General features: G+C 62.1%; 56 protein-coding genes and 1 pseudogene. 41 read left to right on the top strand and 16 right to left on the bottom strand.

The genetic code is table 11. From position 1 onward, the window contains the following. The 19 genes and pseudogenes from EOA32_RS04560 to EOA32_RS38390 all read left to right on the top strand — a co-directional run. The coding region (locus EOA32_RS04560; RefSeq protein WP_128370991.1) for an NAD-dependent epimerase/dehydratase family protein at positions 1–463 on the top strand (463 nt) is incomplete at its 5' end. Next, entirely contained in the window at positions 460–1,752 is a 1,293-nt protein-coding gene (locus EOA32_RS04555) for a TIGR04295 family B12-binding domain-containing radical SAM protein (protein ID WP_095779481.1), read from the top strand. The genes EOA32_RS04560 and EOA32_RS04555, both read left to right, overlap by 4 nt. Next, complete coding sequence (locus EOA32_RS04550; protein ID WP_128370990.1) at positions 1,737–2,837, top strand: glycosyltransferase family 4 protein; 1,101 nt, start codon at positions 1,737–1,739, stop codon at positions 2,835–2,837. The genes EOA32_RS04555 and EOA32_RS04550 overlap by 16 nt, the downstream gene beginning before the upstream one ends. 2 nt (positions 2,838–2,839) lie before the next feature. Beyond that, positions 2,840–3,970 (top strand): glycosyltransferase, encoded by a 1,131-nt coding sequence (locus EOA32_RS04545; protein ID WP_128370989.1) that lies wholly within the window; start codon positions 2,840–2,842, stop codon positions 3,968–3,970. Continuing rightward, positions 3,967–5,061: a glycosyltransferase gene (locus tag EOA32_RS04540; protein WP_128370988.1), complete on the top strand. Its 1,095-nt coding sequence runs from the start codon at positions 3,967–3,969 to the stop codon at positions 5,059–5,061. Before EOA32_RS04545 ends, EOA32_RS04540 begins: the two co-directional genes overlap by 4 nt. Then, positions 5,058–6,167, top strand: a complete 1,110-nt coding sequence (locus tag EOA32_RS04535; RefSeq protein ID WP_128370987.1) for a glycosyltransferase — start codon at positions 5,058–5,060, stop codon at positions 6,165–6,167. The genes EOA32_RS04540 and EOA32_RS04535 overlap by 4 nt, the downstream gene beginning before the upstream one ends. A 23-nt stretch (positions 6,168–6,190) precedes the next feature. Continuing rightward, positions 6,191–7,147 (top strand): annotated as a pseudogene (locus EOA32_RS04530) (UDP-glucuronic acid decarboxylase family protein); the annotation flags it as partial. 452 nt (positions 7,148–7,599) lie between these two features. After that, a complete protein-coding gene (locus EOA32_RS04525; protein ID WP_066991972.1) occupies positions 7,600–7,758 on the top strand; it encodes a DUF3309 domain-containing protein in 159 nt (52 codons plus the stop codon). Positions 7,759–7,949: 191 nt separating this feature from the next. Then, complete coding sequence (locus EOA32_RS04520; protein ID WP_067320599.1) at positions 7,950–9,053, top strand: inositol-3-phosphate synthase; 1,104 nt, start codon at positions 7,950–7,952, stop codon at positions 9,051–9,053. Then, entirely contained in the window at positions 9,050–9,643 is a 594-nt protein-coding gene (locus tag EOA32_RS04515; RefSeq protein WP_128370986.1) for a histidine phosphatase family protein, read from the top strand. Before EOA32_RS04520 ends, EOA32_RS04515 begins: the two co-directional genes overlap by 4 nt. Before the next feature lie 13 nt (positions 9,644–9,656). Continuing rightward, complete coding sequence (locus tag EOA32_RS04510) at positions 9,657–10,757, top strand: glycosyltransferase (RefSeq protein ID WP_128370985.1); 1,101 nt, start codon at positions 9,657–9,659, stop codon at positions 10,755–10,757. Continuing rightward, positions 10,757–11,560, top strand: coding sequence for a sugar phosphate nucleotidyltransferase (locus EOA32_RS04505; RefSeq protein WP_067320592.1), 804 nt, complete (start codon positions 10,757–10,759; stop codon positions 11,558–11,560). Before EOA32_RS04510 ends, EOA32_RS04505 begins: the two co-directional genes overlap by 1 nt. Positions 11,561–11,562: 2 nt before the next feature. Further along, positions 11,563–12,324: a TIGR04290 family methyltransferase gene (locus EOA32_RS04500; protein WP_066991958.1), complete on the top strand. Its 762-nt coding sequence runs from the start codon at positions 11,563–11,565 to the stop codon at positions 12,322–12,324. After that, a complete protein-coding gene (locus EOA32_RS04495) occupies positions 12,317–13,249 on the top strand; it encodes a beta-xylosidase (protein ID WP_128370984.1) in 933 nt (310 codons plus the stop codon). The genes EOA32_RS04500 and EOA32_RS04495 overlap by 8 nt, the downstream gene beginning before the upstream one ends. Before the next feature lie 22 nt (positions 13,250–13,271). After that, complete coding sequence (locus tag EOA32_RS04490; RefSeq protein ID WP_128370983.1) at positions 13,272–14,336, top strand: glycosyltransferase; 1,065 nt, start codon at positions 13,272–13,274, stop codon at positions 14,334–14,336. Beyond that, a complete protein-coding gene (locus EOA32_RS04485) occupies positions 14,333–15,325 on the top strand; it encodes a GNAT family N-acetyltransferase (protein WP_128370982.1) in 993 nt (330 codons plus the stop codon). Before EOA32_RS04490 ends, EOA32_RS04485 begins: the two co-directional genes overlap by 4 nt. Continuing rightward, positions 15,322–16,230 carry a class I SAM-dependent methyltransferase gene (locus tag EOA32_RS04480; RefSeq protein WP_128370981.1) on the top strand — a complete coding sequence of 303 codons (909 nt, stop codon included), beginning with the start codon at positions 15,322–15,324 and terminating at the stop codon, positions 16,228–16,230. Before EOA32_RS04485 ends, EOA32_RS04480 begins: the two co-directional genes overlap by 4 nt. 64 nt (positions 16,231–16,294) lie before the next feature. Beyond that, positions 16,295–16,513, top strand: coding sequence for a hypothetical protein (locus EOA32_RS04475; RefSeq protein ID WP_066992288.1), 219 nt, complete (start codon positions 16,295–16,297; stop codon positions 16,511–16,513). A gap of 183 nt (positions 16,514–16,696) precedes the next feature. Further along, positions 16,697–16,873: a hypothetical protein gene (locus tag EOA32_RS38390; RefSeq protein WP_082980368.1), complete on the top strand. Its 177-nt coding sequence runs from the start codon at positions 16,697–16,699 to the stop codon at positions 16,871–16,873. A 9-nt stretch (positions 16,874–16,882) separates the two neighbouring features. Here the strand turns inward: EOA32_RS38390 and EOA32_RS04470 are convergent, their stop codons facing one another. From EOA32_RS04470 to EOA32_RS04445, 5 genes are all read right to left on the bottom strand, one after another. Continuing rightward, a complete protein-coding gene (locus tag EOA32_RS04470; RefSeq protein ID WP_348626979.1) occupies positions 16,883–17,467 on the bottom strand; it encodes a sigma-70 family RNA polymerase sigma factor in 585 nt (194 codons plus the stop codon). 353 nt (positions 17,468–17,820) lie between these two features. Continuing rightward, positions 17,821–18,225, bottom strand: a complete 405-nt coding sequence (locus tag EOA32_RS04460) for a response regulator (protein WP_066991949.1) — start codon at positions 18,223–18,225, stop codon at positions 17,821–17,823. Continuing rightward, positions 18,222–21,146: a CheR family methyltransferase gene (locus tag EOA32_RS04455; protein ID WP_128370980.1), complete on the bottom strand. Its 2,925-nt coding sequence runs from the start codon at positions 21,144–21,146 to the stop codon at positions 18,222–18,224. Before EOA32_RS04455 ends, EOA32_RS04460 begins: the two co-directional genes overlap by 4 nt. Then, on the bottom strand, positions 21,059–21,814 hold the full coding sequence (locus tag EOA32_RS04450; RefSeq protein WP_128370979.1) for a chemotaxis protein CheB: 756 nt from the start codon (positions 21,812–21,814) through the stop codon (positions 21,059–21,061). The genes EOA32_RS04455 and EOA32_RS04450 overlap by 88 nt, the downstream gene beginning before the upstream one ends. After that, complete coding sequence (locus EOA32_RS04445; RefSeq protein WP_082980458.1) at positions 21,768–22,868, bottom strand: chemotaxis protein CheB; 1,101 nt, start codon at positions 22,866–22,868, stop codon at positions 21,768–21,770. Before EOA32_RS04445 ends, EOA32_RS04450 begins: the two co-directional genes overlap by 47 nt. Before the next feature lie 314 nt (positions 22,869–23,182). Here EOA32_RS04445 and EOA32_RS04440 point away from each other — a divergent pair, with 314 nt between their 5' ends. Further along, the gene (locus EOA32_RS04440; RefSeq protein ID WP_095779493.1) at positions 23,183–23,620 is read left to right on the top strand and encodes a CBS domain-containing protein; all 438 of its coding nucleotides are present in this window, start codon (positions 23,183–23,185) and stop codon (positions 23,618–23,620) included. A 199-nt stretch (positions 23,621–23,819) separates the two neighbouring features. Here EOA32_RS04440 and EOA32_RS04435 read toward each other — a convergent pair whose 3' ends face one another. Together EOA32_RS04435 and EOA32_RS04430 are read right to left on the bottom strand one after the other, a co-directional pair. After that, positions 23,820–24,734 carry a YihY/virulence factor BrkB family protein gene (locus tag EOA32_RS04435; protein ID WP_066994863.1) on the bottom strand — a complete coding sequence of 305 codons (915 nt, stop codon included), beginning with the start codon at positions 24,732–24,734 and terminating at the stop codon, positions 23,820–23,822. Between the two features lie 663 nt (positions 24,735–25,397). Continuing rightward, positions 25,398–25,691 (bottom strand): hypothetical protein, encoded by a 294-nt coding sequence (locus EOA32_RS04430; protein WP_066994860.1) that lies wholly within the window; start codon positions 25,689–25,691, stop codon positions 25,398–25,400. Between the two features lie 177 nt (positions 25,692–25,868). On the opposite strand from EOA32_RS04430, the gene EOA32_RS04425 reads away from it, so the two are divergent. From EOA32_RS04425 to EOA32_RS04420, 3 genes are all read left to right on the top strand, one after another. Then, positions 25,869–26,309 carry a hypothetical protein gene (locus tag EOA32_RS04425; RefSeq protein WP_245418711.1) on the top strand — a complete coding sequence of 147 codons (441 nt, stop codon included), beginning with the start codon at positions 25,869–25,871 and terminating at the stop codon, positions 26,307–26,309. A gap of 14 nt (positions 26,310–26,323) precedes the next feature. Beyond that, on the top strand, positions 26,324–26,488 hold the full coding sequence (locus tag EOA32_RS38385; RefSeq protein ID WP_156752636.1) for a hypothetical protein: 165 nt from the start codon (positions 26,324–26,326) through the stop codon (positions 26,486–26,488). A gap of 225 nt (positions 26,489–26,713) precedes the next feature. Then, a complete protein-coding gene (locus EOA32_RS04420; RefSeq protein ID WP_095779495.1) occupies positions 26,714–26,926 on the top strand; it encodes a hypothetical protein in 213 nt (70 codons plus the stop codon). 1,160 nt (positions 26,927–28,086) lie between these two features. Here the strand turns inward: EOA32_RS04420 and EOA32_RS04415 are convergent. Further along, positions 28,087–28,296, bottom strand: coding sequence for a hypothetical protein (locus tag EOA32_RS04415; protein WP_066994857.1), 210 nt, complete (start codon positions 28,294–28,296; stop codon positions 28,087–28,089). A gap of 586 nt (positions 28,297–28,882) precedes the next feature. Between EOA32_RS04415 and EOA32_RS40510 the strand changes: the two genes are divergently transcribed. Together EOA32_RS40510 and EOA32_RS04410 are read left to right on the top strand one after the other, a co-directional pair. Then, the gene (locus EOA32_RS40510; RefSeq protein ID WP_281013058.1) at positions 28,883–29,011 is read left to right on the top strand and encodes a hypothetical protein; all 129 of its coding nucleotides are present in this window, start codon (positions 28,883–28,885) and stop codon (positions 29,009–29,011) included. Positions 29,012–29,703: 692 nt separating this feature from the next. Then, a complete protein-coding gene (locus tag EOA32_RS04410) occupies positions 29,704–30,027 on the top strand; it encodes a hypothetical protein (RefSeq protein ID WP_082953717.1) in 324 nt (107 codons plus the stop codon). Positions 30,028–30,359: 332 nt separating this feature from the next. Here the strand turns inward: EOA32_RS04410 and EOA32_RS04405 are convergent, their stop codons facing one another. Next, positions 30,360–30,587: a hypothetical protein gene (locus EOA32_RS04405; protein ID WP_067320564.1), complete on the bottom strand. Its 228-nt coding sequence runs from the start codon at positions 30,585–30,587 to the stop codon at positions 30,360–30,362. Positions 30,588–31,546: 959 nt separating this feature from the next. Between EOA32_RS04405 and EOA32_RS04400 the strand changes: the two genes are divergently transcribed. Next, positions 31,547–31,732, top strand: coding sequence for a DUF3606 domain-containing protein (locus tag EOA32_RS04400; protein WP_095779497.1), 186 nt, complete (start codon positions 31,547–31,549; stop codon positions 31,730–31,732). A 93-nt stretch (positions 31,733–31,825) separates the two neighbouring features. Here EOA32_RS04400 and EOA32_RS39635 read toward each other — a convergent pair whose 3' ends face one another. Continuing rightward, entirely contained in the window at positions 31,826–32,416 is a 591-nt protein-coding gene (locus EOA32_RS39635; RefSeq protein ID WP_245499155.1) for a KTSC domain-containing protein, read from the bottom strand. A 69-nt stretch (positions 32,417–32,485) separates the two neighbouring features. On the opposite strand from EOA32_RS39635, the gene EOA32_RS04390 reads away from it, so the two are divergent. Continuing rightward, positions 32,486–32,920: a hypothetical protein gene (locus EOA32_RS04390; RefSeq protein ID WP_128370978.1), complete on the top strand. Its 435-nt coding sequence runs from the start codon at positions 32,486–32,488 to the stop codon at positions 32,918–32,920. 40 nt (positions 32,921–32,960) lie between these two features. Here the strand turns inward: EOA32_RS04390 and EOA32_RS04385 are convergent, their stop codons facing one another. From EOA32_RS04385 to EOA32_RS04375, 3 genes are all read right to left on the bottom strand, one after another. Beyond that, on the bottom strand, positions 32,961–33,188 hold the full coding sequence (locus EOA32_RS04385; protein WP_095779498.1) for a DUF768 domain-containing protein: 228 nt from the start codon (positions 33,186–33,188) through the stop codon (positions 32,961–32,963). After that, complete coding sequence (locus EOA32_RS04380; protein WP_067320556.1) at positions 33,185–33,367, bottom strand: hypothetical protein; 183 nt, start codon at positions 33,365–33,367, stop codon at positions 33,185–33,187. The genes EOA32_RS04385 and EOA32_RS04380 overlap by 4 nt, the downstream gene beginning before the upstream one ends. A gap of 217 nt (positions 33,368–33,584) precedes the next feature. Beyond that, positions 33,585–34,574, bottom strand: a complete 990-nt coding sequence (locus tag EOA32_RS04375; RefSeq protein ID WP_095783962.1) for an SDR family oxidoreductase — start codon at positions 34,572–34,574, stop codon at positions 33,585–33,587. Positions 34,575–34,976: 402 nt separating this feature from the next. Between EOA32_RS04375 and EOA32_RS04370 the strand changes: the two genes are divergently transcribed. The 3 genes from EOA32_RS04370 to EOA32_RS04360 all read left to right on the top strand — a co-directional run bounded on the left by EOA32_RS04370 (position 34,977) and on the right by EOA32_RS04360 (position 36,579). Next, complete coding sequence (locus EOA32_RS04370) at positions 34,977–35,279, top strand: DUF982 domain-containing protein (RefSeq protein ID WP_066994825.1); 303 nt, start codon at positions 34,977–34,979, stop codon at positions 35,277–35,279. 109 nt (positions 35,280–35,388) lie between these two features. Continuing rightward, positions 35,389–35,910, top strand: a complete 522-nt coding sequence (locus EOA32_RS04365; protein ID WP_066994822.1) for a ferritin-like domain-containing protein — start codon at positions 35,389–35,391, stop codon at positions 35,908–35,910. Positions 35,911–36,186: 276 nt separating this feature from the next. Then, a complete protein-coding gene (locus tag EOA32_RS04360) occupies positions 36,187–36,579 on the top strand; it encodes a low affinity iron permease family protein (protein WP_128370977.1) in 393 nt (130 codons plus the stop codon). A gap of 56 nt (positions 36,580–36,635) precedes the next feature. Here the strand turns inward: EOA32_RS04360 and EOA32_RS04355 are convergent, their stop codons facing one another. Next, positions 36,636–36,878 carry a hypothetical protein gene (locus tag EOA32_RS04355; RefSeq protein WP_095831577.1) on the bottom strand — a complete coding sequence of 81 codons (243 nt, stop codon included), beginning with the start codon at positions 36,876–36,878 and terminating at the stop codon, positions 36,636–36,638. A gap of 176 nt (positions 36,879–37,054) precedes the next feature. On the opposite strand from EOA32_RS04355, the gene EOA32_RS04350 reads away from it, so the two are divergent. From EOA32_RS04350 to EOA32_RS04310, 9 genes are all read left to right on the top strand, one after another. Continuing rightward, the gene (locus EOA32_RS04350; protein ID WP_095831576.1) at positions 37,055–37,372 is read left to right on the top strand and encodes a hypothetical protein; all 318 of its coding nucleotides are present in this window, start codon (positions 37,055–37,057) and stop codon (positions 37,370–37,372) included. 457 nt (positions 37,373–37,829) lie between these two features. After that, on the top strand, positions 37,830–38,804 hold the full coding sequence (locus EOA32_RS04345; protein WP_128370976.1) for an alpha/beta hydrolase: 975 nt from the start codon (positions 37,830–37,832) through the stop codon (positions 38,802–38,804). Positions 38,805–38,897: 93 nt separating this feature from the next. After that, entirely contained in the window at positions 38,898–39,329 is a 432-nt protein-coding gene (locus EOA32_RS04340; protein ID WP_128370975.1) for a hypothetical protein, read from the top strand. Beyond that, complete coding sequence (locus EOA32_RS04335; protein WP_128370974.1) at positions 39,326–40,546, top strand: divalent metal cation transporter; 1,221 nt, start codon at positions 39,326–39,328, stop codon at positions 40,544–40,546. The genes EOA32_RS04340 and EOA32_RS04335 overlap by 4 nt, the downstream gene beginning before the upstream one ends. Further along, a complete protein-coding gene (locus EOA32_RS04330; RefSeq protein ID WP_128370973.1) occupies positions 40,546–40,905 on the top strand; it encodes a hypothetical protein in 360 nt (119 codons plus the stop codon). The genes EOA32_RS04335 and EOA32_RS04330 overlap by 1 nt, the downstream gene beginning before the upstream one ends. A 2-nt stretch (positions 40,906–40,907) precedes the next feature. Next, on the top strand, positions 40,908–41,237 hold the full coding sequence (locus tag EOA32_RS04325; protein ID WP_128370972.1) for a hypothetical protein: 330 nt from the start codon (positions 40,908–40,910) through the stop codon (positions 41,235–41,237). A gap of 163 nt (positions 41,238–41,400) precedes the next feature. Continuing rightward, positions 41,401–42,039 carry a hypothetical protein gene (locus EOA32_RS04320; protein WP_128370971.1) on the top strand — a complete coding sequence of 213 codons (639 nt, stop codon included), beginning with the start codon at positions 41,401–41,403 and terminating at the stop codon, positions 42,037–42,039. Next, complete coding sequence (locus EOA32_RS04315; RefSeq protein ID WP_066994794.1) at positions 42,036–42,428, top strand: phage holin family protein; 393 nt, start codon at positions 42,036–42,038, stop codon at positions 42,426–42,428. Before EOA32_RS04320 ends, EOA32_RS04315 begins: the two co-directional genes overlap by 4 nt. Next, the gene (locus EOA32_RS04310; RefSeq protein ID WP_128370970.1) at positions 42,425–43,324 is read left to right on the top strand and encodes a DUF3618 domain-containing protein; all 900 of its coding nucleotides are present in this window, start codon (positions 42,425–42,427) and stop codon (positions 43,322–43,324) included. Before EOA32_RS04315 ends, EOA32_RS04310 begins: the two co-directional genes overlap by 4 nt. Before the next feature lie 163 nt (positions 43,325–43,487). Here the strand turns inward: EOA32_RS04310 and EOA32_RS04305 are convergent, their stop codons facing one another. Continuing rightward, complete coding sequence (locus EOA32_RS04305; RefSeq protein ID WP_128370969.1) at positions 43,488–44,462, bottom strand: nucleoside hydrolase; 975 nt, start codon at positions 44,460–44,462, stop codon at positions 43,488–43,490. Between the two features lie 250 nt (positions 44,463–44,712). Next, on the bottom strand, positions 44,713–45,345 hold the full coding sequence (locus tag EOA32_RS04300) for a hypothetical protein (RefSeq protein ID WP_095831571.1): 633 nt from the start codon (positions 45,343–45,345) through the stop codon (positions 44,713–44,715). Positions 45,346–45,527: 182 nt separating this feature from the next. On the opposite strand from EOA32_RS04300, the gene EOA32_RS04295 reads away from it, so the two are divergent. Both EOA32_RS04295 and EOA32_RS04290 read left to right on the top strand, forming a co-directional pair. Then, positions 45,528–46,100 (top strand): DUF1003 domain-containing protein, encoded by a 573-nt coding sequence (locus tag EOA32_RS04295; protein WP_128370968.1) that lies wholly within the window; start codon positions 45,528–45,530, stop codon positions 46,098–46,100. Positions 46,101–46,736: 636 nt separating this feature from the next. Next, positions 46,737–47,167 (top strand): twin-arginine translocation signal domain-containing protein (locus EOA32_RS04290; protein WP_128370967.1); only part of this gene is annotated, 431 nt, incomplete at its 3' end.

Genomic DNA, 47,167 nt, shown 5'->3' with positions numbered 1-47,167 from the left:
CATCTATGGACCGCGCCAGTTCGGCACCGAGGACCAGGGCTGGGTCGCGCATTTCCTCCTCAGCGCGCTCAGCGGCCGGCCCATCACCATCTATGGCGACGGCAAGCAGGTGCGCGACATCCTGCATGTGTCCGACGCGGTTGCCGCCTATCGCGGAGTGCTGGCCAGGATCGAAAACCTCAAGGGACAGGCGTTCAACCTTGGCGGCGGACCGCGGAATGCCGTCAGCCTGCGCTCGCTCCTGTCGGAGATCGCCATCATGACCGGCCGCGACATCGTGCTCCGGCAGGATATCGAACGCACCGGCGACCAGCCCTTCTTCATCGCCGATACCCGCAAGATAGAGGCCGCGCTTGGCTGGCGCGCGCATGTCCCGTGGCGCGAAGGCATCAGCGACCTTGCCGGCTGGCTGTTGCGGCACCGTCTCCAGCCGCACGCTGAAGTGGCGAGGTACGTCGCATGAAAGTAGCACTGGTCAACCCGCGTTGGACATATGAACACAGCATCTATTTCGGCTGCCGCCAGCCGCATCTGCCCCTGGAGCTTGGCTACTGCAAAGCCCTGCTGGAGACCGACGGCCACAGCGTGCTGATGCTGGACGGACAGTTGCAGAATCTCGACAACGCGGAACTTGCCGAGCGCGTGGCGGCGTACGGGCCGGAAATGACCGTCGTGACCACCGCGCCGACCTATCTGTTCTGGCGCTGCGCGCCGCCGGAGCTGCGGGTGCCGGCAGAATTCCTGAAGCATCTCGCCGGGCGCGGCGGGCGCACCGCCGCCGTCGGGCCGCATGGCTCGGCGACGCCGGCCCCTACCCTGCGCAAGCTTGGCGTCGATGTCGTCGTGCGCGGCGAATGCGAGGAGGTGGTGGCGGAGCTTGCCGGGCGCGGCGAATGGAGCGCCGTCCCTCACACGGCGCGGCTCGAGAGCGGCGTGCTGGCCTGCAACGGTGGCGTGAGCGTCAGCCGCTTCGTCGACCACCCGGCACTTCATTGGCCGTCCGATTGGATTGCGGCCCATTCGCACCACCATCATCGGTTCGACGCGGACCAGAAGGGCGCCGGTGCCGAGGTGGAAGCTTCGCGGGGTTGCCCCTATAATTGCAGCTTCTGCGCCAAGATCGATTTTCGCGACGCCTACCGCCGCAGGAACCACGACGCGGTCGTCGCCGAGATCGACGGTCTGATGGCCCAGGGCGTCGGCTACATCTACTTCATCGACGAGATTTTCCTGCCCCAGAAGGCGCTGCTCGAGGCCCTTGTCGACCGCGATATCCAATTCGGCGTTCAGACGCGCATCGACCTCTGGAAACCGGAGTTGCTGGAATTGTTGGGCGAGGCCGGCTGCGTCTCGATCGAAGCTGGCCTGGAAAGCCTGACCGTCGAAGGCCGCGAAATGCTGGCCAAGCGCTGTCGGCTGGGCACTGAGGAACTGGCCGCGCTGCTGGTCGATGCCCGCCGCCATGTTCCTTTCGTCCAGGCCAATCTGATCGGCGTGGTCGAGGACGATCCGGCCCTGGTGGAGTATTGGCGCAAGCACCTCATTGACAACGGTGTCTGGGCCAACGAGCCGGTGCCGCTCTATCCCTATCCGAGCTCGCCAAGCTACCGCGAGCTGTGGGGCGAGCCCGACGATTTCGCCTGGGAGCGCGCGCATGAGCATTATCTGGCTTCGTTCAGGACGTTCAGCGACATCCAGGATCAGCGCCCGCGCGCGCTGGCCGAATTGGAGTCCTCATGCTGCAATCATTGATCCATCGCCCGCGGCGCATCCTGATGACCACCGACTCCGTCGGTGGCGTCTGGCGATATTCGCTCGACCTGGCGCGCGAGCTCACCGCCCGAGGGGACAACGTCGTGCTGGCCGGGCTAGGGCCTCGGCCTTCTCGGGAGCAGGCACAAGAAGCGCAGTCCTTCGCGACGCTCGCCTGGCTCGAGACCCCTCCGGACTGGATGACGCGCAACGAGAGCGATCTCGACGGCCTGCCCGGCGAGCTTCGCGAGCTTGCAACGACCTGTGCCGCGGACCTCGTTCATCTTAACGCTCCGGCCCAGGCGGCCGAGGTCGATCTGTCCTGCCCCATCCTCGTGGTCTCGCATTCCTGCGTCGTGACGTGGCTGCATGCCGTGCGCGGTCAGGTCCCGACCGACGGCTGGGCCTGGCAGAAAGACCGCAACAGGGCCGGTTTCAATCGCGCCGATATTGTGGTGGCACCCAGCCGAAGCCACGCCGACATGCTTGAGGCCTGCTACGGGCCGGTCGCGCGGCTAAGTGTCGTCCACAACAGTGCTCTTCCCGGCCCGGTCGCCTCGCGCCGCGAGCCTTTCGTCCTGGCCGCCGCCCGCTGGTGGGATGAAGGAAAGGACGCGGCTGTGTTGGATGCCGCGGCTGCCATGACGGAATGGCCGGTCCATGCCGCCGGCCCCCTCGGCGGGCCGGACGGGCAGATGGCGTGTCTCGATCATTGCGTCGCGCTCGGCTCGATCGGCCATGCCGAAGTGCGTCAGCGGATGGCGCGGGCCGGCATTTTCGTTTCGCCATCGATCTACGAGCCCTTCGGGCTTGCCGCTCTGGAAGCCGCGCTCTCGGGCGCGCCGCTGGTCCTCGCCGACATCGCGACCTATCGCGAACTCTGGGACGGCGCGGCTATGTTCTTCGACACGCGCGATCCGCATGCGCTTGCCGGATGCATCGCCCACCTCTCCCGCGACGAAAATTTGCGGCGTCAGCTTGGCCGGCGCGCCGTCCGTCGCGCGCGCAAATTTTCGCCGCAGGCGCAGGCGGTCGCGATGAGTGAAATCTACGATCGCGCGGCGATGGCCGTCGCAGGGCGCTGAGCATGCATTTTGTATTCTACACCCATTCCGTCGTTTCCGATTGGAACCATGGCAATGCGCATTTCCAGCGCGGCATCATGCGCGAGCTTGTTGCGAACGGACACCACGCCCTCGCGCTCGAACCCGCGGACGGTTGGAGTCGTTCGAACCTTCTGGCCGAGCAAGGCCCCTTCGCCGTCGAGCGCTTCCGGAAGGATTTTCCCGAGCTGATGCCGGTGACCTACGATGCGTCCTTCGATCACGAGGCCTGGATTGCGAAGGCGGATGTGGTGATCGTCCATGAATGGACCGATCCAGATCTTGTGGCGCGGATCGGGCGGGCCAAGCTCAACGGCGGCAAGTTCACGCTGCTGTTTCACGACACGCATCACCGCGCCGTGTCGGCGACGCAGTCGATCTCGGCACTGAACCTGGAGCACTATGACGGCGTCTTGGTCTTCGGCGAGGCGTTGCGGGAGAGCTACCTTCGCGCCGGCTGGGGCCGACGGGCTTTCACCTGGCATGAAGCAGCGGACGAACGGTTGTTCAAACCCTCTCCCGAAGTCGACGCCGTATCGGATCTGGTCTGGGTCGGCAACTGGGGCGACGACGAACGCAGCGCCGAAATCCACGAGTTCCTCGTCGCGCCGGCACGCGAGCTTGGCCTGTCGGGAACCGTTCACGGGGTGCGCTACCCAGCGCAGGCGCGGGCCGCGCTCGCCGACGCCGGCTTGCGCCACGAGGGCTGGATCGCCAATGCCGACGTCCCGAAAGCGTTCGCGCGGCATCGAGTGACGGTGCACATCCCGCGCCGACCCTATCGGGACCATCTGCCGGGCATTCCCACGATCCGCATCTTCGAGGCATTGGCCTGCGGCATTCCCCTCGTCTCTGCGCCATGGTCGGACGTGGAAGAGCTGTTCCGTCCCGGCAAGGACTTTCTGTTTGCCCGCGACGGCTCCGAGATGCGCCAGCACCTGCGCGACGTGCTGCACGACACCGGGCTTGCGAAGGCTCTGGCGGCAGCCGGGCTAGAAACCATCCTGGCACGGCACACATGCCGGCGCCGCGCCGACGAATTGTTCGACATACTCGCCGCATGCGGCAATCGCCATGCGGTTGACGGGGTGCCAACAAGGGAGGCCGCCGCATGAAGATCGCCTTTTACGGATCCAGCCTGCTGTCGTCCTATTGGAACGGCGCCGCCACCTATTATCGCGGCCTGCTGAAGGCACTTTCCCGGCGCGGTTACGACATCGTCTTCTACGAGCCGGACGCCTTTGACCGGCAGAAGCACCGCGACATCGAGGTTCCCGACTGGTGCGACGTCGTCGTCTACGAGGCGACGCCGGATGCGCTGATGCAAGTCACTTGCTGCGCCGCGCAGGCCGACATCGTCGTCAAGGCAAGCGGTGTGGGCTTCGAAGACGAAGCACTGTTGCGCGCCGTGCTCGACCACGCCCGCAATGACGCGCTGACGGTGTTCTGGGACGTCGACGCCCCGGCGACGCTCAGCGACTTGCGGAACGATGCCGGCCATCCTCTCCACGAGGAGCTCAAAAGGATCGCCCTCGTGCTGACCTATGGCGGCGGAGATCCGGTCGTGTGGGACTATAGGGCGCTTGGCGCCGCCGAATGTGTGCCGATCTACAACGCGCTCGATCCTGAGACGCATTTCCCTGTCGCCCGAGATCCCCGCTTCGCCTGCGATCTCGCCTTTCTCGGCAATCGCCTGCCGGACCGCGAGGCCCGCGTGGAAGGCTTCTTCCTCGAGCCGGCCGGAGCGCTGGAGGACCAGAAGTTCCTGCTCGGCGGATCAGGCTGGGGCGACAAGGCGATGCCGGAGAATGTCTCCTGGCTCGGCCATGTCGGCACTCGAGACCACAACGCCTTCAATGTCACGCCGAAGGCGGTGCTGAACATCAGCCGCGACAGCATGGCCAGCAACGGCTTTTCGCCGGCAACGCGGGTGTTCGAGGCGGCCGGCGCCGGTGCATGCCTCATCACCGATGCCTGGGCCGGTGTCGAGCTGTTCCTTACGCCTGGCGAGGAAATCCTGGTGGCGCGGGACGGCGCCGATGTTGTCGAGACCATGTGCACGCTCACACCAGGGCGCGCAAAGGCGATCGGGGCGGCAGCGCTTCGGCGTGTTCTGGCCGAGCACACCTACACACTGAGGGCTGAACGGGTTGACGCAATCTTCAAGGCGCATTTCGAGCGCGAGACCGTGGAGGCTGCAGAATGACGAAGGCACTCGACATCGTGTTCCTGGGTCTTTCTCTGTCCTCCTCCTGGGGCAATGGCCATGCGACGACGTTTCGGGGGCTGCTGCGGGGCCTCGACGAGCTCGGCCATCGCGTCACCTTCCTCGAACGCGACGTGCCCTGGTACGCGCACCACCGCGACCTGCGCGACCCCGATTATTGCGACTTGCGCTATTACGACAGCGTCCACGAGCTCCGTCGCAACCATGAACGAGACCTTCAGCAGGCCGATGTCGTGGTCATCGGCTCGTTCGTGCCCGAAGGCAGGGCGGTCATCGACGACCTGGCGTCACTGTGCACCGGGCTATTCTGCTTCTACGACATCGACACGCCGGTGACGCTGGCCAGGGTTGCCGAGGATGACTGCGACTATCTCGCCCGCCGGCAGATTCCCTATTTCAACCTTTATTTCTCCTTCACGGGCGGACCGACCCTCCATCGCCTGGAGCTCGAATTCGGCGCGCGTCGGGCCGAACCGCTCTATTGCTCCGTCGACCCCGAGCGGCACCATCGAAACCGAAATGTGATCAAATGGGATCTAGGCTATCTCGGCACCTACAGTCCGGATCGGCAACAGACCCTGGAAACGCTTCTGCTCGAGCCTGCGCGTCGACTGCCGGATCGACGCTTCGTGGTTGCGGGCTCGCAATACCCGCACGATATCGACTGGCCCGATAATGTCGAGCGGATCGAGCACCTGCCGCCGGCCGAGCATGCCGGATTTTATAGCCGGCAGCGCTACACGTTGAATGTGACACGCACTTCGATGGTCGAAGCCGGATGGTCGCCCAGCGTCCGGCTTTTCGAAGCAGCGGCGTGCGGGACGCCGATCATCAGCGATCGCTGGCCCGGCCTCGACAGTTTCTTTCCGGCTACGGCGATACAGACGGCCGGCAGCGCAGATGATGTGACGGGAATTCTTCTGGGACAGCCGGACCGCGCCAGGCTCACCATGGCCAGGCAGGCCCATTCGCTGGTCCTGGAAAGACACACCGGAGTTGCTCGGGCACGAGAGTTCACGTCGATGCTGGCGCGGGCAAGACAGACACGTCCGGTGCTCGATCTGGATGTCGAAAGTGCAGCATGACAGGCAGACAGGAGAACACACAGATGCGGCGTTCAAGAAAGGCCCAACAGACACGGACGGCGCTTGTCGCCGGCGGTGCCGGTTTCCTCGGTTCGCACCTATGCGAGGCCCTGTTTGGCATCGGCTATCGCGTGATCTGCATCGACAACTTTCTCACCGGCCGAATGGAGAACATTACGCCGCTTATCGGCCAATCGCGCTTCCGGTTGATCGAGCAGGATATCTGCAGCCCGCTGGAACTGGGTGAGCCGGTCGACCGTGTCTTCAATCTGGCATGCGCGGCGTCACCGCCCCGCTACCAGGCCGATCCCGTTCACACCACGCGCACTTGCGTGGTCGGGTCGCTCAATCTGCTCGAGCTTGCCGTTCGCGACGGTGCACGGTTCCTGCAGGCATCGACCAGCGAAGTGTATGGTGATCCCGAGCAGCATCCGCAGCGCGAGGACTATCTCGGCCATGTGAACTGCACCGGCCCGCGCGCCTGCTACGACGAAGGCAAGCGCACCGCGGAGACGCTTTGCTTCGACTATCTTCGGGCCGATCGGGCCGACGTGCGTGTCGCCCGTATCTTCAACACTTATGGCCCAAGGATGGACCCCGCCGACGGTCGCATCGTCTCGAATCTGGTCATGCAGGCACTTGAAAAGCGGCCGATGACGATATTCGGCGATGGCCGGCAGACGCGATCCTTCTGCTACGTCACCGACCTGGTGGAAGGCCTGCTGCGGCTCATGGACATCGAGCCCAATCCGCGCCAACCGATCAATCTTGGCAACCCCGGGGAATTCACCGTCCTCGAACTGGCGAGCCTGGTGAGGGAACTGACCGGCACCAGGTCGCCCGTCAAATTCCTGCCTTTGCCGGAAGACGATCCTCGCCGGCGACGCCCCGATATAGCCCGTGCGAAGGAGCTTCTCGGATGGGCCCCCAAGGTACCTCTCCGGCAGGGCCTGCTGCAAACGGTCGTTTACTTCGCCGAACTCGAAGGCAGCGCGACCGTGTCGCCCGCCGCCGCGACCAACAGGCCCGGAGCAGACGGATTTGAAACCGGCGGCCCGCAGGATCCCGATGCGTCCGGCGTTCTTTTCACCGAAGCGGAACATCCGACCGAGATTCTGGTTGGGCCCGATAACCGGCACGGAGAACGCAGTCGTGCAGTCGAAGCGATCAGCCAAGGACATCGAGCAGATGGCGGCCGCGGAAACCGCCGCCTTCCTGCGACGAGCCTCCATCACCTACCTCGAATGTTGCGTCAGCCTGATGATGACGCATCTTCAACGCGAAGAAGTCGCAACCATCCTCGAGCGGGAAGCTGACATGCTGCGCAGGCTGGACTGAGCCCCCAGCGCCTCAGACGAATGACGAACAAATAGCATATGAGCCCCGCAGTCTGAGGTCCGAACGTCCACCTCGCCAATGAAGGGGACCCGATATGAGTCTCGGCACAATCCTCATTATTATCCTGATCTTGTTGCTGATCGGCGCGATCCCGGCCTGGCCGTATTCGTCGGGCTGGGGCTATGGGCCTTCGGGCGTGCTCGGCGTCATACTTGTCATCCTGGTGATCATGGCGCTCATGGGCCGGATTTGAGGCCGAGCGGGCGAGATTCCATTAGCCGCACTCCGAACGTCGCGTCCTGCGCTGGCCGTTCGGAGACAACCCGGCAACGGGAGTCTTGAACGTCGACCGCATCGGCGAATTTTCCACCTCTCAAGGAACATTCCTGACCGGTCACAGTTCGGCGCGAGGAACTTACCTCCAACAACAGAGGCGGCGGTTTCGTGACATCGAAAAAGGTTCGCATCGGCATCGTCGGTGTCGGCAATTGCGCATCCTCCCTAGTGCAAGGCCTCACCTATTATCGTCAGGCAAAAAGCAACGAGCCGATCCCCGGGCTGATGCATGCCGATCTCGGCGGCTACCATGTCGAAGACATCGAGGTCGTCTGCGCCTTCGACGTCGCCAAGAGCAAGGTCGGGCGCGATGTGGCCGAAGCAATCTACAACGCCCCGAACAACACCTTCCGTTTTGCCGATGTGGCGCCGATCGGCGTGCGCGTGCAACGCGGACCTACACTCGACGGCATCGGCAAATATCTGCGCGATGAAATCGAGGAAGCGAATGAGCCGGTCGCCGACGTGACCGCAGGCCTTCGGGAAAGCGGGGCCGAGGTGCTGGTGTCCTATCTGCCGGTCGGCTCGGATGCGGCAACCCGCTATTATGCCGAATGCGCGTTGGCGGCCGGGTGCGCTTTCGTCAACTGCATACCGGTCTTCATCGCTTCGCGGCCGGAATGGCGCCGCCGCTTCGAAGAGCGCGGCCTGCCCCTGATCGGAGACGACATCAAGAGCCAGGTCGGCGCTACCATCGTTCACCGGCTGCTCGCCAATCTGTTTCGGGAGCGCGGGGTGCGCATCGACCGCACCTACCAGCTCAACTTCGGCGGCAACACGGACTTCCTCAACATGCTGGAGCGTGAGCGGCTGGAATCGAAAAAGATCTCCAAGACGCAGTCGGTCACCAGCCAGATCGATGTACCGCTCGAGCCCGGCAACATCCATGTCGGACCCAGCGATCATGTGCCTTGGCTCACCGACCGCAAATGGGCCTATATCCGGGTCGAAGGCACGACCTTCGGCGGCGTCCCGCTGAATGCCGAACTCAAGCTGGAAGTCTGGGATTCGCCCAACTCCGCCGGAGTGGTAATCGACGCGGTGCGCTGCGCCAAGCTGGCGCTCGATCGCGGTATCGCTGGGGCGCTCACCGGCCCTTGCAGTTATTTCATGAAGTCTCCGCCGGAGCAGTTCACCGATGCCGAAGCCCGCCTGCGCACGCTCGCCTTCATAGCCGGTAGGGGCGAGCCGATGCTCGACGCCGCGGAATGACAACGACTATTTTCCTCGTGCGGCATGCTGCGTATGACAATGTCGGCCGCTATCTGGCAGGCCGCCAGGATATCGATCTTGGCCAAACCGGCCAGGCACAGACGCTGCGTCTGGCCCGCCGTCTGGCGAGGGAACCGCTGGCGGCCATTTTCAGCAGCCCGCGCAAGCGCACCTTGGAAACCGCGAAACCGATCGCTGTCGCCTGCAATATCGAGCAGATCGGAATCTGCCAGGAATTGGACGAGATCGATTTCGGCGCATGGTCCGGCAAGACATTCGAAGAGCTGGCCGATGACGCCGCCTGGCGGATGTGGAACGACCAGCGACAGAGCGCCCGAACACCGAGCGGCGAGACCATGCAGGACGCCCAGCAGCGGATCGTCGACCTCATGGACGTGCTGCGCGAACAGGCCCCAAACCGATGCGTTGCGCTGATCAGTCACGCGGACGTCATCAAGGCTGCGGTGTGCAAGGTGCTTGGCCTTCAGCTCGGCGACTGTTTTCGCTTCGACATCGAACCTGCCTCGATCACCACCGTCGTCCATGGCGACTGGGGCTCTAAGCTCATTCGCCTGAACGAAATCGCCTGACTGGAGCTGCCCGATGCGCATGGTGATCTTCGGCCTCACGGTCACCTCTTCCTGGGGAAACGGACATGCCACGCTTTGGCGCGGGCTGATACGCGCGCTGGCGCCACTCGGCTGGTCGATCAGCTTCTTTGAGCGCGACACGCCCTACTATGCCGGCGCAAGGGATCTCACCCATCTCGATGGCGGCCACGTGGTGCTCTATCCGGGATGGGATGATATTGCCCAGGCTGCGGCAATCGCGGTCCGGCAGGCTGACGCGGTCATCGTCACCTCCTACTGCCCGGATGCTGTTGAAGCCTCACGCCTCGCGCAGGAGAGTTGCCGTGGGCTCAAGGTGTTCTACGATCTTGATACCGCGGTGACGCTCGCGCGCATCGAGCAGGGCGAGCAGCCTCCCTATTTCGGTCCGGAAGGCCTTCGCGATTTCGATTTGGTGCTGAGCTACACCGGCGGCGAGGCGCTCGGTGCGCTCAAGTCCATGCTGGGGGCGCGCCGCGTCGTGCCGCTCTACGGCCATGTCGATCCGGAGCGTCATCGGCCGGCAAAGCCCAGGCCCGAGTTTGCTGGCGATCTGTCCTACCTCGGCACTTATGCCTCGGATCGCCAGGCCGGCGTCGAGAAGCTGCTCGTCGCGCCCGCCGTCCGGCTGCCGGATCGCCGTTTCGTCATTGGCGGCGCTCAATATCCGCAGGAGTTTCCGTGGAGCGACAACATCTTCTTCGTCAGGCATTTGCCGCCTGCCGATCATCCGGCCTTCTTCTGCTCGTCACGTCTCACCCTGAATGTCACCCGCGAGGCCATGGCGCGCAAGGGCTGGTGCCCCTCCGGCCGGCTGTTCGAAGCGGCTGCCTGCGGCGCCGCCATCGTTTCCGACGACTGGCCGGGTCTGGACGACTTCTTCGAGCCCGGCTGCGAAATCCTGCTTGCACATTCCACCGACGATGTGGTCGCCGCGCTCGGTTTGTCGGACGGCGAGCTCGAGGCGTTGCGCCGCCGAGCCCGCGAACGCGTCCTCGACGAGCACACATCCGCACGCCGCGCCGCGGAACTGGACCGGATTCTGGTCGAAGCCGCCACCGCGCCAGCAAGCGAACCGATGAAGGAAACAGTCTGATGTTGGGTATCGTGCCTGCGGCGGGGCGCGGCAGCCGCATTCAACCGCTGGGTTTTTCCAAGGAACTGCTCCCGGTTGGCAGCCGGATGGACGGGCAAACCGAGCGTCCGTGCGCGGTCAGCGAGTATCTGGTGCGCCGAATGGTGCGCAACGGCGTCGACAGGATCTGCTTCATCATCGGTTCGGGTAAGTCCGATATCCTCGAATACTATGCGGCCGGCTATGACAGCGCGGCCGCGATTTTCGTGGCCCAGCCCTCTCCCGTCGGTCTTTGCGACGCGATCTTCCGCGCCGCCCCTCTCGTCGCGCCGCAAGAGACCGTCCTGATCGGTCTGCCGGACACGATCTGGTTCCCCGAGGACGGCTTCTGCCATCTGCCGGACGACCGGCTGTCATTCCTGCTGTTTCCTGTAGACCGTCCCGAGCTTTTCGACGCCGTGGTTGTCGATCAGGACGGCCGCGTCGAGCAGATTCAGGTCAAGCAGCAGGACGCAGCCACCGACTGGGTCTGGGGCGCGTTCAAGATGCCGGGCTGCATCTTTCAGCGGCTCGCGGCGCTTTGGCGCGAGCGGGACGGCTGCGACGAGTATTTCGGAACGCTGGTCAATGCTTACCTTGCTGCCGGCGGTGAAGCCTGGGGCATCAAGGCGGGATCGGCTTATGTCGATGTCGGCACCTTCAACGGCTACCGCACGGCGCTCCGGCTGCTTGAAAACAACGACGCCTCGGAAGACGATGGCACGGCGATATTCGTGCCGCCGAGCCGCTCGCACGTGCCATCCTTGCCAGGCGAAGGAGGCTGACCATGCTGCATTCCGACGCGGAAATTCGCCGCCGCATCGATGCGCTTGGACCGTGGTTCCACAACATGCAACTGGCGGGCGTGGAGACCGCTCCCGACCATTTCCTCGGCAACTATCCTCTGGTGAAATGGCAGAAATTCGCGGATGCGATCCCGGCCGATCTCTCGGGCAAGTCGGTGCTCGATATCGGCTGCAACGCCGGGTTCTATTCCATTGAAATGAAGAAGCGAGGCGCCGATCGCGTGCTCGGCATCGATTTCGACGTGGACTATCTGACGCAAGCGCGTTTCGCGGCCGAAATCGCCGAGTGCGACATCGAATTCCGGCAATTGTCGGTCTACGACGTCGGCGCGCTCGGCGAGACCTTCGACATCGTGCTCTTCATGGGCGTGCTTTACCATCTACGCCACCCGTTGCTGGCGCTCGACCTGATCCGCGAGCATGTTGCGCGCGACTTGATGGTCTTCCAGTCGATGCAACGCGGGAGCAGCGAAATCCTCGCGCTCGAACAGAACTACGATTTCTGGACGCTCGACCTGTTCGATCAATCCGAATTCCCGAAGCTGCACTTCATAGAGCACCGCTACGCCGACGATCCGACCAACTGGTGGATCCCGAACCGCGGCTGCATCGAGGCGATGCTCCGCAGCGCCGGCTTCGAGATCCTGCTTCACCCGGAAGACGAGGTCTACTTCTGCCGCGCGTCCGATGAGCCGGCGGGTGAAGGTGCGGTCTACCCGTCGAAAGGACGAAATGATGATTGAAGCCGCCATGATCTGGAACGAGCCCAACAACAAGTCGCATTGGGACCCAGAGCTCGATTCGGACTGGAGCCGCTTCGCCGGCATGACTATCCTGGCGGCGGACGCGATCGGGCTTGAAAACCCGGCGATCACCAGGGTGCTTGGCGGCATTTCGCCGATCGATGCCGGCTTCATGTCGCTGATCAGGGGATATGGTGTCCTCGACCATGTCGACGCCGTCGCCGTGCACGGCTTCCCGCTCGACTGGAACCTTTGGCAGATCCATGAATGGCCGCAAAAGCTCGGCGAGATCGCCGAAGTCACCGATCTGCCGATCTGGATCAGCGAAGTCGGCGTGTCGAGCTTCGGCGCCGAGGAGGTCCAGGTCTGGGGCCTGCGGCGGACGGCGGAGCTTCTGCTTGGCAACGCGCCCCGCGTCCAATGGTATAGCCTTTATGATTTGCCGCATGCTTGGGGAGCGACCACACGGCATCGCGAGGTGGAAGGCTCCTCCTATTACCGTCATTTCTACATGGGTCTTCTGCGCGAGGATGGCTCGCCCAAGCCCGCGCTCGAAGAGTTCGTGCGGCACACTCCGGAAATGGGCCTCGTCCAGTGGTTCCATTTCGAGGACCACCGACTGGACGACGCCGTTGCCTGGATGAAGCGGCTGGGCGTCACCAGTCTGCGCACCGGCCTCTCTTGGGCCGACAGTTTCAGACCGAATGCCCTCGATTGGTTCGATCGCCAGATGGAAGCCCTGGCAGACTTCAACGTCACCATCACTTTCTGCTTCACGCCCGAGCACCGAGGCCTGCAGCCCCATCACACCAGCCCGCCACAGGCGCCCGAAGAGTTCGCCGAGTTCTGCGCGAAGATGGTGCGCCGCTACGCGCCTGGCGTGCGCGACGCCGCGATGCCGATGCGGCGGGTCTCGGCCGCATGAGGGCACTTCGGCTCGATCAGCCATGACGCTTACCGTGCTCAACGTCGCCTATCCGCTTGCGCCTGTCGGCCTCGATGCGGTCGGCGGCGCCGAGCAGGTGCTGTCCATGCTGGATCACGCACTGGTCAGGCAAGGTCATCAATCCATTGTCGTCGCCTGCCGGGGCTCCAGCGCGGCCGGGACCCTGGTCGAGACGCCTGCCGAAACAGGCGCGCTCGACGAGACGGCAAAGAGCCGCGCCCAGGACGCGCACCGCGCGGCGATCGCAGCCGCGCGTGCGCGCTGGCCGATCGATGTCGTCCATCTGCATGGCATCGATTTCAATGCCTATCTTCCCGATGACGGCCCCACGCTCGTGACACTGCACCTGCCGCTTGCCTGGTATCCGGCCGGAGTGCTGAGCCCGGCCCGTGAAGACCTGTGGCTGCATGCGGTCTCGGAGGCGCAGCAAGAAACCGCGCCGGCCGGATCGAGACTGATCGCGCCCATCCCAAACGGGGTTGACGTCAATGCGCTTGCCGACCCCCGGTCGCATCGCAATTTCGCGCTCGTGTTAAGCCGAATATGCCCGGAAAAAGGCATCCACCTGGCGATCGACGCCGCGAAGCGCGCTGGAGTGCCGCTTGCAATTGGAGGGCAGATATATCCCTACCGGACACATGTTCAGTATTTCGCCGACGAGGTGGAGCCTCGCCTCGACAGGCGGCGGCGTTTCCTGGGACCGCTCGGGTTTTTCGCCAAGCGGCGGCTTCTCAACGCCGCCCGCTGCCTGGTCATTCCGAGCCTTGCCGCGGAAACGAGCTCGCTCGTTGCCATGGAAGCCCTCGCCTGCGGCACGCCGGTTGTGGCCTTCCCGAATGGCGCCCTGCCCAATGTCGTTGAGCACGGCAAGACCGGCTTCCTGGTCAATGATATCGACGAGATGGCGATAGCCATCGACGCTTCGGCCGACCTCGACAATGAAACATGCCGGGCCGAGGCGCGAGACCGGTTTTCGCTCGATCGCATGGTTTCGGCCTATATGGATGCCTATCGGGCATTGGCAAAGCTCGGCGATTCCCGAGCACGGTTGGGAGCCGCCGGGTGAGCGGCCTGCGTGCCGATGTCATCCGCGACCAAGAAGCGCTCGACGGTCTAGAGCAGCATTGGTGGCCGCTCTGGTCGCAATGCAGCTCTGCTACGCCTTTCCAGTCACCCGCCTGGCTCCTGCCATGGTGGCGGACATTCGCGCCGGGCGATCTCTCGGCGATCGCCGTGTGGAACGGAAACGATCTCGTCGGCCTGGCACCACTCTACCTCGAACGGCACGCTTCCGGTTTACGCCTGCTTCCGATCGGAATATCGCTGAGCGACTATCTCGATATTCTTTGCGCACCCAAGTTCGAAGAAGCCGTCGGTACCTTGATTGCCGAGGCTGTGCTTTCGCTCGAATGGTCGCAATGGATCCTGCCGGACCTTTCGACTGAAGCCGCATCCCTGGAGCTTTTGCTGCCCGATATCGACGAGTGCCGATCTACCAGCCATGCTGCCTGCCCCGTGATTGCCATGGCTGGCGACGGGACGCTTGCAGGGTGCGTTCCCGCGCGGCGAAGACGCCAGCTGCGTCGCGCGCTGCGAGCCGCGCAACGGAGAGGCCGGGTGACGATCAACCGGGCGGAGGCCGCGCCGGAGATATTTCTCGGTCAGCTGATCCGCCTGCACGACGCCCGCTGGGCCGGACAGGGCGGCGGCGTGCTGACGCAAAGCGCGATCGAGTTTCATCGCAATGCCTTGCCCCGTCTCGCCGCGAGCCATTTGGCGCGGTGCTGGCTGATGGAAATCGACGGCGCCGTCGTCGGCGCCTATTACGGTTTTCATCACCACGACCGCGCCTATGCCTATCTCGGCGGCTTCGACCCCTCCTATGCATCGGAGAGCCCCGGCGCCATTCTGATCGGCAAGGCTATCGCCGAAGCCGTTCAGGACGGCGCGCGAGAGTTCGATTTTCTACGCGGCCGGGAGAGCTACAAATACAGCTGGGGAGCAGAGGACCGATGGACGATACAAAGGGTCTGGACCCGGAGCGCCTCGCCATGACCACAGCAGACCGAGTGAGGTCGACCGCGAGGCATATCCTCGAGGATTGCATGGCGACCGACCTGTCCGCCGAAGTCGCGGTCGCCAGATTGGCCGTCGAGACGGATATGCGCGCGCCAGAATTGGCGGACGTCGCATTGGTCATGCGTACAAGCGCTGTCAAGCAAAGGGGCTGGCTCGAGGACATCGCCGTGCTTCTTTCGGGCGAGGCAGATGCCTTCGATAGTCTGAGGTCAACGGCAGCTTCGGTTTGCCATGACCGTCTGCGCGGCGAAACCGGTGAGATGACGATCCGCCGGCTGGCCGGGGGCTTTGACGAGGCGGTCGCCATCTCTCCGGCAGCCAGCGTCCAACTTTCGTCGCTTGGCGATGAGGAAAAGCTTTCGGCTGCAACGGCCGAAATCGTCTCCTGGCTGGAGCGACAGGATTTTACCGGCGCGGACAAGACAATACTCGATATCGGCTCCGGCATCGGCCGCTTCGAATGCGCGCTCCACGCCAGAGCGAAGCATATCGTCGGCATCGATATCTCCCCCAGGATGATTGCCGTCGCGCGCCGACGCTGCGCCGGTCTTGGCAATGTTGAATTCCGCCGGACCTCCGGCCTCGATCTTGGCGAATTCGTCGATGCGGGTTTTGATGGCGTGCTGGCGGTCGACAGCTTCCCTTACCTGGTACTTGCCGGCGTCGCCGAGCGGCACTTTATCGAAGTGGCGCGCGTGTTGCGGCCGGGAGGGATGGCGGCAATCCTGAATTATTCATACCGGATGTCGCCCGCCGTCGATTCCTCCGACATCTGCCATCTCGCCCGAATATGCGCCATGGACGTCCTCATCGATGGCGAGATGCCTTTCCGTCGATGGGACGGCACCGCCTTTCTTATTCGTCGTACCGGCGGAACATAACCGACGGACCGAAGTTCGGCTCCCAGACCACTTGGGCAGAATCTGGAACACCCAGGAGAAGAAGATGGCGTCCGGCGGTAAGAAACACATGGGACGCGGCAGTCAGGGCAAAGGTGCCGGGACCGGAGCGAAGACGACGGTTCCGAAAGACATGATTGGCGAAAATGACGTCCTGTCGAACCGGGATAAGAAGCAGCATACAAAAGAACGCGGCCTCGACAGCAATCGGATCAAGTCCGATCAGTATCAAGACCACGCGGCAAACCGGATTCCGGAAGACTGATCTTGCGGGGACTATCGCAAGACTTTGCCGACTCGCAACGGATCAGTTCAGGCAAAGGGTTTTCGCTCCGCCACGATCTGCTGCGGGGCTGAAGCTGATCGGCGGCTGTAAGCGCCTTGCAAACTCCGGCCGTGTATGGTCTCAAGTGAATCTCGAAGGGGCCACATTTGCTAAGAGAATGCCATGTCTCGTCCGAGCCAGCGCGATCCCGTAAGCCAGGCAAGCCTGGGCATAGACCAAGAGATCGCGTCGTTGTTGACCGCCATTGAGCAGGAAAAAGTTCCTGATCGGCTGACCAAGCTCGCGATCGAGTTGCAGAATGCGCTGATCGAGAAGCGCCGGTGCAAAAAGGAGAACTGACGGCAAGCCTCATCGATGCCTGTCAGCGCTTCTGTCCCAGTGATCTTCCGCAACATGGTCGTGTCTTTCGACCAGCGCTTGCGATGAGCTTTCATCAAGGAATTCCAAGACGCTTGCACGCGCGCGGTTGAGACGGCTTTTAACGGTACCGACCGCGCAATCGCATATCTCCGCGGTTTCTTCATAGCTGACGCCCAGCACTCCGATCAGCGTCAGCACCTCGCGCTGATGTATCGGAAGCTTCTGCATAGCGCGGTAGACTTCCTTGGTCCGAACGGACCAGTCCTGCGAGGCTTCCGAAATCGGCCGGCTGGAGGCGCAGTCAAGCAAACCGGGCGCCTCCCTAGCTGCCGCCTTGACCCGCGTGTAATGCGTATTGCGCATGATGGTGAAAAGCCAGGACTTCAATCGCGTCCCCGGCTCGAACTTGTCCAAGTTCGCAAGCCCCTTGGTCAGGGTCTCCTGCACCAAATCGTCGGCATCATCGGGCAAGCGGCAAAAAGTGCGCGCAAAAGCACGCAAGGCAGGAATGAGGTCGACGACAGCGACCTCGCCCGGTACGCAGTCAGGCACGGCATGGCCTTTGGGTAACACGGTTCTCACCCCAGCAGAGAGAGTTGATGGGCATTGATTAGGGAGAATGCGTGACGATGATGATCGTTCCTGTTGTAAGCGAACTTGCTTGAACCTGGGCCAACCAATGGCGGCGTCGCGGTTCGAGCTAGAGGAACCAACTCGCCACCAATCCCCCGGCGGCCGCAAAGATCACCACGGTAGTGATGCTCCGAGGATGTTCGTGCTCGGGCTATTGACCTGGTCGCCCGTGACCCTGCGATCGCTCGTCATCAAGGGTCAACAGCAGCGGAGGAGTGGAAAAGCCCTGCACGATTCCAGCCCAGACCAGTGCCTGCATCGGATGTTGCGAAACGCTTGCAGGAGCCCGATTGCTACAGGCGAGAGCGCCGCGCGGCCTCGGTGCCTGCGCGCGCCAATCGAGCGACCGCCTCGATCAGCACTTTGGTCTCCACGGGCTTAGACAGCCTCGGCGAATCCCGGAACCGATCCGGAAAGACGGTCGCGCTGTCATAGCCGGTGAGGAAGAGGAACGGCACGTCTCGCGCGGCGAGGTGCTCGGCCAGCGGAAAGCTGCGTTCGCCCTGCAGGTTAACGTCGAGCACCGCGCCATCCAGCTCGACGCCATCGATCTGCTCGAGCGCCTGTTGGACCGAAGGCGCGGGCCCCACGACATGGCAGCCTGCATCGGTCAATTCGTCGGAGAGGTCGAGCGCAACCAGGAAAGCGTCCTCGACGACGAGGATTCGCAGGCCCGATAATGGAGCGCTCTTGTTCATGCGTAGCCGGGCAGCGGCTCGAAGGCTTCGGTTCGGGCAAGGGGGATTTCAAGCAGGCACTCCAGGCCGGTGGGCCGGAAGTTCAATTCGACACTCCCCCTCAGCTCGTACTCCAAACTCTGCTGGATGAAAGTGGTTCCAAAATTTCTGCGGGATGGCTCTTCCACGGCCGGACCGCCGAGTTCCTTCCAGCTGATCGAAAGCATGCCCGGCTTCACCACGTTCCAGGAGACCTCGACGCGTCCGGTCTCGGCGGAAAGCGCCCCATATTTGGCGGCGTTGCTGGCAAGCTCGAAGAACACCATGCCGAGTGTCGCCGCCGTTGCCGCATCGAGGTGGAACGGCCGGCCGTGAACGACTAGGTTCTGGCGTCCCGTGCTGCTGTAGGGGGAAAACGTCGCCCTCAGCAGTTCCTCGAGGTCGGCGTCGCCCCAATTGTGGGAAGACAGGACCTCATGCGTGCGCGCCATCGCGTGCAGTCGCTCATGGAATGATGTCGCGAATTCCCCCATTGAGCTTGACGAGCGGATCATGCGCGAGGTCAGTGCGGTGATCGTGGCTAGGATGTTCTTCACACGATGCTGCAGCTCGTGCAGCAGCCTCTCCTGAGCGCGCTCGGCCTCCTTATGGTTCGAGACATCGACCAGGGCCGCAATAGCGCCCCGAACCCTGCCGGACTCGTCAAACAGCGGATTGGCCGACATCATCACGTCGATGCTTGAGCCGTCCCCCTGCGCGATTCGGGCTTCGTAGCCGGGGACGGGCTTGCCCGTTCGCATCGCCTTCTGCAGCGGCTGCTCGTGCGTTTCCACCACGGAGCCGTTCACCATCAGCGGCAGGACCGCCGGCACAGTGCTGAGCTTGCCGTCCGCGGCGCGCCGGCCGGCGAGCTCGGCCGCGCGGCGATTGGCGCGGATGGCATCGCCGTCGTCGTCTTCGGCGATCAAGATGCCGACAGGCACAAGATCCAGAACAGTCTCCAGGCTTTCGAGGCGGTTGCGCAGGTCGTGCGACAGCGCGCCGATCTTTTCCTCCGCCTGCGCGATCTGGGTAATGTCGACGAAGGTGACGACGACGCCGGCGATGACATTGTCTACGGTGCGGTAGGGCATCACGCGCATGATGTAGCGCTTCGCGCTTTCAATGACTTCCACCTGCCTTTCTATCGTCCCCAGCCGCTGCAGCACCTGCTCCATGTCTGCCTGCAGCCGGTCCGCGGCAAAGCGCGGCCGCACATGCGCGAGCGGCCGGCCGACATCGCTTTCGACCAGCCTGAACAGGTCCCGCGCCGTCGGCGTGAAGTTCTTGACGCAAAGATCGCGGTCGAGGAACACGGTCGCGATCTGCGTGCTTTCGAGCAGGTTGGACATGTCGTTGTTGGCGCGGCTGAGCTCGTCGACGCGGATGTTGAGCTCGGCATTGACGGTCTGCAGTTCCTCGTTGATCGATTGCAGTTCTTCCTTCGAGGTTTCCAGTTCCTCGTTCGAGGACTGCAGCTCCTCGTTGATGGAAGACAGTTCCTCGTTGGAGGACTTCAACTCCTCGTTGGAGGATTCGAGCTCCTCCGTCGTGATCTGGAGCCGCTCCTTGGTCTCACGCAGCTCCTTTTCGAGCTGACTGACATTGGCGCTTTCGACATCGTCGGTCGTGTGGACGGGCTCGTCCTCGGTATCCGCCTTGATGCCGCCGATATCCCGGAAGACCAGCATGTAGAGTGGGTCCGTCCCGCCCTCGGCCGGCAGCGGCTGCACGGCGAGGCTGATCGTCTGGCGGCCGCCATTGGTACCGACGTTGATCTTGTTCTGAACCGCCACCTGGCCGGTGCTGACGGCTTTGTGAAGCGCAGCCCTTAGATCCATGCGCAGCCCGCGCCGCGCCATGGAAAAAACGTTGTGGTCGGGAGCACCGGCCGCGAGCTCGAGGTATTTGCCCGTGCCTCCGGAACTGTGCATCAGTTCGCCCGCCGCGTTGATGACCACATAGGCCGGCGCATAGCGCTCGACGAGAAAACGCTCAGCGACTTCCTGCACAGTTCCTGTCGTCGTCCGTTGCCGCACGGCCGGCGCAGCCTGTCTGGCCGCGGCGGCAAGCGGGAATTCCGGCAGCCGTTGCGCAGCGACCCCGCTGCGCTTCTGGAAGATACGGCTCGCCTTGTCGACGGTCGAGAACAGGCGCGCATGGCGCGTGACGTTCTCAGAAGATCCGAGAAAGAGATAGCCGTTGCTGCGCAGCGCGTAATGGAAGATCGGGATGATCTTTTCCTGCAGTTCCGGCCCCATATAGATCAAGAGATTGCGGCACGCGACCAGGTCGAGCTTGGAAAACGGCGGATCGCGTAACAGATTGTGCGCCGAAAACAGGCAAGCCTCTCGCAAATCGGCGGAAACGCGGTAGGTGCCGTCCTCGCGTGAGAAGAACTCCTTTAGCCGCTTCGGCGCCACGTCGCTCGCCATCGTTGCCGGGTAGCGCCCGGCGCGCGCCACTTCCAGCGCGCGCTCGTCGATGTCGGTGGCGAAGATCTGCAGGTTGGGAGAAGCGGCGCCGCGCGGCGCGTTCTCCTTCAGAAGCATAGCGATCGAATAGGCTTCCTCTCCGGTGGCACAGCCAGGCACCCACACCCTGATCGTCTCGTCGGGCTTTCGGTTCTCGAAGAGCTTGGGGACGACGAAGCGTTCGAGCGCATTGAAAGCCTGCGGGTCCCGGAAGAAGCTGGTCACCCCGATGAGCAGGTCCTGGAACAGGAGATCGACCTGCTGCGGCTCGTCGCGCAACCTCTCGTAGAACACGGTGGGATCGTCGATCTGGAGCACCTGCATGCGCCGCTGGATGCGCCTCAGGATGGTGTTGTCCTTGTAGCCGCTGAAATCATGGCCCGTGCGCACGCGAAGCAGCGCCGCGATGCGCGAAAGCTGCTCGGCCACTCGCGCTTGCGTCGGTCGCGCTCACTTTCGTCGCGGGTGGCGTGGCTGAAATAACCAACCAGCTTCGTCGCCATTTCTTCCGCCGGAAGCACCATGTCGATCATGCCGCTCTGCACGGCGCTGCGCATCATGCCGTCATATTCGGCGCCTGCCTGCGCAAGCGTCAGCCCGCCGTGCTCCTTGATCGCCCTCAGACCGATGGTGCCGTCGCTGCCCGTTCCGGAAAGAATGATGCCGGCCGCATCCTCCCCTTGATCCTGTGCCAGGGACGTGAAGAAATCATCGATCGGCGTCCGTTTGGAGCGCATGGCGGCCATCTTGGCCACATGAAAATGCTGCCCCTCAGTGGTTACCGAGACACCGGGCGGCGTTACGTAGATGTGGTCGGGCTCGATCTCCAGGCCCTCGGCCGCGGTTTGCGTTTCAATCGCGGTGGAGCGCTGGATGATCTTGGCCAGAACGCTTTCATGCTCGGCGTCCAGATGCTGGATCACTACAAAGGCAAAGCCGCTGTCGGCCGGCACTTCCGGAAAGAACTTCTGCAACGCCGCGATGCCGCCCGCCGAGGCGCCGATGCCGATGATGGGGAATGGCGCGGCTTCCCTCGCGCCACCGCGCGAGCTAGCCTTCGCTTTCCTTGCCGTTGCCTTCGTCGCCGCCTGCGCCATTGTCTGCTACCCGTGCCCGCCTGCTTTCCAGGATGCGCTCGATCACAGCTGCATCCGCTTCGTATTCCTTCGCGCGCCGGCCAATCTCGCTGGCGAGTTTGGAGCGATTCTGCGCCTTTTCCCGCTCTGCTCTGCGCCTGGCAAACTCTGCCCGCTGCTGATGCGACCGCAGCAGGCTCCACAGAATCTCATCCGCCTCGCTGGCCTGCGCCTCCATCACCGCGTCGGCGGTGAAAGCATGCCCGGTATGGCACCGATAGCGCAGCATGTCACCGTCTTCGATCTCCCACAGCGGCCCATGGCATTCCGGGCATGTAAACACCGACAGTTCGCCAAGTCGATCTGGTTCTTTCATGGTGGAATGCTCCTGCGCGGCGATGGCCGCTTCCAACCGCACGCCTGACGGCGCCGGTAAGGTTTCGCCCGCCGGCTCGGCCGCCAGCTTCGTCAGCAGGCCGCCCAGTCTGGCGGCGGGTTCGCAATGATCGATTTCGACATAAAGCTGCGCGCTTTCCACCATGGACGGCACCAGCGCGTCTTTCGGGTGCTGGATCACCGCGAGACCGCCGACCGCCTTGATCGCCCGCAAGCCGGCGGTGCCGTCGGAAAGCGAGCCCGACAGCAGCACGCCGATGACGCTTGCGCCGAAGGTCAGCGCTGCCGAGCGGAACAACGGGTCGATCGACGGCCGGGCCAGGTTCTCACGCGGCCCACGCCGCAGCATCATGTGATCGCCGTGGAGGAGCAGGTGGAAGCCGGGCGGCGCGACATAGATATTTCCCATCTTGAAGCACGCGCCGTTCTTGGCGACAGAGGCCTTCAGCGCTCCCGCGCGATCGAGGATTTCGGGCAGATAGCTGATCTGGCCGACATGAAGCACGATGAAGACGGCCGCCGGCAGATCGGCGGGAAGGTCGCTCACGATCTTCCTCAGCGGCTCGACGCCGCCCGCCGACGCGCCGATGACGATGATGCAGCGATTGCGCGCCTCTCCTTGCCGCGAACTCGTCTCGGCCTCGCGGGCAGGTGAGATTCGGTTTCGAAAGTCGGCCATGGCACCCCTATCGGGTCGCCCCCCGGCCCATAACACAATGGGCGAAGGCAGGACTCTGTTCCATGGGCGGCGCACGCAACGATCGCCGGATCGGCAACAGCACGAACGGGTCTCGGCCGAACATGCGCAATGGGGTGCCGGCCTGCTTCGCTCGGGCCTCCGCAAGGACCGGTCCGCCTGTCCGGCTGTCATTCGAGCCCCACGGCGGAACATTTCCATGCCCTTCCGCCGCGCGAGATTTGAAGGAACCAATAGCGCCAAGCATTTGTTTTCTCAGTTCAGGTTCGGCGGTGGGCTCCGCAACAAAGAGAGCCATGAAGGTCGGCAGTTGCATGACAAAGGACGTTGCCGTCGCGAATCCCGAACAGTCGATCCGCGAGGTGGCGCTGATGATGGGCAAGCTCGACGCCGGCGTCGTGCCTGTCGGTGAAAATGACCGGCTGGTGGGGATGATCACCGACCGGGACATGGTCATCCGCGGTATAGCGCTGGGCAAAGGTCCCGATACCAAGGTGCGCGATGTCATGAGCCAAGAGGTAAGATATTGCTTCGATGACGAAGACGTCGATCATGTTCTTGCTAACATGGGAGACTTGCAGGTGCGCCGGCTCCCGGTTCTGAACCGAGACAAACGGCTCGTTGGCATCATCTCCCTTGGAGACCTCGCAAGAAAGGGTGAGACACGGGAGGCTGGAGAGGCTTTGAGCGGCATTTCGGCGCCAGGCGGTGTTCATTCGCAGACCGCCCATTGATGACAACGACGATCGTCGGTTGACGCCCGCCGGGCGTGACTGGGTTGCGGCGGCCACATTGCGGCTTCGCAACCTGATCACGTCCTGCGGACCGACCGCTGGCGATGTCAGCCTAAGCCAACGCTGTCTGGCCCAAAGCCTGATCTCTTTAGGCAGAGGGTCGCGCCTAGTGTTGCGTTCTCCGGCCATTGTTTGACGCTCACCTCCCCGTCTTTCCGACCTCCGGCTTCATAACCCGCCTGAGGTCGGCCCGGCTACCGCTGCTCACCGAATAGGCGCGCGTGATTTCGGCGCCGAACAGAAAGATCTGAGCCGAGTAGTAGACCCATAGCAGCACCACCATCAGCGCGCCGGCGGCGCCATAGGAAGTTGCGATCGAACTGCTGCCGATGTACCAGCCGATCAGCGACTTGCCGATGGTGAAGAGAAGCGCGGTGACCAGCGCACCGACAGCGACATCGCGCCATTTGAGACTGCGGTCCGGCAGGACCTTGTAAATCGCCGCGAAGAGCAGCGCGATCAACGCGAACGAAACGATCGTATTGATCGAACTCACAATCAGTTCGCCGAACGGCAGGTGTTGGTTGATGACATCGGCCAACAGCGAGATGGCCGTGCTCGCCGCGAGCGACACGAGCAGCATGAAGCCGAGCGCGGCGACGAGACCAAGGCTCGCCGCCCTCGCCCGCACCAAACGCGAGAGCGACATGGCCCTTGGCTCGACCTTCCAGATCTCGTTCAGCGACTGCTGCATCTCGCCAAAGACGCCGGAAGCTGTGATCAGGAGCGTCACCAGCCCGATAATGGTGGCAAGCGCGCCGGACCAGGGACGCGAAGCGGTCTCGATCGTCGCCTTCAAGAGGTCGGCGCTCTGCGGACCCATCACCCCCGATATCTGGGCCGATAGCGCGAGTTGGGCGGCGTCCTTGCCGACGACGAGACCTGCGACCGCCACGACGATGAGAAGGATCGGCGCAAGCGAGGTGGTGGCATAGAAGGCAATCGCCGCCCCATGGCTCAGCGCGTTGTCATCCATATAACCGCTGACGCTTTCCTTCAGCAGAAGCCAGGCTTCCTGAAGCCAGCCGGTCTTCGATTTCCTGTCTTCCGCCATGCGCTCGACACCGAACTGAAGCGGGCCGGGTGGGACAAGAGCTCGACTGCCTTTTCGTTGGCCAGGATGTGAAGCCGGAAAAACCACCCTGTTCTCTTTGCCACCAGGTCCGGCTGACGCGGCCCGCAGAGATCAATGACGCCGCGGGCGGGAGGTTCCGATCTGTTCGATGTCTCGGCGGGACGTCACGCTGCTTGATTGCGATGTTCCACACTCGGACAGAAGTCGGAGAGGCTGACACCTCTAAACCTACGCTTTGCTGCATCATTTGATAGGGCCGGCGAGCATGGTCCCTTCCTTGCGGACCAGAATTAATAGCGCAAGTCCGGCCAAGGTTGGCGAATCTAACGCCCTGAGCCGCCCGGTGCCATAAAGGTGGCGAAGTCACGTCCAGAGGACGGCAGGAAAAATAGCCGGAACGCCTCGCCCGCCAGACCGTTATCGGCAATGGCCCTTGCAGATGACATTCAAATGGCACGACAGCACGTTCGACAAGGCCAGCGACACATCGCCGAGCAGCGGGGTCGTATTGCCGAACTGGAGCGCCTCGGGTTGTCGGCCGACAAAGCGCAAGAATTTCTAGAAGTCCTCGAAAGCTTACAGTCCTTCCACGACTTGCACCTGTCGAGGTTGCTGGAAACGGCACAAAGGGGTGGACGCAGCCTAGATGCGCCTCACTTCGTTGAGCCGTAGCCGCGCCTTCTGCTCTTCGGCGTAGCTGAGCGCATGGGCCTCCACATCAAAGGACCGAACGCGGTCACGCAGTCCCGTCTCTTCTATCAAAACGTGCCATTCGTCGCCGGCTTTCTTGATGGAAACGGTGCCGCGCTTGGCCCCGGGCAGCTTCGTGGCGAGTAGTAATTTTCTTGAACGGTCAATCGATGCTCTGGTTTGAGCAATCACGTTCCTGTCATGCTCGGATTGGAGCGGCCGTTCGTATATGGGATCGTCGGACATGGCAGGTCTCCGGCCTTTGCTGCAGACGGGAGCGCGGTAGCTGTTCTCTCAGGCCGGCTTCCTTTGCCAGCTGCCGGCGATGATTGTGATTATACGAACGATGATGAAAAACGCCAAGGCCCTTGCTGGGCGGGACGCTGTTGCAGGCTGGTGGCCGACAACCGGTTTAACGAGCTCATGAAGGCCGCCGTCCTCCAGGAACAAACCCCGGATTGGTGCGTATTGGCTGAACAGCCGGGTCCAGATGGGGGCACAATGTCAACTCGCAAGAAGCGCCACACCCAAAATGCATTCTCGCTTTGTGGAGACTTGATGTTGGCACCCGCTGTCGTCGCCATGCGCCTTCCGCTGATTGCTTTGGATGCAAGCAGCCGCGCCCCGAAAGGGATCGAGGCAATGCTTGCGGTCAACGAGAAGGCGCTCGCCTTCGCCGAAGGCATGGCCGCCGCGCAATTGGTTATCTTACGATCGGCTTTAAGGTCTTGGCCTGAAGTTCTATCCGGCCGGAGCCCGTCTTTTCTAAGCGGCGGTGCGCTGAAGGAGTCCATGGTCGCAGCACTCAAACCTGCCGGCCGCCGCGTCCGAACAAATTTCAACCGGCTCTCCAAACCGGGCTGATTGGGGCCAGATTGATGTTCTGGCCCGAAGCGGTCGCGGACCGCCGGCAATCGAGCTTTCTGACGACGGCAGTTGAGGCTGCCGGCCGTGGCACACATGCCCGCATCGATCGGCGCTTGGAGTGTCCAGCCGTCATGTTGGCAATTGAAGGCAAGTTCGGCCTTTTGGCTGAATTTTGATTTATTAGTAGATGCGCATATACTCGTTTGCCGGCATCGTGTTCCCTAAGCCCCTGCCGGCCAAGGCCCGGTGGCCACCCCATAGCCACCCAAGGCTACCGGGCCACCTGCCCCGTCCTCTAGGCGCCCAAGGCTGCCCTGCAATCGCCCTCGCTATGGCCAGCGAAATGGAAGACCCGGAACAACCCTCGTCGCTCCAAGTTCGGGTCGCTGTTTGGAGCGATGATGAAGACATACCGAGTTGAAGAGATGGCTGGCGACCAGGTGGTGGCTTATCACGTTGCCAATGCCCGTGCCCCTTGGGAGGCTGCTCAGAAAGTTACCGGCAAAGACGTCCTGGCGAGACGGGATGAACATTTCTGGGTGCGGGTGACCGATGAAGGAAACCGCGCAATTTATAAATATGCCTTCAGGCTTGACGCACCGGACTGCCTTTGAGGCTCCGTCCGGTCGGGCCTGGGAAAGGGAGGCGGCGCATTCGGGTCCGGGCAATCGACGCTTGGCACCTTTCCGCAGGGTGATGCGGGATCATCGCCGGCATCAGCATACCGCTCTACGAGTTTTGCGAATCCGTAGGCAAAGGCGGCGAGAAGCGCCAGGACAACCGCTATCCGAAAGGCCATTGGAGATTATACCCCGGTCGGCCTGCGGATAGTAATCACTACTGCTATCCCGGCGAGCCGCCGGCCAGGCTGAATTAGCCGGATCCGCAGAAGAGCCCGCCGCACCTCCTCCGCGAGCGGGCTCTTTGCGTCGGGGTCAACCCGACCAAGGCGCGCTCGACCGTCCCTGTTTGCCGGGAGCTGCGCCCGGAAGGCGAACTGCAGCGGCACAGAATTGTTCCAAGACAGACAAGAGAGCCCGGCCGCCTGGGGTCGAACGGGCTACGCCTCCGCGCGGCGCGGTGAACCTCGGCCGGAGACACACGCCGCGCGACCCAACCGGGACGATTGGCAGAATGTTCCCTTCCGCCGATGCGACAGAAGTCCGAGAGGCTGACGCTTTGGTCCCCATGCTGAAACTTAAGCCTCGCTGCATCGTTTGAGAGAGCCGGTGAGGAAGTGCGTCACCTTCCTGGTCGGTAGCAGCTAGATAGATGCCCGCCATTTCCTGCCTGGAGTGACGGGCATCGTCCTTATCGGGACGCTGCGCCGTTCACGAGCGAGACGACGATCACGGCCGTAACGGCGGACAGGCGGTCACGCTTGACTAGGACGGGCTTTTCATAAGTGCGCTTCATGGCGAATCCCCCTTGCTGAAGTTGGCTCGCCGATCTGGCTGAGGCAGCACCCGACCGTCATTTAAAAAAGATGTAGGTCCGGAAGTAGCGACGAAAGGGCCGAAGCACGAGGAAAGCGGCGCTGATCGACGACAAGGCCATACAGTCAAGGCCATAGAAAAGAAAAGCCCGCCGACCAAAGCCGACGGGCCATCTTCCCTCAAAACTGTGCGCCCCTTTCCCAGATGGTCCGCCCGATTCCGGGAACCCCGCACAAGCGTTTCCTAATACAGTCGCCCCCAAAGGGCTGTAGCCCAGCGGCAACAATGACGAACATTCACAAGAGGCGAGCGGCAGGCAGTCCAGTCCGTTCAGATCGTTACCTCCCTAAAGGTAGCCTGGATAGCGAAACCAGTTCATTCTCGTCCACAATACCCGCCATGAAGTTGGCGATGATGCGAGAGGCCAGCGCCTCACGCTGCTCCGTAGTTTGGCCATCATATTTCAACCGGTCGAAGACGCGGGCCAGAAATTCCAGCTCTTCCGGATCGAAAATTTCCGCTTCCAGTGCTCTTTGGCGGATCGCCATGGCGGTGAACTCCTATTCGTGCCTGGCTCTGCCGGCAGGCTTGCGCATGCGAACCCCAATGGGATACTCGACTTGATTCAATATGGAACTCCCGTGAGCGTTCCCTTAGCGCGAGATCTAAAAGAACGGCCCGCCCCTGATGGGAGCCAGGGAGCGGGCCTGCGGAGAATGGGAGGCTCCGCCCGGCGGCTGTGCACAGATCGGGAGGGAATTGCGCCGCCGCGCCCCAAACTTCTTCGAATGCGAGGTGTTCCGCGATGGCGGAACATTTTCTTGGTGATCCGTTTGTCTCGGGCAGGAGGAGTGTTTCCGTACCGGTTGTCATCGGCATAGGCTTTGCCATCGTTCAAGCCTGCGCACGCTGACACACCCCTGTTTCATTTCAGAACGGAATATGCTGGCATCAGCCTTGCAAATAGGATGATGCCGGTACCCTCCCGGGTCGGCACTCGTCGGGCTTGGGGCTGGGCTATGGGGCGGCGAGCCCGGCGAGTTCTCAAATACATTAGCAACTGCTTGTAGACAGAGCTGAACAGGCGGATAATCAGGCCACGCGCGTACGAGGAGCTTTGAGGGAGTTCCAGCCATGCGACCGATCCTGCTGATCGTCGCCGCCCTTGCCGCGTTCTTCATCTGGGATGGCGTGGCGAACAAACGCGCCTATCGAATTGCGCTGATGAAAACATCGACCAGTCCGAGCACTTCCCAGGTCTAGTGCGGGTTGCTCTGAACCAATGATTTGAAAGCATTGTCGCTCCGGACGGAAGTCGGACATCCAAACGCATTGGTCCCAGCATGAAACATTAAGCCCGTTCCGACATTTGGTAGAGCCGGCGGAATCCTTCAGTCGTCGGCGGAGAGAGGTCAGGTACCCGCCATACACTCCCCCGGGTGGCGGGTACCTGTTTGGGTTTTCAGCCGTCAAGCCGCCTTCGCGGTGCTGCTTCGCACATGAAGGGTATCGACCTACAAGTGCAGTGGACCAGAAAGCCCGTCGCGCAATGGCGCAAGCGCGACGGGCTTCTGTTGCTTACGGAGTAGAGCGGCCGCACCCTGAATGGGAGAAAACGAGTGCGGTCGCATGTTACCAACCCGACCGCACCGTTCGGGTTCCATCAGCCTGCTCGAATATTAGCGCCAGCTTGAAGCCATAATATTGGCTGCACTCATCCGGCTCGGCTTTATCCTTATGAATGCGTTCCGGCTATACAATCAGGGGTATATGCTCATTGGTCAGCCGGCGCCGTGTTGCGATTCCGAGCCCCCGCCGGTCAGGCCCGGCTCAATTCTGGCCTTTGTCGGCCAGAGAGCCGGGCCGCTCCGGACACCGGCGCGGTGTACGCCTTTTGGAGAACTACTTTCTTTGCAGACAGCAATTAAAGTATCTTGCAGGAAAGGAGTGCTAAAATGCCGAATGAGAGCAAAAGGCTTATTGAAAAGAATTCCGAAAAGCTTGTTTCAGAGGCCAACGCGCGCCGCGATTTTCTCAAGCAGGCTGGACGCTTTGCTGCGGTGACGCCTCCGGCCATTACATTGCTGCTCGGCACAAGCTTGAACTCCAAGGCGATTGCCAAATCGGGAGGAACACGTCCGGGCAATGGATGGGGTGACAAGAACCACGGTCACGTCGGTCCCAAGCCAAAGTTTCTTAGATCCGGCAACGGAAGGTCGCGGGGGGACAGCTATGGCGGCGGAGCCCATGGGGGCTCGAGGTCCGGCGATCCCAACTAGTGCCGTCGAGGAACGACCTCTTCCCGCTCTACTGAGGTTAGACAGGCCGGCGCATTGGTCGTTATGCTAGAAACAACTTGCCCGATGCATCATTTGGTAGGACCGGCGAGGAAATGCGTCACCTTCTTCGTCGGCAGCAGTGAAATAGATGCCCGCCATTCCTGGAATGACGGGCATCTGTTGCGTCTCTCGGCTAGAGCGCTCTCCCAGTGCTGCATCGCCTGAGGATCATTTCACACAAGCTCTTCCGAACGCGCTCATTTTGCTCAGAACCCGTCTACGCGAACTTCGGCTTTAGTGGACTTGTTCCAGCCGAGGGCACCAGGCTCGCTTTAGCGAACCTTCTCGAGTTCTTCCAACAGCTGGTCAGCGTCAGTTACACCGCGTCCAAAAAGGCTCATGACTTTGACCGCGACGTTTTCGCGCTCGTCCTTGCGTTCGATTTTGTGACTGGAGCAGTAGTCACTCACCGCCTTGGCCAGAATGTTGACCTCTGCAGGTTCAACTATACCGCATCCCGCACTTTTGGGCGGGACAGCATTGCGATTGCTTCCACGCATCGTTTACCTCACCCGATACGCCACAACGGGGAAAGGATACACCCAAAAAAAGTCAGCTACGAGTCAATTGGATCGGACTGAGGTCCCGGGCAAATAGCCGATTGCCTCCATGCTGCGCTACCGAGCAACGGCCGCCCACCGAACTTCTGCCGGCGTCACTGCGCGGTCTGTGAATTTCGTCTCGGCAGGAGCCCTATCGGCTTGGTTCGCGCATGACATTCTAGAGCAGCAGGCCGGCCAGTAACGACACGACTGCGCTTAGCATATCATCGCCGGTCAGCCCTGATGAATATGCGAAAGTTGATGCCAGCTCGGCCATCGTTCGACCCAAGGAGTGCGGGATTGCCCGAGGAGAACTTTTAGATGCCGCTAAAGTTCCTTGTGAGCGCTGGCGGGCTGTCTCCTCATGCCGCGAAGGTGTTTCGGGCTCGTATCGGGGGCAGTGTGAACGCCGTCAGAGACGGCACATTCATCTTCGGCCGGAAATCCATTCCCAAGCGGAGGAACGCTAGACCCGTTGCCGTGACCCGCCAAGGTTAGACAACGGGCCTAGCTATCGGTTCGCTTCTCAAGTCGGTGACACTGTCGCCGCAAACCGAACCCAACTCCAAAGCCCAGGGCAACGCCCGCCCAGTCATCTACGCAGTTCACTAGCAGGTCCGCAGTAACAAATGTTAATGGTACACTACTGGCTTGGCGAGAAAGGCGCCGCTGGAGGAAAGCGACCTTGGCCCGTCGCAGCGCCCAAGGGATCCGCGCAACGGGCCAAGTAACCCGGCCTTCGGCTTTGTTGAGGCCGGTCCTCCCATCCTCCGCCGTGGCGGGCGGAGTGACGTTAATCCTGCACGAGCGAGCAGTCCGTTTTCGATAACTTTTGTTAGTCCCGCCTAAAATTGCCGCTTGCCACGCCTGGAACATTCCTGCGCGGCCGCTGTTATTCCCTGCCGGAGGAACAAGCGATGGCAGACGACAAGAGCAAGCGTGGTGGTAGTGACCGCAACCGGGTATCAGCGGACGATGACTACGAAGTCCGGCATTTCGCCAACAAGGTCGGGCTGACGGCGCAACAGGTTCGCGATCTCATCAAACAGCACGGCAACGACCGGAAGACCTTGGAACGCGAGGCCGAAAGGCTTCGCGGATGACCAAGAGCTCCAACGCAGCGGCGATCGCCGGGATCCACGCCAAATCATGAGCAGCGCAGCACGAGCCGCTTGAACTGGACGCTGAATAGCCGGTCAATCATCGTCATCGCTTGTTACGCGACGATATCGGAAGCGATTGCGGATGTGCGCGTTGAAAAAGCGGCCCTTGGCAAAGGCTGATCGGAATGCCGCGAACGTCTCCGGCGGCACCCCCTCGAACTCGTAGCGTTTCCCGCTGGTCACAAACCATACGGAAAGAATCCCTTTGGCCGGATCATATTCTGTTTTCTTGATCGAGGTGGATGGCATGGCACGGCACCCGGTGATCTGGCATAGAGCGAACGATCCGGCCGGCCTTTTGTTTCCGAAGCTAGTGAATGAGAGCCAAGTCTCGCAGCCGACGCCGCCGTCCCAGATGCGGACGGGCAGCGGCAGCGCGAGCGCCGCATTCCATGGCATCGAAAAAGCCCGCAGACCGGAGCCTGCGGGCTGAGTATTCTGGAGGTTGGTACCTGAGTGCGCAAACCTGGCAACGTGCGCAGCAGGCATCCAATCAACAAAATCCGACAGCGACCGTTCCCTAAAATTCTGGACCTCGGCCACCGGTCCCAGCGAATGCGGGACAAATGTCGTACGGGCCAACTCAAAGGTCGGGGGCAGGAAACATCTTGCGAGAAATTCCATTGGGTCGCGACTGGCGAGGATGAGCCCTGCCACCCTCGAGGTCATCTCAACACGGAGAGTTCGCAAAGGTTGCCAGGCAGGCCGAGCGGCTGGGCGATAGCAGGTAAATGGCAAACCAGTCTGTTCATCGGCCCCGCACTGTTCGAGGCTCCTATCCTCGGTCTGGCACTTAAGATTGGAACAACGGAGGCAATTATGATCGAAACATCCAAAGCCTTGGCCACCAGGTTGACGGGTCTCCAAGAGAGGCTGCGGGCGGCCAACGTGAGCATGGATGACATGCAGGCATTTCAAAGGGTCGCCGACCATATGGACAACGGTCGCGGCGGCATCGACGCCGACGATCTGATCGCGCTCTCCTTTGTCATGTCGGATGACGCTGAGCGATCGCAGATGGAAACAGCGCCGGCGATCGAGCCTGCAGCCTATAGGCAGCATCGGTCTGTCGGCCGATCCCGCGGCGCGAAGGGGACGGGCTACATCGTTCCGCGCAAGGCGGGCTGAACGCGCCCCTATCCGGGTTAGTTGCTGGCTGCCTTGGCTTTCAATCGGACTTGCCCGAGTCCTCAAGTCCGACGATTGCAGCCAGTATGGCATCGTAAGCGCTCCCGATCTCCTCTTCAATCTCGTGCTCGGAAACACCTGCGGCCTTCGCATCTGCAAAGAGCTTGGTCGTCAATTCCGCGACGGAAATGATGTCAGCGCCGACGCTGCCGCGCATCACGTTGTTGGTAATCCATTCGCCAAAGAATTCGGCCCCGCGTTCGCTCATAGGCGATGCCGCGCCTTCAGAAAATGAGCCTCTCGAAGCAGGGAATTCCAATCGGTCCCGATCAACTCGATCAGTTCGCGGGCTTGCTCTTCGGAAATGTCTGCCTCCCTGGCCAATCGGCCGGCCAGGATCTCAACGGCACCGTCATGCGAGTCGCCTTTGTCGGTGTGCTCGTTCATCGAAACCTCCTAGCCTTGAAAACTGCCGAAAGGCCGACAGGTTCAGGCTTGTGCCGAAAAATCTGAATTCCTTCGGACTCTTGCCAGCGTCTGCGACTGCCTGGCCGGCCGTTTTGCTAATCAGGTTGTCTGCGGCAGCCGTCAGGCCGGATTACCAAGACGGCCGGCGGATCGAGAACCGCCTTCTTCATGAAGACCTTCATATAGGCGGCCGCGGTCAATAGCCCCCAATGATCGGCAGGATCTCGCCGGTGATATAGCTGGAGCATTGCGGCGAAGCGAGAAATACATAGGCAGGCGCGATCTCTTCCGGCTGGGCTGGCCGTTTCATCGGGGTCTTTGCGCCAAACTGCGAGACCTTCTCCGCTTCCTTCTCCGACGGGTTCAGCGGCGTCCAAACCGGCCCCGGCGCCACGGCATTGACGCGAATGCCCTTGCTGATCAGGTTACCAGAGAGCGCCCGGGTGAAGGCGTGAATGCCGCCCTTGGTCATCGAATAATCGATGAGTTCCTTCGAGCCTTCGATGCCGGTGACCGACCCGGTGTTGATGATGGCCGAACCCGGCTTCATATGCGGAACGGCTTCCTGGGCCATGTGGAAGTAGCCGTAGAGATTGGTCTTCAGCGTGGTGTCGAAGTGTTGCTCGGTGAGGTCGGCGAAATCGGTCGAATGCACCTGGAAGGCAGCGTTGTTGACGAGCACGTCGAGCCTGCCGAAGGCCTTCAGCGTCCGCTCCACCGCCTTGTGGCAGAAGGTCCGCCTGGCCACGTCGCCGCGCATGATGATGCAGCGCCTGCCTTCGGCCTCGACTGCCTGCTTTGTCGTCTTCGCGTCGCGATCCTCGCTGAGATAGGCGATGGCGATATCCGCCCCTTCCCGGGCGAACAACACGGCAACTGCGCGGCCGATGCCGGAATCGCCGCCGGTGATCAGCGCCACCTTGCCTTCCAATTTGTTCGATCCCTGCCAGAACGGCGCGTCGTAGAGCGGCGCGGGCTCGATCGCCCATTCCTCGCCGGGTTTCGGATGATGCTGCTTCGGGAAAGGCGGCACTGGGTATTCCCGTGCGCCGGCCTGCATGGCGCCTTGTGATTTGGATTTGCCGTTCGACTTGGCGCGATCGGTCGCGTCGACCTTGCGTTGCACGCTCCGCTGCTTGCTGGCCGCCTGCTCGGAGGTGGATTTGGTCCGCGGGGCCGATTTCATCGGTGTGGCGGAGTCGGTCATCCTGGCGGATTTCGTCGGCATCGGTGTCTCCTTCGCTTTCGATGGACAACGCACGCGAACAGAAAAGGTTGGCCTCGCTCCGAAGCTGCCGGCTCTCAATCCGGACATCGGTCGCGACATCCGTTGGGACCTCAACCACGGCCGCCACCACCTCCGGCGCCGCTCACCCGGACGGCGATCAGTAAGGAGCACGTTTTTTGACCGCCACGGGCCGGCTGAATGCAACTACCCGGCAGCAGCTTCGTTTTATGCGATCTCAAACAGGCGGTAGCACCATGAAATCCTTTCGGACCGATAATCCCTTGGCGGCGGCGCCGACCGCGGACCTCTTCGTCGGGCCCGCCCGGCCTGTGTGCGAATGGCTAGGACGGTGAAAGAGCCTTGAGCAGATTCCTGCCCCTCACCATCCACTTCGTCAACGGCGGCACGATGATGGTGTCGTCGATCGCTGACGCCAAGAAGGCGCTTGGCCGGAAATGGAAGAGCAAGGACTCACCAGCCTATCGCAAGGCGGTTCGGCTTGTGGAAGACGCGACCAACGGGATTTGCCGGCCGGCAATCGCCTTTGCCGCCTTCAAGAAGGCAGCCGCCGAGCAGGGTCTGCTGGAGCATGCGGGTCCCAGTGCAGCGCTCAGCATGCTCGACCAACTTTCGTCCCGCAACGGCAAGGGCACGCCGAAGTAACGCTCGCGCACCTCGGCTCGTCGTCCCGGCTTCAAAAAATATTTCGCGGGAACATCGGTCGATCCCACCGGTTTTGTTTGGTCAAGAAAGTCGAACGAAGGAGACGTCGATGGCAAAGAAAAGTTCGTCCGGCGCGGCGAACGGCTTGGAAAGCCTGTTCGTGGATGGCCTGAAAGACCTTTATTATGCAGAGAAAAAGATCCTGAAGACGCTGCCTAAGATGGCCAAGGCGGCGCAGTCACAGGAAGTGGGCGCGGCCTTCGAAAAGCATCGCACCGAGACTGAAGCTCAGGTCGACCGGCTCGAGCAGGTTTTCGAAATGCTGGGCAAGCCGGCGCGCGGCAAGACGTGTCCCGCGATCGATGGCATCATTGAAGAGGGTTCGGAGATCCTCGAGGAATACAAGGACGAGCCGGCGCTCGACGCGGGCCTTGTGGCTGCCGCCCAGGCGGTCGAGCATTATGAAATAGCGCGCTACGGCACGCTGATTGCCTGGGCGGAGCAACTGGGCCTGAAAGACGCCCTCCCCTTGCTGCGCGACACCCTCAAGGAAGAATCCGCTACCGACGAGACACTTAGCAAGCTCGGCGAAAGCGGTGCGAACAAGCGGGCCATGCAGGCGGCCGCGTAAGGCGCCCGATAAACGCTTATTCGCATGCCAAAAGTCGACTTGGCGACGCGGCCCCGGTCTCTTTAACCGGGGCCGCGATTAGTGAGGGGCCCGCCTCCTCGCGAAACGCTGAGCGGTCGCCTTCTTGGCGTCGCGCCGCCTTCAGTTGACTTCTTGCCGGTACCCAGCGCCGACCGACAGGATAGACCGCTCCACCACGGTGCAGTTCATCCGGTACGATATCGTCAGGCTGGCTTGGCGGGAAATTTCGTCAGGGTGAAAGTCCGGAGTTCAACATTGGAACAAGCATTCAATCGGCTCGCGGAGAATGTCGCCCATGCCGCGGGCCGTGCATGGGCCTTCGTCTTGTGCGTGGTTTCGGTGGTCCTCTGGGCCATTGCCGGCCCGGCCTTTCATTATTCCGAGACTTGGCAGCTGATCATCAACACCGCGACGACGATCGTTACTTTCCTGATGGTTTTCCTGATTCAAAATACCCAGAACCGCGACGGCGTGGCCATTCAGGCGAAGCTCGATGAGCTCATTCGCTCAGGCCGCGCAAAAAACGACTTCATCGGCATCGAGCATCTCACGGAAGCGGAGGCCCAAGAATTCAGAACCAGGTGTGCCCAAACCAAGACCGCCAGCAAGGGGACGATCGCATCTCACGCCGAAAGCCGCCCTGCCTAAAACATGTCTTCCGAAAGTGGAAACCGGCTTCGGGACCAAAACATGCGTGACGCGCTTTAGTCGCCACGATGCTTGTTGTGGCCGCTTTCCTGATTCTTGCCGCGAAGCATGTTGCGATCATCGGGGTCGACGAGGTCGGGCGTGTCGCTCCTGAGGTCCGAACCTTTCCGCCGCGCTTCGCGCTCCGCGGCCGGCTGCTTCAGCTCCGCCTTGGCGTCGAATTCCTTGGGCGCGTTCTTCGTGTTCTCACGTTCTTCCAGAATGCGCACTTGCTGGTCATGGGTTCTGCGTCCGCTCACCGGTTCCTCCTGTTCTTTTGTCGGTAACGGCAGTTGGATTCGATCGTTCCGAACATGCGCAAGAGCGACCCGTCTGATCCTCGTTGTAACCGCTCAGACGAAAGACGCGGCAACGCAAGCTCCGCCAGAGGAACATTGGCAGACGGCGGCCGTTCTCAGCTCGAAGGAGGCGGCCCATGAGTGCAACCAAGGAGTTCTTTCGAAGCTGGCTCGAGGAGAACGTCGGGAACTTGCCTGCCGACACGCAAGTCAGCGTTCCGGTGCTTGTGCGACAGTTCGAGCAGGACGCCGACGCCGCGGGCTACGGGCACGAGGTTCGCGAGGAGGAAATCGGCAATATCGAAGATGCAATCGAACGGGCGCTCGACATGACCGCCGAGCAGGAGGACCCGACGGAATCAAATCCGCGGAAAGAGACCTCGCTTGCCCCGGTCATTGAAGCTCTCGAGGAGTCGGAACCGGCACAGGCGGAAGACCATGAGGATCGGGACTGACCAACTGCCGCACGGATGGCCGGAACAAAGAGACAGCTCGCCTGTTGGGCTGCTTCTGAACAGATCGGCACGTGATCCGACGACGTGGCAGGCCAGATAGGTAAGTAAGCCAATGACGAAGCATTCTGCAAAGGACGATCCGTCCAAACTGGGATCGGACCGTGACCGGGCGAGCGAACAAGGCACAAAGCGAAGAGATAAGCGTTTGCCGCAGGAAGATCCTGTCGAGGGCGCGCGCGACACGGTGGAACGCGAGCTTGAACGGCAAGATCGACCGGTCGACGCTGAGGGAAGAGAGCGCGAACGCAGGGCTCTCCAGGAACAGGTCGATGAGGAGACGAAGCTGCCTCAGAAGGGCTCGGCCTGAAAGCTCCTTCTTTGGAAGCCAGCGCCTGGGTACATCCGCCGCTTCTCTCAACAGCGGCGTGTGCCAATGGCTCCGTAGCAGCACGGGATCATGCCTGACATCGCCACGTTCAACGACGTGGTCCTCCTCCTCGCCGCGGCAGCGGCCGGGCTTGCCCTCTACAATGGCCTGCGAGCGCGGCGGGCGTTACGCGGCCGCCGTTTTGGACGCTTCGTCGAAGTCGACGGAGCGCGGCTGCACCTGATCGAGGACGGCCAGGGCATGCCGCTGTTGTTGCTGCATGGCAACGGCTCTTCGGCCGAGGATTTCACGACAAGCGGCATCGTCGACAAAGCGGCCGCAAACTATCGTGTCCTGGCTTTCGACAGACCAGGCTTCGGCAGGAGCTCGCGCCCGATCGGCAGGATCTGGTCGGCCGCCGCGCAGGCCGATCTGATCGATGCCGCGGCCGCCAAACTCGGAATTGGACGCTATATTGTTCTTGGCCACTCTTGGGGTGCCGCCGTTGCGCTCGAGATGGCGCGACGGCACCCTGGGCGCGTTGCCGGGGTCGTGCTTGTCTCCGGCTACCACTATCCATCGCCAAGGTTCGAACTCGCCTTGTCGGGGTTGCCGATCTTGCCTTTGATCGGAACGGCCTTCCGCCACACCTTGCTGCCGCCGCTGGTCAGGCTTGGCTGGGCTTGGTCAATGCGAAAGATATTCGGCCCGGCGGCGATCTCGGCGGCATTCACCGCAACGACGAGGGAGTTGGCGAGCCGCCCCTCGCAACTGCGGTCGATCGCGGCGGAGTCTTTCCTGATGTGGATCGCAGCGGCGTTTGCGACGCCTCGGCACAACGACATTTCTGTTCCTGTTGGGATAATCGGCGGCGCCGGCGATCAGCTTTTCGACGCGCCGGCCGAGGCGTTTCGGCTGCAGGCGGATCTCGCAAACTCGGTAGTCGATATCGTCCCCGATGCCGGGCATATGGTGCACCTGACAGCCCCGCAGGCGGTGCTCGCCATGATCGACAAGATCGCCGCTCTTTCGACCACCGAGGACGCGCAGCGGAGCGACCGATAAGCGGCAGTGCCGTGCAACCGGCCTTCGACGGGGAACCTTCCGATCGGCGCCGCTTTATCTCCATGTTCGAAGCAGCAGCAGTGAGAGGAAGCATTGCGCAGCATTGCTCGGCGGAAACTGCCTTTACTGCAGGTGCTTGCACTGACACTTGCTTCCTGCTCCTCGTCTGAAACCGTCGAACAGCAATCGAAGCGTGCCGCCTCGACCGCGCAGGCGGCGGTGCTGGTCACCGATGCCTGGCTCTCCGGCGCCGCGCCGTCCCACTACGCGTCCTTTGCCCTACAATCCTTCGCCGAGACACTCGCCGATGCCGGCCGGCAAGTCGAATCGGCCTCCCCGTCCGATCCTGCAAAGCGAGACACGCTGAAGGCGGCGGTCAGCCGGCTGTCCACCGCGGCAAGCGGGGCCGAGAGCGCGGTCGAGGCCGAACAGGAGGCGCAGGCCAGCCGGGCACGCAATGAGCTTCGCGCCGCGCAGGCGGATCTCGCCACGGCCTATCGCGGCTATTTCGCGCCGCAACGATGAAGAAGCTGCTGGAAATTTCGCTTGGCGTCGTGACCAGCGTCGGTGGTTTCCTGGAGGTCGGTTCGATGGCGACGGCGGCGCAGGCCGGTGCCCTGTTCGGCTTCCAACTCATCTGGGCGATCGTGCTCGGCACCATCTGCATCATTTTCTTGGTCGAGATGGCCGGTCGCTTCGCCGCCGTGAGCCACCACACCATCGCCGACGGCATCCGCGAACGCTTCGGCTTCAATGCTTTCCTTTGGCCGCTGCTTGCAGTCCTTCTGGTCAATTTCCTGGTCCTCTCCGCAGAAATAGGCGGGGTTGCCATCGCTGCCGAGTTTGCCACCGGGATCAGCTTTCAATGGTGGGCATTGCCAGCGGCTTTCCTCGCGTGGCTGCTGCTGTGGAAAGGCACGTTCGGCCTCATCGAGAAAGGCGTATCGATGCTTGGCTTGATCACGCTCTGCTTCGTCGTCGCAGCGGTGATGCTGAAGCCCGAATGGAAACAGGTGGCTGCCGGTGCCGTGCCCAGCCTGCCACAACACGATACGGCGAACTACTGGTTCATGGCCGTCAGCATCCTCGGCGCTTCCATCTCGCCCTACCTTTTCATGTTCTATTCCTCGGGCGCGGTCGAGGATCAATGGGACAAGAGCTATCTCGGCACCAATCGGGCGATTGCCGGTCTCGGCATGAGCTTCGGAGGAACGATCTCCGTGGCCGTGCTGATCGTGGCCGCGCTTGTGCTCGGCGCCCATGGCGTGAACCAGGTGGACGACTACAACCAGCTCCCGCTGATGCTGATCTCGGTGTTCGGCTTCTGGGGCTTCGTCCTTTTCGTCGCATCGCTCGGCATCGCCTGTTTCGGAGCCGCTCTGGAAGTGGCGCTGCAGCAGGCCTATCTCGTCGCGCAAGGGTTCGGCTGGACCTGGGGCGAGGATCTCAAGCCGCGCGACGATCCCGGCTTCAGCCTCGTCTACACGCTCACGCTTTTTCTGGCAGCCGTTCCGATAGCGCTTGGTCTCGACCCGCTGAGGCTCACCATCTTCTCAATGGCGTTGACCGCCGCCAGTCTGCCGCTGACGGTCGTTCCGTTCCTCTTCCTGCTGAATGACGAGCGCTATGTCGGCCAGCACCGCAACGGCGTCATCTCCAATGCCGCCGTGATCTTCGTCATCGCACTCGGCTTCGTGCTGGCGGTGGTGACTATTCCCCTGCAGATGTTCGGAGGCACCTGATGCAGCTGCTGCGCGATATCCTGGACAAGCAGGTCGTCGACCGCGAGCAGGTCAAGATCGGCAAGGTGGATGGACTGGTCGCCGAGCTGAGGCAGGGCAAGCCGCCGAGGGTCGTTGCGGTCGAGCTTGGCGCGATTGCGCTGGCCCGACGGCTTGGCGCTCGGCCTGGGCGATTAACGGCGCGGCTGGCGGCAAGGCTGAGCGGGAAGCAGCAGGCACGGCCGCATCGCATCGCCTGGACCAAGGTGCGCGACATCGGCGTCGACATCGAATTCGATATCGACGTGCGCAGGACCAAGATCTTGGCCTGGCAGAGGTGGCTGCGCGATCGCATCGTCGGCCGAATCCCGGGAGCCTGAGGATGGCGAATGTGAATCTCGAGCATCTGGCTGGTCGGCGCGTTCTCACGCAGGGCGGCAGGAGCATCGGCCATATCGAGGAGGTCATCGCCGAGCAGGACGGCGACGACCTCGTCGTCACCGAATTCCATGTCGGCATCTTCGCAGCTTTTGAACGCCTGTCGGCCTTGGCCATCGGCACCGCATTGCTCGACCTCTTCGCGCTGCGCCGCCGCGAGGGCCTCTATCGCATACCTTGGGACAAGCTCGATATCTCCGATCCGGCGCAGCCGCGGCTGCTCTGTTCGGATGACGAGCTTACCGGCTTCGGAGGCGCCGATCGGGGTAAGTAGCTACTTACAAAAAATCCTGGTCGCGGAAGGGAACATCGCGGCCGGCGCGAAGTTGGAACAGGCAAGGAGGAGCCTGCGCCATGAACAGTGTCATCTATCTTATCGGTCTCATCGTGGTTGTGCTCGCGATACTCTCCTTTCTCGGCTTTCACTAGGAGGCGTCATGCAGCGCGAAAATAATCAGGGCCGCGAGCCGGCCGACTTCGGCAAGGCGAAGAACGAAGTTTCCGATCGAGTTAAGAAAGAAACCCAAAGCGCCGGCGAAGCGCTCCACGATGCCCGCGACGAGGTCGCTCGCAGGGCAGTCGACTATGCGTCGGAAGCACAGGAGGTCCTGTCGGAGAGGGCCGAGGAAACGCAGCGCGACATCGGATCGAGCCTGGCGGCATTCGGCGGCGCTCTGCGTGCCGCAAGCGACCATCTGGCCAACAGCGACCAGAGCTCGGCGTCGAATTTCATGCGGGATGCGGCAGGCGGACTGGAGAGGCTGTCCTCCTCGTTGAAGCAGAAGCCCTTCGGCGAGGTGCTTGAGGAAATTCAGAACTTCGGCCGCCAAAATCCCGGCACTCTGATCGCTGGTTCGGTGCTGGCAGGACTGGCGCTCGGACGGTTCATAAAGGCTTCTCCCCCGGAAACACGCCGCGCGGGGCAGAGCGCAGCGACGCCACGGAAGACTGGGAAGACTGGTAGGGAAACGAGCAGGCAGACTGGTGCGCAGGCGAGCGAGCCATGGGATGACGCGACGACCAATTGGGGCGTCGACGGCGGCGCTCCCAGGAAGGCAGCGGAGCTAAAGAAATGAACACTCAAGACAACCAAAGCCTCGGCACTCTGGTCGCCGATCTGGCACAGCAGGTGAGCACGCTGGTGCAAACGGAGGCCAGACTCCTGCGCGCGGAGCTGTCCGAGAGCGTGACTAAAGCGGAGGCCGGCGCCGTCGGGGTTCTGGGCGGCGCGGTATGTCTCCTCGCCGCACTGATAGTGCTGCTGCAAGCGCTCGTCATTGCCCTGACCCGCCTCGGCCTGGGCGCCGGCTGGTCCGCCTTGCTCGTCGGAGTGGTCGTTGCCGTGCTGGGTGTCATCCTCCTGCGGACCGGCATGGCGAGCATGTCGCCCTCCGAGCTCGCGCCGGACCGTACGCAGGAGCAACTGAAGCGTGACGCGAACGTAATCAAGGAACAAGCGAGATGAGCGACAAATCCGCAGCCGAACTCGAACGCGAAGCCGAGGCCACGCGAGCAAGGGTGGTAGCGACCGCCGAGTCCATTCGAGGCAAGATGACGCCCGGCCAGCTCTTCGATGAGTTCACCGGTGTTTTCAGCGGCGGTGCAGGCTCCGACATGCTCCACAACCTGAAGGCTCAGGTGCGAGACAATCCTCTGCCACTAACCGTAATCGGCGCCGGTCTGGCCTGGCTGATGCTGGGCAGCGGCGCTTCCGCCGCAACCCCCGCGCCCGGCTACGCGACCCGTCGCGGTTCGGACCGCCATGACGGCACATCCACGGCGGGAACCGGAGCCATGACTTCGGACACCTATGCCTCTGTCGGCGACATGGCCAGCGGTGCGGCCGGCACTGTCTCGGGAATGGCCAGCAGTGCGGCCGGCACCATGTCTGACATGGCGAGCAGCGCAGCCGGTAGCGTTTCTGACTTGGCAAGCGGCGCGGCGGAGACGCTGACAAACTCGGCGACAGCCACGGCCGACATGGCGACGAGGGCCACTCGTTCCGCGCAGCAGTTGATGGAGGATCAGCCTCTGGCAGTTGCTGCTGTCGGTCTCGCGATCGGAGCGGCGATCGGCGCGATGCTGCCCCACACGCAACTCGAAGACGAGCGGCTCGGCGGCTATCGCGAACAGCTTCGCGAGAGGGCCGAGGACGCGCTCGAGAAGGGCGTCGACCAGGTGAAGCAGGTTGCAGCCGAAGCCTACCAGGCGGCCAGCGACGAAGCAGGACGGCAGGCGTCGAGCGAAGGCACGCTCGCTGACAAGGTCAGCGATGTCGTCAAGTCCGCCGCCGACAAAGCCGATGAGGCGGTGCACCGGAGGCTGTCCGATACCGAACCGTCGACAACGAACAAGTCCTGATCTGAACAGACCGGATCGGTTTGCAAGAATCGCGTTCGAGGAACAATTCGCGTCGGGCAAGTCTGGTGAACCATTCGAGCCCGACCCGCTGGATGGCTGCCGGTAGAAGCCGCGCCACAGGCTCGGCTTCGCTATCGCGGCTCTCTAGCCGGAGGGAGCCTTTTTAGCTTTTTGGGGATGGCTCCGCGAAACTTCCCCTGCAGACAGCGTAAATCCTCGCCAAGATTCCTGCAGCATCGCCACCAACGCACACCGACTGCATTGGACGTTGATCCCATTTGTTCGGTGAATAACTGGCGGCGCCCAGTCTCTGCACGGTCATACCTGCCGCCGGGCCGTCCTCCAATACGACGATCGAACCGGATCGGGTGGCGAATAAGTGCGGGTCGGTCAGGTAGACGGCGGCGCTGCAGTCGTGCACGAGCATACCCGCTTCGCCCCATTGCAAGTAGAAGTCGATGTAGCCTTGCGACAATGCGGCTACCATTTGCATGGCGGCATCGGCACCTTCCGAGACCGCGGCGAGATCCTGTCGCGTCATCACCGTTTGATTTGTGAGATTGAGCGGAACCGCGGTCACTTTCCACGAGGCTGCAAACACTCGATCGGCTGCCTTCGGATCTGCGTAGATATTGGCCTCGGCAACGGGCGACACATTGCCAGGGACTTCGAACGCGCCGCCCATGACGACGACGTCCTGCACCAGATCTGTTATCGCCGGATCGGCCTCCAGTGCCCGCGCCAAGTTGGTCAGGCCTCCGACAGCAAGCAACCGCACCTGACGCGGATTCTGCCGGACGGTATCGACGATGAATCGCGCGGCAGTGTCCTTCTCCTCCCGCGCTTCCTGGGCAATAGGATAATCCCCCAGCCCGTTCGCGCCATGAACATGGACAGGATAGGGGTGCGGCGCCCCGGACCAGTTTAGCGGAACGGAAGCACCGGCGTGAACGGGCGCTTTGATCCCCCAAGCCTCGGCGAGGAACCTGGCATTGCGCGTTGTAACCGATATCGATGCGTTGCCGAAGACAGTTGTGATGCCGAGCAGTTCGATGTTCGGATGACGGTGCAGGTAAAGCAGCGCGAGGGCATCATCTACGCCAGGATCGGTATCAAAAAGAATTCTCTGCTTTGTCATGTCTCTATGGTCACGCTCTTTCCCACACTGCCGCCAATTGTCTTAGCCAGCCTTCTTCGAGAAGCGAGGCCGACAGAATCGTGGCTCCGAGTGTCACCACCGAAGAGTATCGTGAATATGTCGCCGGGTGACGCGCGTGACGTGTTTCTCGTCGGCGCGTCGGTCTCTCGCCGCCCGGTGTGGACCGCGAGGCCGACATCGCTGTCCTCAAAGGCCGCTGCGGTCCACCAGATGACACGGCGTCCCCGCCTCAGCGGAGGAGCCCGTCGCTCTCGAAGTCTTCCCAGCCGCGCAACTTGGAGTGGACTGCCTCGCTTTGGCTGTCGTCGGTTTCGGCCGCGCCGCGGCTCTTTTGCGAGCGCTTGAGCGCCGCCTTTGCAGCGGCTCGGCGTCGGTTCTCGGCGGCTCTCGCAGCGTCTTCCTCGCGCCAGACCGCTACAAGGTCACGGTCGAGCACATCCTCGATCAGGCGCGGATCAAAAACGTGGAAGGTGATTTTCCTCGCGCGCCCACGCAGTTTCACCGTCCGCGTCCCGGCGCTCTGCAAGCGGCCGGCCTTGAGCCAGCGGTGACGCTCGCCCGCCGAGATCGTCAGAATGTCCTCGACCTCGCGAGGCATGACGGGCAAGTCTTCGATGTCCTGCATGGCTTTGGACACGATCGCCGATGCGGCTTCAACATTGGCATGGGAGCCCTCCGGCAGACGCAAGGTGAGAACCCGGGACTCGCTATGGAGCAGGCTTCTCAAGTCCGTCGGAAGGCGAGCGCGCATTTCAAGAAAAATGCCCCTCGCCCGCACCGACGATCCAAGCGTCGCCGCCGGGGATAGCGGCCACTCTGCAACCAGCCGTGCAGTCGAATCGATTTTTCTGCTCGCGGGCATCCCCTTAAGTAGGAGTCCTGCCCTGCGAACTCAACGCGAAGCGAGCCTGCACCGGTCTGCAGCAACCGCTGTTGCATCGGGCAGGATCGCCGGACAAGGCGCTCGTTCGGCACTCAGGACAGCGGCGAAATGGAGCGAATTGCCAAATAGGGAGTTAGGCTGCCTAGACGGGAGAGACAACAATGAATCCCAAAGCCGCTCCAGAGGACCAGGGGTACGCCACTCCGACCACGCCGGCGGCGGAAGGCCTCGCCCCTGCCCTGGCGCGGAACATCGAGGCACTGGTCGAGAGGCGAAAGCGCGATGCCAAGGCAGCATCGCTGGAGCAGCGCGCGGCGGCGGCAATCAGCAGGTTTGCCGGCAGCATGATGTTCGTCTACATCCACCTCGTCTTCTTTGGCGCCTGGATCGGCCTAAATTTCGAGATCGTGAACTTTATAAAACCCTGGGATCCTTCTCTGGTTATCCTGGCCATGTTCGCCTCGGTCGAGGCGATCTTTCTCTCAACGTTCGTACTGATCAACCAGAACCGCATGGCCGCCCAGGATGATGCGCGGGCAGACCTCGATCTGCAGGTGAGCCTGCTCAACGAGCATGAGACGACCAAGCTCATCAAACTGGTCGAGGAGATCGCGAAGCGCCTGGATGTTCCGACGGAAGCAGACAATGAGTTGAAGGAGCTGAAGCGCGACGTGGCGCCTGAAGCGGTCTTGGACAAGATTAAGGAGGCAACGGGTCAAGCGACGGTCGGCTGACCGATCCGTATCCACCGGACGCCAGCAGAAGCTGCAGAAGGCCTATCGTGCACTCCATGCTCCCGCCGGGCGCCGCCATCATCCCGCCTGCGCAAATAGCTGGGAGACGCCCGAACGGGCCATTTGCCAGAGCTGGTTTATACCGCATGGGGAAGTCATGGCGGACGCGCTCGGACTGAGTGTGCCCCATCTCAATCGGTAGTTCAGCAACTGCGTGTCGAACAGCTCATCACCAGCAACTCGCGCGTCCTACATTTGCCTGACCTCGCGGGCCTGCAAAGACTCGCTCAGTACGAGCCGATGGCTCTTACCCCAATCCCAATCCTGAAGCACCAGATCGACGCCCCGAGCGCGTCATTGGGCGTGACTCACCAATGGATTTATTACAGCCGCACAGGCATACTATGGATCGGGCGCGCAGTGGTTGAAAATGATTGCGCCGCGTTATGTTATTTACAGGCTGCGCCGGTCCCTGTCGCTATCGTTTGTGGCGTTGGCATCCGGCTGGAAACGACTGCGAAAAAGGAGGCAGCTCTGGTCCCATAAGAACGGGACATCCTTTGCGTCATTGATTTTGCGATTTGAGACCGGCGACGGGCCCATCATTTGCCCGCTTGCCGAACAGGGAGGAAAGCAATGGACGGAGAATCGCGTTCCCAATCAAGGCGAAAATTTCTGAAGACGAGTGGACTTGTCGCTGGGCTAACGGCGACGGCGGTCACCGCGCCCTGGGTTCGAAGGGCCGGAGCCGCAGACGCAATCACCTGGAAAATCCAAACCTCGTGGCCGGCGGGTGTCGGACTTGAAACCTTCCAAAACTGGTGTGGCACCATCAAGGAAAAAACCGGAGGCCAACTCGAATTTCAGCCGTTCAAGGCAAAGGATATCGTTGGTGACTTCGAACTCCTCGACGGGGTGAAGAACGGGGTTCTGGAAGCGATGAACTCGTTTTCACTTTATTGGGCCGGCAAGCTTCCCGCTACGGCGTTCCTGTCCTCTTACACGTTGGGGCTACGCTATCCGCACGAATGGGATATCTTTTTCTATGCAAAAGGTGGTCTGCAGGC

Origin of the sequence: Mesorhizobium sp. M1A.F.Ca.ET.072.01.1.1 (assembly GCF_004023325.1) — a bacterium.
Classification (GTDB): Bacteria; Pseudomonadota; Alphaproteobacteria; order Rhizobiales; family Rhizobiaceae; genus Mesorhizobium.
This window is presented reverse-complemented; position numbering and strand designations above follow the sequence as displayed.

Bases quoted from the DNA above. Each gene is read 5' to 3' on its own strand.
- EOA32_RS04535 (WP_128370987.1), top strand. From the start codon at position 5,058: ATGACGAAGGCACTCGACATCGTGTTCCTGGGTCTTTCTCTGTCCTCC.
- EOA32_RS04375 (WP_095783962.1), bottom strand. From the start codon at position 34,574: ATGAAATCGGCCCCGCGGACCAAATCCACCTCCGAGCAGGCGGCCAGC.
- EOA32_RS04380 (WP_067320556.1), bottom strand. From the start codon at position 33,367: ATGAACGAGCACACCGACAAAGGCGACTCGCATGACGGTGCCGTTGAG.
- EOA32_RS04365 (WP_066994822.1), top strand. From the start codon at position 35,389: ATGGCAAAGAAAAGTTCGTCCGGCGCGGCGAACGGCTTGGAAAGCCTG.
- EOA32_RS04445 (WP_082980458.1), bottom strand. From the start codon at position 22,868: ATGGCCGACTTTCGAAACCGAATCTCACCTGCCCGCGAGGCCGAGACG.
- EOA32_RS04410 (WP_082953717.1), top strand. From the start codon at position 29,704: ATGCCGAATGAGAGCAAAAGGCTTATTGAAAAGAATTCCGAAAAGCTT.
- EOA32_RS04460 (WP_066991949.1), bottom strand. From the start codon at position 18,225: ATGAACAAGAGCGCTCCATTATCGGGCCTGCGAATCCTCGTCGTCGAG.
- EOA32_RS04330 (WP_128370973.1), top strand. From the start codon at position 40,546: ATGCAGCTGCTGCGCGATATCCTGGACAAGCAGGTCGTCGACCGCGAG.
- EOA32_RS04440 (WP_095779493.1), top strand. From the start codon at position 23,183: ATGAAGGTCGGCAGTTGCATGACAAAGGACGTTGCCGTCGCGAATCCC.
- EOA32_RS04510 (WP_128370985.1), top strand. From the start codon at position 9,657: ATGCGCATGGTGATCTTCGGCCTCACGGTCACCTCTTCCTGGGGAAAC.
- EOA32_RS04540 (WP_128370988.1), top strand. From the start codon at position 3,967: ATGAAGATCGCCTTTTACGGATCCAGCCTGCTGTCGTCCTATTGGAAC.
- EOA32_RS04315 (WP_066994794.1), top strand. From the start codon at position 42,036: ATGAACACTCAAGACAACCAAAGCCTCGGCACTCTGGTCGCCGATCTG.
- EOA32_RS04350 (WP_095831576.1), top strand. From the start codon at position 37,055: ATGAGTGCAACCAAGGAGTTCTTTCGAAGCTGGCTCGAGGAGAACGTC.
- EOA32_RS04505 (WP_067320592.1), top strand. From the start codon at position 10,757: ATGTTGGGTATCGTGCCTGCGGCGGGGCGCGGCAGCCGCATTCAACCG.
- EOA32_RS04495 (WP_128370984.1), top strand. From the start codon at position 12,317: ATGATTGAAGCCGCCATGATCTGGAACGAGCCCAACAACAAGTCGCAT.
- EOA32_RS04415 (WP_066994857.1), bottom strand. From the start codon at position 28,296: ATGGCGATCCGCCAAAGAGCACTGGAAGCGGAAATTTTCGATCCGGAA.
- EOA32_RS04320 (WP_128370971.1), top strand. From the start codon at position 41,401: ATGCAGCGCGAAAATAATCAGGGCCGCGAGCCGGCCGACTTCGGCAAG.
- EOA32_RS04430 (WP_066994860.1), bottom strand. From the start codon at position 25,691: ATGTCCGACGATCCCATATACGAACGGCCGCTCCAATCCGAGCATGAC.
- EOA32_RS04435 (WP_066994863.1), bottom strand. From the start codon at position 24,734: ATGGCGGAAGACAGGAAATCGAAGACCGGCTGGCTTCAGGAAGCCTGG.
- EOA32_RS04490 (WP_128370983.1), top strand. From the start codon at position 13,272: ATGACGCTTACCGTGCTCAACGTCGCCTATCCGCTTGCGCCTGTCGGC.
- EOA32_RS04480 (WP_128370981.1), top strand. From the start codon at position 15,322: ATGACCACAGCAGACCGAGTGAGGTCGACCGCGAGGCATATCCTCGAG.
- EOA32_RS04500 (WP_066991958.1), top strand. From the start codon at position 11,563: ATGCTGCATTCCGACGCGGAAATTCGCCGCCGCATCGATGCGCTTGGA.
- EOA32_RS04325 (WP_128370972.1), top strand. From the start codon at position 40,908: ATGGCGAATGTGAATCTCGAGCATCTGGCTGGTCGGCGCGTTCTCACG.
- EOA32_RS04385 (WP_095779498.1), bottom strand. From the start codon at position 33,188: ATGAGCGAACGCGGGGCCGAATTCTTTGGCGAATGGATTACCAACAAC.
- EOA32_RS39635 (WP_245499155.1), bottom strand. From the start codon at position 32,416: ATGGAATTTCTCGCAAGATGTTTCCTGCCCCCGACCTTTGAGTTGGCC.
- EOA32_RS04555 (WP_095779481.1), top strand. From the start codon at position 460: ATGAAAGTAGCACTGGTCAACCCGCGTTGGACATATGAACACAGCATC.
- EOA32_RS04335 (WP_128370974.1), top strand. From the start codon at position 39,326: ATGAAGAAGCTGCTGGAAATTTCGCTTGGCGTCGTGACCAGCGTCGGT.
- EOA32_RS04305 (WP_128370969.1), bottom strand. From the start codon at position 44,462: ATGACAAAGCAGAGAATTCTTTTTGATACCGATCCTGGCGTAGATGAT.
- EOA32_RS04400 (WP_095779497.1), top strand. From the start codon at position 31,547: ATGGCAGACGACAAGAGCAAGCGTGGTGGTAGTGACCGCAACCGGGTA.
- EOA32_RS04545 (WP_128370989.1), top strand. From the start codon at position 2,840: ATGCATTTTGTATTCTACACCCATTCCGTCGTTTCCGATTGGAACCAT.
- EOA32_RS04450 (WP_128370979.1), bottom strand. From the start codon at position 21,814: ATGGCGCAGGCGGCGACGAAGGCAACGGCAAGGAAAGCGAAGGCTAGC.
- EOA32_RS04420 (WP_095779495.1), top strand. From the start codon at position 26,714: ATGAAGACATACCGAGTTGAAGAGATGGCTGGCGACCAGGTGGTGGCT.
- EOA32_RS04405 (WP_067320564.1), bottom strand. From the start codon at position 30,587: ATGCGTGGAAGCAATCGCAATGCTGTCCCGCCCAAAAGTGCGGGATGC.
- EOA32_RS04515 (WP_128370986.1), top strand. From the start codon at position 9,050: ATGACAACGACTATTTTCCTCGTGCGGCATGCTGCGTATGACAATGTC.
- EOA32_RS04295 (WP_128370968.1), top strand. From the start codon at position 45,528: ATGAATCCCAAAGCCGCTCCAGAGGACCAGGGGTACGCCACTCCGACC.
- EOA32_RS04300 (WP_095831571.1), bottom strand. From the start codon at position 45,345: ATGCCCGCGAGCAGAAAAATCGATTCGACTGCACGGCTGGTTGCAGAG.
- EOA32_RS38390 (WP_082980368.1), top strand. From the start codon at position 16,697: ATGTCTCGTCCGAGCCAGCGCGATCCCGTAAGCCAGGCAAGCCTGGGC.
- EOA32_RS38385 (WP_156752636.1), top strand. From the start codon at position 26,324: ATGTTCTGGCCCGAAGCGGTCGCGGACCGCCGGCAATCGAGCTTTCTG.
- EOA32_RS04425 (WP_245418711.1), top strand. From the start codon at position 25,869: ATGAAGGCCGCCGTCCTCCAGGAACAAACCCCGGATTGGTGCGTATTG.
- EOA32_RS04345 (WP_128370976.1), top strand. From the start codon at position 37,830: ATGCCTGACATCGCCACGTTCAACGACGTGGTCCTCCTCCTCGCCGCG.
- EOA32_RS04525 (WP_066991972.1), top strand. From the start codon at position 7,600: ATGAGTCTCGGCACAATCCTCATTATTATCCTGATCTTGTTGCTGATC.
- EOA32_RS04550 (WP_128370990.1), top strand. From the start codon at position 1,737: ATGCTGCAATCATTGATCCATCGCCCGCGGCGCATCCTGATGACCACC.
- EOA32_RS40510 (WP_281013058.1), top strand. From the start codon at position 28,883: ATGCGACCGATCCTGCTGATCGTCGCCGCCCTTGCCGCGTTCTTCATC.
- EOA32_RS04475 (WP_066992288.1), top strand. From the start codon at position 16,295: ATGGCGTCCGGCGGTAAGAAACACATGGGACGCGGCAGTCAGGGCAAA.
- EOA32_RS04310 (WP_128370970.1), top strand. From the start codon at position 42,425: ATGAGCGACAAATCCGCAGCCGAACTCGAACGCGAAGCCGAGGCCACG.